The organism is Streptomyces sp. E2N166 (assembly GCF_003671715.1).
GTDB classification, from domain to species: domain Bacteria; phylum Actinomycetota; class Actinomycetes; order Streptomycetales; family Streptomycetaceae; genus Streptomyces; species Streptomyces thinghirensis.
In genome coordinates this window covers 15083-61226 of the sequence record NZ_RAIF01000020.1, presented here as the reverse complement: position 1 = coordinate 61226, position 46144 = coordinate 15083, and the positions used below count along the sequence as shown (strand labels likewise).

Genomic DNA, 46144 nt, shown 5'->3' with positions numbered 1-46144 from the left:
ACGATGACGACCTGGCCGGCACCACGGCCCGCGGAGCCGCCCTCGCGGCAGGGCTCAGTGCCCAGCTGGCCCGCGAGGAGGCGGAGGCGCAGCCGGCCGGGGTCCAGGCCTCCGTCCAGGGAGCCGGGGCACCGGTCGGCCCCGACGCCGCCCTCTGGGACGACAGCGCACTGCCCCTCTTCCCTCTTCAGCCCCCGCGTACCGGCCGCGAGATCCTCACCGCCCACATCACGGCGATGGTGTGCTGCGCGGCGATGGACACCGCCGGCGCGACCCCCGGCCTCGACTGGCTCGACGGGCCGTCCCTCCTGGTCGACGGCGCCCGCGCAGTGGACCTGGGCCCCCACGTCCGCAGCCTCGTCGAGACGGGTGACCCGGGTCCCCTGCGCGTCTGGATGACCGAGCTCGGCATACGCCCGGAAAAGCCGGTGCGCCTGGTCTGACCCGCCCCACCGGCTGCCGCGCCGGAACGCCGAATCGGACTCATCGATTCCACTTTGGGCCACTTCGCAACGAACAGTGACAGCACGCGCGCGAAATGTGATGTGCTGGGACCGATCGCGCACATGGCAAAGGCGTTCGTCATACGCACGACCACGGGGGCACGAGGGAGGGAACTGTCCCATGGGGCCTGAGCAGATCCGCCGCTGGGAGTCGGGAGCACTCGCGCATGCCGTGACGGATCCCTTCGGACAGGGACCCGTCCCCTGGTTACGCGGCGGCGAGACGTACTTCGGCGACACCGGCCAGGTCGTCGCCTGGTACGCGGACCAGGACGCCGTACCGGACCCGGACGGCAGGACCGGCACGGAGACCCGAGGGTGGCGCACCGACGGCGGCGGCCCGCGCGCCGCCGACGACGTCCGCCGCCAGATCAAGGGCTTCACCGCCACCGGAGCCGCCGCCCCCGGCGAGGCCATCGACTTCCACATCACCGTCGACCCGCCCCAGGAGTTCTGCGTCGACGTCTACCGGATCGGCCACTACGGCGGTGACGGCGCCGCCAAGATCACCACCAGCCCTCGCCTGTCCGGCATCGTCCAGCCTCCGCCGCTCACCGCCGACCGCACGGTCTCCTGCCACCACTGGTGGCTGTCCTGGCGGCTCCAGATCCCGTCGTACTGGAACATCGGCGCGTACGTGGCTGTCCTGACCACCGCCGACGGCTACCGCTCCCACGTGCCCTTCACGGTCCGGGACAGCCACCCGGCCGACCTGCTCCTCCTCCTGCCGGACATCACCTGGCAGGCGTACAACCTCTACCCGGAGGACGGCCGCACCGGCGCCAGCCTCTACCACGCCTGGGACGAGGACGGCCGGCTCCTGGGCGAGGCGGACGCCGCGACGACCGTCTCCTTCGACCGCCCGTACGCGGGTGCCGGTCTGCCCCTCCACGTCGGCCACGCCTACGACTTCATCCGCTTCGCCGAGCGCTACGGCTACGACCTCGCCTACGCCGACGCCCGCGACCTGCACTCCGGCCGCGTCGACCCGACCCGCTACCGGGGCCTGGTCTTTCCCGGGCACGACGAGTACTGGTCCGCCGCCATGCGCCGCACCACGGAACTCGCCCGCGAGCACGGCACGTCCCTGGTCTTCCTCTCCGCCAACACCATGTACTGGCAGGTGGAGCTGGCACCCTCCCCCTCCGGCACCCCCGACCGCCTGCTGACCTGCCGCAAGCGCCGGGGCCCGGGCCGGCCGGTGCTGTGGCGGGAGGTCGACCGCGCCGAGCAGCAACTGCTCGGCATCCAGTACGCCGGCCGCGTCCCCGAACCGCACCCGATGATCGTCCGCAACGCCGGGCACTGGCTCTGGGAGGCCACCGGAGCGCACGAGGGCGACGAGATCGAGGACCTGGTGGCGGGCGAGGCCGACCGCTACTTCCCGCGCACCGCGCTCCCCGAGCACGACGAACGGATCCTGCTCGCGCACAGCCCGTACACCGACGTCGAGGGCGCCCGGCGCCACCAGGAGACGTCGCTGTACCGGGCGCCGTCGGGCGCCTGGGTGTTCGCGTCCGGGACGTTCGCCTGGTCGCCGGCGCTGGACCGCCCCGGCCACGTCGACCCCCGGGTCCAGCGGGCCACCGCCAACCTCCTGGACCGCATCTGCAAACGGGACTGACCCGCACCCGGACCGACCCGCCGTCCCCGATCACCCGGCCGTACGGGAGAATCGGAACCACTTGGACAGAACCACGGGGAGGAACCGTGTCCGGATTCGTCGAAAAGCCCGAGCCGATCCAGGTTCCGGGTCTGGTGCATCTGCACACCGGCAAGGTGCGCGAGCTGTACCGGAACGAGGCGGGCGACCTCGTGATGGTCGCCAGCGACCGCATCTCCGCCTACGACTGGGTGCTGCCGACCGAGATCCCCGACAAGGGCCGGGTCCTCACCCAGCTCTCCCTGTGGTGGTTCGACCAGCTCGCCGACCTGGTCCCGAACCACGTCCTGAGCACCGAGCTGCCCCCCGGCGTCCCCGCCGACTGGGAGGGCCGCGCGCTGGTCTGCAAGTCCCTGCGGATGGTTCCCGTGGAGTGCGTGGCCCGCGGCTACCTCACCGGCTCGGGGCTGGCCGAGTACAACGAGACCCGCACCGTCTGCGGCCTCGCCCTCCCCGAGGGCCTCGTCGACGGCTCGGAGCTGCCCGCCCCGATCTTCACCCCGGCCACCAAGGCCGAGGTGGGCGAGCACGACGAGAACGTCTCCTACGAGGAGGTCGCCCGCCAGGTCGGCGCGGACACCGCGGCCGCCCTGCGCCAGGCCACCCTCGCCGTCTACTCCCGTGCCCGGGACATCGCCCGCGACCGCGGCGTCGTCCTGGCGGACACCAAGTTCGAGTTCGGCTTCGCGGGCGAGAGCGGCGACGACCTCGTCCTCGGCGACGAGGTGCTCACCCCGGACTCCTCCCGCTTCTGGCCGGCCGACCAGTGGCAGCCGGGCCGCGCGCAGCCGTCGTACGACAAGCAGTTCGTCCGGGACTGGCTGACCTCGGCGGAGTCCGGCTGGGACCGGAAGAGCGAGCAGCCCCCGCCGCCGCTGCCGCAGCGGGTCGTGGACGCGACCCGGGCCAAGTACGTGGAGGCCTACGAGCGCCTGACCGGCCTGACCTGGTCGTAGCCGTCGTAGCCGCCGTAGCCGCGGACACGAGAAAGCCCCCGGCCGGAACCGGGGGCTTCCTCACACTGAGCGAACGACGAGGTTCGAACTCGCGACCTCAACCTTGGCAAGGTTGCGCTCTACCAACTGAGCTACGTTCGCACTGCGCCGTGGCGCGACAGCCACTATACCCAACCCCGCTCCCGCGCGAGCCGCACCGCCGCGTGCCGGTTCTCGGCGCCGAGCTTGCTCGCGGCCGACGACAGATAGTTCCGTACGGTCCCCTCCGCGAGCGCGGCGCGCTCGGCGATCTCCGCGACGGGCGCCCCGTCGGCGGCGTGCTCCAGCACCTCGGCCTCGCGCGCGGTCAGCGGCGAGTCCCCGGCGGAGATCGCGTCGGCGGCCAACTCCGGGTCGACGTAACGGTTTCCGGCGTGCACCGCGCGGATCAGCTCGGCGAGCCGCTGGGCGCTGACCGTCTTGGGGACGAACCCGCGCACCCCCGCCGCGAGCGCCCGCTTCAGATGGCCGGGCCGCCCGTGACTGGTCACGATCAGCACCCGGCAGGCGGGCAGCTCGGCCCGCAGGGATGTGGCGACCTTCACACCGTCCGCGCCGGGCATCTGCAGATCCAGTACGGCGACGTCGGGCGCGTGCGCCCGTGCCATCGCCAGTGCCTCCGGACCGGTGGCCGCCTCGGCGACCACGACGAGGTCGTCCTCCAGGGACAGCAGGGCCGCCAGCGCCCCGCGGATGAGGTGCTCGTCGTCGGCGAGCAGCACCCGTACGGGGGTCGTCACGACGTGGCCTCCAACGCCGCGGAACCGGCCGTCGGCAGCGGCACCCGGGCCGTGAGCCGGAACACGCCCTTGCCGGCCCGGCCGGCCTCCAGCGTGCCGTCCACGGCGGACAGCCGCTCCCGCAGCCCCGCGAGCCCGGAACCGCCCGAGGGCTCTTCCTCGGCCGCCTCCGCCACCCCGTCGTTCTCCACCGTCAGCACTGCCCGCCCTTCCGAAATCCGCACCGTCACGGCGCACTTCTCCGCGTTGCCGTGCCGCAGCACGTTCGTCGTCGCCTCCCGCACCACCCAGCCGAGCGCCGACTGGACCTCGGCGGGCAGTCCGGCCGTCTCGCCGGTGACCTCCGAGACGATGCCGGCCGCCGAGAGCACGCCCTTGGCGCCGGCCAGTTCGACCTCCAGGGCGGCTTCCCGGTAGCCGCGCACGACGTCCCGGACCTCCCGCTGCGACTCCTGGGCGATGCGCTGCACCTCGATCATCTGCTCCACCGCCTCGGGCCGGCCGCGCCGGGACAGCTGGACGGCCAGTTCGCTCTTGAGCGCGATCACCGCCAGGTTCCGGCCCATCACGTCGTGCAGGTCCCTGCCGAACCGCAGCCGCTCCTCCGCGACGGCGAGCCGGGCGCGGGTCTCCCGCGCCTGGTCCAGTTCGTAGACGGCGTTGAGCAGCCATACGGAGAAGACACAGGCGAAGGCGACGAAACCGCCGCCCACCAGCACGACGCCCGCGGTGAAGAGGGCGGCGGGGGCCGGCACGTCCAGCAGGAGTGAGAGCGTCGCGGCGCCGACCGAGAAACCGAGGACGAGCGCGATCGCGTGCCGTCTGCTGCGCAGGCCGAGCGCGATGATGCCGGACCCGATGGTCACGACACCCCCGAAGGCGGCGCCCGCCGCCGCGGCGACGTCCCCACCGTGCGACCCGCCCTTGGCGACGCCGAGTGAGGCGAACGCGATCACCGAGGTGAGGACGGCGAGCGTCCACAGCAGCCGTACGGGCTTGGCCCGCAGGCCGAGTTCCCAGTCCAGCGTCCGGGACGCGACCAGCATGAGGACGGTGGCGTGCACGCCGACCATCAGGAAGAGCGCGGTCGCGAGCCGAGCGTCGACCCGTCCGAAGGCCGACAGCCCCATGGCGACGATCTCCATGACCCCGAAGAAGTGGAACGACCACCGCGTGTACGTCTCCACCTTCTCCGGCGTGCTCTTCCGCCGCCACCATCCGCCCGGCCTGCGCATCCGACCCACTGCTCCCACTCGCCCCGTACCTCAGTGCCGCGGCTCCCAGCGGAACCACCGCCGTACAGCAAACACCGCGACCACGGTCCAGGCCACCGCCGTCGCCACGGCGCCCAGCGCCTCGTAGGCCGACAGGTCGCCGGTCCAGCCACCGCGCACCAGGGTGATGACGGGTGTCAGCGGCAGCAGCTCGCAGAAGGAGGCCAGCCGGTCGGGGAGCACCTCCAGCGGGACGAACATGCCGGAGCCGAGCATCGAGACGAACATGAACGGCAGTGGTGTGACCTGCGCGCTCTCACCGGTCCGGGTGAAGCTCGCGGTGACGGCCGCGAGCGCGGCGCACATCACCAGGCCGAGCAGCAGGCCGAGGACGGCCAGATGGGGCGCGGACGGCGCGGACAGGTCGAGCAGCACGAAGCAGCCCGCCGCCAGCAGGAGGCTCTGCACGAGGCCGCTGAGGACGGCCGGCATCGCGGACCCGCTCAGGATCTCGACGTCCCGCAGCTCGCCGGTGCGCAGCCGCTTGAGGACGAGTTCCTCGCGCCGGACGACGAAGACGCCGACGAGGGCCGAGTAGACGGCGAACAGCAGGGAGAAGCCGATCGCGGCGGGCAGGACGAGCGTGCCGGTGGTCAGTCCGGCCTCGGCGAGGTCCATCTCCTTGGACGCCGACCAGACGCTGAGCGGCAGCACCAGCGGCACGAACAGCGCGGCGAAGAGGGTGCCCTTGTTCCGTCCGAGCAGGGTCATCTCGGCGCGGGCGAGGGCGGTCATGCGCCCCATCGGTGTGGTGACCGTGGCGTTCGTGGCGCGCGCCGCGGAGTGCTCGGTGGTCGTGGCGCTCATGCCGCGTACTCCTTCGTCGTCGTGCCCTCGGCCGTCCCCGCGGACGCCTCCTTCGCGATCCCCAGGAACGCCTCCTCCAGGGACGCCGACCGCACGTCCAGGCGGCGCAGTTCCACTCCGGCCTGTCCGGCCCACATCAGCAGTCCGGTGGCGGCGCGCTGGAGTTCATGGGTGCGCAGCCTGACCATCCGGCCGTCGATCTCGTGTCCGCCGACGCCCAGTTCGTCGAGTGGCGGCAGGTCGCCCACGAAGTAGCCCGTGGGCAGTTCGAAGGAGATCCGGGAGGGCTGTGCGGCGGTCACCTCGGCCGGGGTTCCGGTGGCGGCGATCCGGCCCTCGTGCATGATCGCGAGCCGGTCGGCGAGGTTCTCGGCCTCCTCCAGGTAGTGCGTGGTCAGCAGCACCGTCGTACCGCCGTCGCGCAGCGCGCTCACCAACTCCCAGGTGTCCCGGCGGCCTTCGGCGTCCAGGCCGGTGCTGGGCTCGTCGAGGAAGAGCACCTCGGGGTCGCCGAGCAGCGCGAGCGCCAGGTCCAGGCGGCGTCGCTGGCCCCCGGACAGCTGCTTCACGCGGGTGTCGGCCTTGTTCTCCAGGCCGACCATCGCCAGCACCTCCGCAGGCGGTCGGGCCCCGCTCACACAGCCCGCCCACATCCGCGCGGTCTCCGCGACGGTCAGCTCGGACGGGAAGCCGCCCTCCTGGAGCATCACCCCGGTGCGGGGGCGTATGGCGGCCCGCTCGGTGTACGGGTCGTGGCCGAGGACCCGCACCCGCCCGCCGGCCGGAGCGGCGAGGCCCTCCAGGAGTTCGACCGTCGATGTCTTGCCGGCGCCGTTGGTGCCGAGGAGGGCGAAGACCTCGCCGCGGCGCACGGAGAAGTCGATTCCGCGTACGGCCTCGAACCCGCCCCCGTACACACGTCGCAGGTCGGTGACCTCAATCACGTGTTCGTGTCCGTTTGATTGCATGCGTCAAGCATTACGGCCTGCCGGGCCGGGGGACAGTGCGAGCCGTCATCACCGGGCATGACAAATGTCAGAGGGGGTGGCCGGCCATCGCGCCGGAGGCACGAAAAGACCCCGGTCCACGAAGGACCGGGGTCTGATTACCGAGCGGACGACGAGGCTCGAACTCGCGACCTCAACCTTGGCAAGGTTGCGCTCTACCAACTGAGCTACGTCCGCATTGCCCCCGACCGGCCTTCACCGATCGGTGCGAGCACCAGCCTACCTGATCGAATCGAGTGATCGGTACGGCGGTGCAGAGCGGGTGACAGGAATTGCACACTGCGCCTTCCCCCTGGAAGGGGGATGTTCTACTACTGAACTACACCCGCGTGTTCCGTGAGCTGGGCCTTTCGGCCTCGCCCCTCGGCGTGCTCCAGACTTTAGCTGATCACCCGGGGTGCTGCGCAAGTCGGTTGCCGCGAGGGGCGGCTGAGCGGCCGTCGGCCGCTCCCGCCGGCAGCAGCTCTCGCCACGTACGGCTCACCGTGCCGCGGCGAACGCCTCGTACACCTTCTTCGGGATCCGGCCCCGCGCGGGCACGTCCATCTTGTTCGCCTGCGCCCAGGCCCGGACCGCCGCCGGGTCGGGGGCGACCTCCGTCTGCCGGTACGCCTTGCCGGACCGTGACCGCTTGCGGCCGGCCGACACGAACGGCTCGAGAGCCTTGCGCAGCTTTCGGGCATTGGCTTCGTTCAGGTCGATCTCGTACATCCGGCCGTCGACACCGAAGGCGATCGTCTCCGCCGCTTCCGAGCCGTCGATGTCGTCAAAGAGAGTGACCACGACACGCTGCGCCACGAATATCGGTCCCTTCGTGCGGCATCTCCGCGATGACGTGCCAGGACACCGCGTTGATGCCGACTGTTCGCCTGTAATTGGGCAAAGTATCGGCTAATGACATTTCATTTGTACAGTGCCCGGCATTGCAATGGGAAGCCCGACTAAATCTCTCCGCGTGTCCGTCGCGCAATAGGCGGCCATGCCAGATCGGGGATCTTTCCCGAAGCTTTTCGTGAGCGCCTCCTCCCGATGCCGAATCGTGACGGGGCTCACGTACTTTCCTCCAAGGCTACGCGCGTAGAAATTTTGTACGGGTAGTCTGAAGGAACCTGCTCAGCACCACACACCGGGAGTGCCAGTGGCACGCGTCGTAGTCGACGTCATGCTCAAGCCGGAGATCCTCGACCCCCAGGGCCAGGCGGTGCAGCGCGCACTGCCGCGGCTGGGTTTCGAGGGGATCTCTGACGTACGTCAGGGAAAGCGATTCGAACTGGAAGTGGACGGGCCGGTCGACGACGCCGCCCTCGCCCGCATCCATGATCTTGCGGAATCCTTCCTCGCCAACACCGTGATCGAGGACTTCACCGTCAAGGTCGAGTCCGACGACGTGGTCGCGGGGGCAGTGAAGTGACCGCTCGTATTGGCGTCGTCACTTTCCCCGGCAGTCTCGACGACCGGGACACGCAGCGTGCCATCCGCGTCGCCGGCGCGGAACCCGTGTCTCTCTGGCACAAGGACAAGGACCTCAAGCAGGTCGACGCCGTGGTGCTCTGCGGTGGTTTCTCTTACGGCGACTATCTGCGCGCGGGCGCCATCGCGCGATTCTCGCCGGTGATGGACACCGTCATCGAGCAGGCGAAGGCCGGACTCCCGGTGCTCGGCATCTGCAACGGCTTCCAGATCCTCACCGAGGCGCACCTGCTGCCCGGCGGCATGCTGGGCAACGACCACCTGCACTTCATCTGCCGCGACCAGAAGCTGCGGGTGGAGAACGCGGACACGTCCTGGACCAGCGACTACGCCGCCGGCCAGGAGATCCACATCCCGCTGAAGAACATGGACGGCCGCTACGTCGCCGACCGGCGCACGCTGGACGAGCTGGAGGCCGAGGGCCGGGTCGCCTTCCGGTACCTGGACATGAACCCGAACGGCTCGCTCAACGACATCGCCGGCATCACCAACGCCGCCGGGAACGTCGTCGGCCTCATGCCGCACCCCGAGCACGCCGTCGAGCCGCTGATCGGCACCGGCCGCACCGACGGCCTCCCGTTCTTCACCTCGATCCTCAAGAAGCTGGTCAACGCATGAGCCGGACGCCTCTGGACACGGTCGAGCACGCGACCGCGACCCCCGACGTCGAGCTGCCCTGGGCCGAGCTGGGCCTGAAGAAGGACGAGTACGAGCGGGTGGTGGAGATCCTCGGCCGCCGCCCCACCGGCGCGGAGCTCGCCATGTACTCCGTCATGTGGTCCGAGCACTGCTCGTACAAGAGCAGCAAGGTCCACCTGCGCCAGTTCGGGGAGAAGGCCCCCGAGTCCGACGCGATGCTCGTCGGCATCGGCGAGAACGCCGGTGTCGTCGACGTCGGCCAGGGCTACGCGGTCACCTTCAAGGTCGAGTCGCACAACCACCCCTCCTACGTGGAGCCCTACCAGGGTGCTGCCACGGGCGTCGGCGGCATCGTCCGCGACATCATCGCGATGGGCGCCCGGCCGGTGGCCGTCGTGGACCCGCTGCGCTTCGGCGCCGCGGACCACCCGGACACCAAGCGCGTCCTGCCCGGCGTCGTCGCCGGCATCGGCGGCTACGGCAACTGTCTGGGCCTGCCCAACATCGGCGGCGAGGTCGTCTTCGACGCCTGCTACCAGGGCAACCCGCTGGTCAACGCCGGTGCCATCGGCGTCATGCGGCACGAGGACATCCACCTCGCCAAGGCGTCCGGCGCGGGCAACAAGGTCATCCTGTACGGCGCCCGCACGGGCGGCGACGGCATCGGCGGCGCCTCGATCCTGGCCTCCGAGACCTTCGACGACGCCAAGCCCTCCAAGCGCCCGGCCGTCCAGGTCGGCGACCCCTTCCAGGAGAAGCTCCTCATCGAGTGCACCCTGGAGGCGTTCAAGGAGAAGCTCGTCGTCGGCATCCAGGACCTCGGCGCGGCGGGCCTGTCCTGCGCCACGTCCGAGCTGGCGTCCAACGGCTCCGGCGGCATGCGCGTCACCCTGGACGACGTCCCCCTGCGCGACTCGACGCTCTCTCCCGAGGAAATCCTCATGAGCGAGTCGCAGGAGCGGATGTGCGCGGTCGTGGAGCCGGAGAAGGTCGACCGCTTCCTGGAGATCTGCGACAAGTGGGACGTCATCGCCACCGTCATCGGTGAGGTCACCGACGGCGACCGCCTGGAGATCTACTGGCACGGCGGCAAGATCGTCGACGTCGACCCGCGCACGGTCGCCCACGACGGCCCGGTCTACGAGCGCCCCTACGCCCGCCCCGAGTGGCAGGACGCCCTCCAGGCCGACGACGCGAACAAGCTGCCCCGGCCGGAGACGAGCGAGCAGCTCAAGGACCAGGTCCTGAAGCTGGTCGGATCGCCCAACCAGGCGTCCAAGCAGTGGATCACCCAGCAGTACGACCACTTCGTGCAGGGCAACACCGTTCTCGCCCAGCCCGAGGACTCCGGCATGATCCGCGTGGACGAGGAGTCCGGCCTCGGCGTCGCCATCGCGACCGACGGCAACGGCCGGTACGCCAAGCTCGACCCGTACACAGGCGCGCAGCTGGCCCTCGCGGAGGCCTACCGCAACGTGGCGACGACCGGCGCCAAGCCGCTCGCCGTCTCCGACTGCCTGAACTTCGGCTCGCCCGAGGACCCGGCTGTCATGTGGCAGTTCGCGGAGGCCGTGCGCGGTCTGGCGGACGGCTGCCTCCAGCTGGGCACCCCGGTGACCGGAGGCAACGTCTCGCTCTACAACCAGACGGGCGAGGCGGCCATCCACCCCACCCCGGTGGTGGCCGTGCTGGGCGTCATCGACGACGTGGCGCGCCGCACGCCGGTCGCCTTCCAGGAGGAGGGCCAGCTGCTCTACCTCCTCGGCGACACCCGTGAGGAGTTCGGCGGCTCGGCCTGGTCCCAGGTGATCCACGACCACCTCGGCGGCCTGCCCCCGAAGGTCGACCTGGAGCGCGAGCGCCTGCTCGGCGAGATCCTGATCTCCGCCTCGCGCGACGGCATGATCGACTCCGCGCACGACCTGTCCGACGGCGGTCTGGTCCAGGCGGTCGTCGAGTCGGCACTGCTCGGCGGGAAGGGCGCGCGTCTGGTCGTACCGGACGGGCTCGACGCCTTCACCTTCCTGTTCTCGGAGTCGGCGGGCCGCGCGGTCGTCGCCGTCCCGCGCTCGGAGGAGCTGCGCTTCAACGACATGTGCGGTGCGCGCGGCCTGCCCGCGACCCGCATCGGTGTCGTGGACGGCGACGCGGTCGAGGTCCAGGGCGAGTTCACCCTCCCCCTGACCGACCTGCGCGAGGCCCACGAGGGCACGATCCCGGCGCTGCTCGCGTAGAAGGCCTGTGCGGTCGAGGTCCCGTCCGGTCGTTCCGGGCGGGACCTCGTCGTTTCAGCGCACGTAGCTCTTGAGGATCTCCGTGTCGAGTTCGATGCCGACCGGGTCGGGGAGGACCAACGTCTCGCCGAACTTCGTGACGCGGGCGTCCCGGTAGCCGCCGATCACCCGGTCCGGAGAGCTGTGCACCGTAGCCGTGCAGGAATCCCGGTCGATCAAGAGGTACACGGGAATGCCCGCCTCGCCGTAGGCGGCCGGTTTTTCGCGTCGGTCTCGTCGGTCCGTGTCCGAGTCGTACGAGGTCACCTCGACGACCATGAGCGCTCCATCCGGGTCGGCCCACTCCCCGTGTCCGGCGAAGTGGGCCTCCGGCGTGAGGATGGCATCCGGCTTCGCCCTGCTCCGTCGGTACGCGTCGACGCGGAGGCCTTGGCCCCGCGCCAGGTCCAGTTCGGGTCGGCTCTGCATGCAGCGCCGGGTCAGCCAAGACAAGATGGCGGTGTGGTCTCCGTCGGTCACTGCTTTGGTCCCGATCCGTCCGTCGATGAACTCCAACGTGACGGTCTCGGGAGCGGCGGAAGCGATCGTTTCGAACTCGTCCACCGACATCTGAGACGTGTGCTCGGCCATAACCGTCATGCTGCACCTCCTTCCAGGCGCGGACCAGTGCTTCCGGGCGGCGGCGCTCCCGGGCCGTCTTTCGCAGCCAGACACGCGTACGAGTGACTCTTGCACGATATTACGTATCTACGTAATATCGAAGACGTGGAGCAACTGGAACAACGCGTAGCCGACCTCGAACGGCGCCTCGCCGCGCTGGAAGCCGCCGACCGGCCCGCTCCCCAGCTCGGCGAGGGCGAGTTCTGGGCCCTTGAGGGGCTGAAGGAGCAGCTCGCCGGGATGCGGGCCGCCGACGGAGGCGTCCTGTTCACCGGCGCCGTCCGCCTGCCGACCGGTGAGCGGTACGAATGGCAGCACGGCGCCTTGACCGAGGGCCTGCTGGACGTCGACTGGGCTGAGACCGCCGACGCGTTCGCGGCACTCGGGCACCCCGTCCGGCTGCGGCTGCTGCGCGAGATCCTCGGCGGCCGGCGCACCGCCGCGGAGCTGGCCGAGCTGGACGAGGTGGGCACGACCGGCCAGATCTACCACCACCTCCGCCAGCTCACCGGCGCCGGCTGGCTGCACACCACCGGCCGGGGCCGCCACGAGGTGCCGCCGGGCCGGGTCGTACCGCTGCTGGTGGCGCTGTCGGCGGCGCGCGGCTGACCGGGAACGGCGCGAGAGTCGATCTAAGGGGGACCCATGTCCGCACGCAAGCTAGCCATGATCACCTTCCGGGCGCTGCAACTGGGCTTCATAGCCCTGGTGACCGCCCACATCATCTTCGGCTTCGGGTATCCGTGGTGGTGGAACTTCCTGCCCCTCGCCCTTGCCTACGTCCTCATCACCGTGGTCAACCGGTGGGGCGGCGGCGCCCCGGACGCCCCGCGCGTCGCCCGTGAAACCGTCGAGGTCGACCCGCCCGTCACCGGCCGCTGGTCCGCGCTGAACAGCCCCGCCGACCGCACCCCGAGCCACGGCACCCACGCCTACGGCCAGACCTTCGCCGTGGACCTCGTGGCCGAGCCGGAGCCCGGCGCCCGCCCCGGCTTCCGCGCCCTGTGGCCGCTCGCCCGCCGCAGCCGTGACTTCCCGGCGTTCGGAGCGCCGCTGCTCGCGGTCGCCGACGGCACGGTCGTCCGGACCGACGACACCCAGCGCGACCACCTGAGCCGCAACTCGCTGCCCGCGCTGCTGTACCTGATGCTCGTGGAGGGCTCGGTCCGCGAGATGGGCGGCGTCCGCCGCATCGTCGGCAACCATCTGGTGCTGGATCTCGGCGACGGCACGTACGCGATGTACGCCCATGTGCGGCGCGGCTCGTTCGCCGTGCGCGAGGGCGACCGGGTACACACCGGCGAGTTGCTGGCCCAGTGCGGCAACTCCGGCAACTCCTCCGAGCCGCACGTCCACTTCCAGCTGATGGACGGCCCCGATCCGGACACCGCCCGGGGTGTCCCCTTCACCTGGCGCGGGGTCGGCGTCCCGCGCAACGGCGAGGTATTCGACGTACCCGAACCGGCGGACCACGCCGCCCATCGCGGCTGTTGGCTTCGTCGGGCGGTCGCGGAGCCGGTGGAGCCGCGGAGCGGGGAAACGGGGGAGCAATGCGGGTGCCGGACGGTGTGCGCGAGTCCGTGAACGTCCTGCTGTGTCTGGCCGCCGTCGTGGCGATCGGCTGGAGCGGCCGCGAGATATGGCAGGTGTGGGACGGCCGGCGGCAGATCGACGCGGCCTGCGCGGGACTTGTTCCGGCCGGGCGGGTGCTGGCGCTCTCCCCGGCCGGCGGCCGGATCACGCACCGCGAAGCCGACGAGGGTGTGATCGAGATCGACCGCGGTCTCGGCGCCGGGTCGGCGCAGGACTGCGAGATCTTCAGCACCGAGGCCGGCGAGAAGGCCGGCGAGGAGACGGGCGGGCGGTGGTTCTTCACGGGCGCGGTGGGCGTGCTGCCGGCGAACCGCCCCCTGATCGCCGACGGCCCGCTGGAGGACCTCGTCGACACCTTCGGCGGTCCCACCCACCCCGACCAGCCCCTCGGCGGAGACATCGCGGGCTGGGTCACGGAATCCGACGTCGTCGTCCAGTTGCCGTGCGCCGAGGGCAGGCTGAACGGACGGGAGGTGACCGCCCTGTGGGCGCGGGCCTCGCTGCAGAATCCCGGGCGGCGGTTCACCGTCGGCGGTCAGCTGAGCGCGGACGACCGCGACATCCTCACCGAGACGGCCGTGATCACCGCCAACAACCTCGCCGACCGGCTGGGCTGCGCCGACCGGCTGCCCGACGCGCCGGAGAGCGTCCCCGCGCTGCCCGAGGGCCCGGTCCCGGCGGCGCGCGCCGAGGGCACCTGCGCCTGGTACGGCAAGACCGGCCTCGCCCGCCGTGAGGGTTTCCCCGACCAGGTCGTCGAGAGCCGCACCGACGACCGGCTGTGGGACCAGCGGTGCGGCCTCGTGCTCAGCGAGAGCCGGGCGAGCGCTCTCCACCAGTCCGAGGGGAGCGAGCACCGCGTCAGCCGCCCGGAGCGCCCCGGCCGGTGGTTCGTCTCCCTGCACACCTACGCCGGCGAGGAGGCGAAGACCCTCCTGCTCACCAGCACCAACCCGCGCGAGGAGCCCGAGCCCGCGACACCCGGCCGGGCCGGACGCAGCACCGAGGACCCGGTCTGGTGGGCGTCCTCCGTCTGCGACGGGAAGCCGCAGATCCACACCATGACCGTCTCCCTGGGCTACCACAGCATCATGACCCCGCGGATGGAACAGGTCTTCCGCGTCTACGTCGACGACGTGACGAACCGCCGCCACTGCACGGACCTGGTATTTCCCGAGAGCTCCACCTTCAGCGCCGACTAGCTAGGCTCGCCGCCATGCCACCAGCCAGGAAACGCGCCCGCGCCTACGACCCCGCCAGGACCCGCACCGCCGTGCTGGCCCAGTTCGCAAACGTACGGGCGGCCGTCCGTACCCTCACCCCAGGGCAGCTCGACCTGCCGACCCGGCTCGGCGACTGGACCGTACGGGAGCTGGTCGCACACATCGGGACAGCGTTGGCGGTGGTGGACCGGCTGCTCGGCGAGCCGGAGCCGACGCGGCAGGACGGGCACCTGCTCGACTGGCCGTTCGCGATCGCCGCCGACGCGGACGCCATCGCCGGCACCGCCCGGCGCCTCGCGGCCGAGCACCCCGACCTCGACGCCCACCTCGCCGAGGCCGAGCGGCGCCTCACCGACCGCCTCGACGCGCACCCCGGCAGCCGGCTGCTGCCCACCAACGCGGGCGTGCTGCCGCTGGCCGACTACGTCGTCACCCGCACCGTCGAGCTGGTCGTCCACACCGACGACCTGAACGCCGCCGTGCCGGGCCTCGACGTGCCGTACGACCGGCAGGCCCTGGCCGCCGCGACCCGGCTGCTGGCCGACGCGCTCGCCGCCAGGGCACCCGGCGGCTCCACGGAGGTGCGGATCCCGCCGTACGCCGTCGTGCAGTGCGTCGAGGGTCCCCGGCACACCCGCGGAACCCCGCCCAACGTCGTCGAGACCGACCCGCTGACCTGGGTGCGGCTGGCCACCGGGCGGCTGGCCTGGGAGGACGCCGTGGCCGGGGCGAAGGTGAGCGCGAGCGGGGAGCGGGCCGACCTCGGGGGACTGCTGCCGCTGCTCAGGTGACGCAGGGGACGACGAAGGCGAACGGAAAGAGGGGAACCAGTTCCTCCGCACCTCCGTCGAATGGGCATGTACAGGCAGAAGCAGCGCAGTATGACCCTGACCGTGGCGGCAGCCGTCGCGCTCGTGCCGCTCGCGGCGGCCTGCGGCAGTGAGAAGGCCGACGGCGGCAGCGGCTCCGTCGGCGCGGGCATGCCCCTCACCGGCGTCCAGTGGAGCATCGACAGCGTCACCGTGGACGGCACCACCCACCGGGCACCGGACGCGGCGCGGGTCCGGATCGACGACAGCGGCGAAGCGGCGGGCAGCACCGGCTGCAACACCTTCAGCGCCCGCGCCGACGTCGACGGTGAGCGCGTCCGGCTCAGCGACGCCATGTTCACCGAGAAGGCCTGCGAGAAGACGCCCATCGACTTCGAGAAGTCCCTCGGCCGCGCGCTCACCACCGGCCCGCTCACCACGAGGACAGAGGGCGAGCGGCTGACCCTCACCACCTCCGGCGGTGACACCGTCCGGCTCAGCAAGCAGCCGGACGCACCCCTCCACGGCACGACGTGGACCGTCACGGCCCCGGGCCAGAAGGACGCGGACCAGGAGGAAACGGGCCAGAAGGACACCGACGGGAAGGGCGGTGCGCGCCTCACCTTCGACCGCGACGCGAAGACCGTCTCCGGCCGCCTCCCCTGCAACCGCGTCAACGCCGAGGCCACCGTCAGCGACGGACATATCACCCTCGGCGCTCCGGCCACCACCCGAATGGTGTGCGAAGGCTCACTCATGGACGCCGAGAAGCGGATACTGCGCCTCTTCGACGGCCGGGTCGACTATCGGATCGATCAAGAAACCCTGACGCTGACCAGCGAAGACGGCACTACGGTCCGAGCCGTCGCCGAGCGGTGACCCGCACGTGAGCCCATGTCACCAATTCGGACCAGTGGTCGATCTCGCCTACACTCGAAGACGTGCCACGTGGTGACGGTCGACTCAATCACGATCTGCTTCCCGGTGAGAAGGGCCCCCAGGACGCTTGCGGCGTCTTCGGTGTCTGGGCCCCGGGCGAAGAGGTCGCAAAGCTCACGTACTTCGGGCTCTACGCCCTCCAGCATCGGGGCCAGGAATCCGCGGGAATCGCGGTCAGCAACGGCTCCCAGATCCTCGTCTTCAAGGACATGGGCCTCGTTTCCCAGGTCTTCGACGAGACCTCTCTCGGTTCGCTCCAGGGTCACATCGCGGTCGGTCACGCCCGCTACTCGACCACCGGCGCCTCCGTGTGGGAGAACGCCCAGCCGACGTTCCGTGCCACCGCGCAGGGCTCCATCGCGCTCGGGCACAACGGCAACCTCGTCAACACCGCCCAGCTCGCCGAGATGGTCGCCGACCTGCCCAAGCAGGACGGGCGCTCGACGCGGGTCGCGGCGACCAACGACACCGACCTGGTCACCGCCCTGCTCGCGGGCCAGGTGGACGACGACGGCAAGCCGCTGACCATCGAAGAGGCGGCCGGCAAGGTGCTGCCCGAGGTGCGCGGCGCCTTCAGCCTCGTCTTCATGGACGAGCACACCCTCTACGCCGCCCGTGACCCGCAGGGCATCCGCCCGCTGGTCCTCGGTCGCCTGGAGCGCGGCTGGGTGGTCGCCTCCGAGTCCGCCGCGCTCGACATCTGCGGCGCCTCCTACGTCCGCGAGATCGAGCCGGGCGAGTTCGTCGCCATCGACGAGAACGGTCTGCGAACTTCCCGATTCGCGGAAGCGAAGCCCAAGGGCTGTGTCTTCGAGTACGTCTACCTGGCCCGCCCGGACACCGACATCGCCGGCCGCAACGTCTACCTCTCGCGTGTCGAGATGGGCCGCAGACTGGCGAAGGAGGCGCCCGCCGAGGCGGACCTCGTCATAGCGACCCCGGAATCGGGCACTCCCGCCGCGATCGGCTACGCCGAGGCCTCCGGCATCCCCTTCGGCGCCGGTCTGGTGAAGAACGCCTACGTCGGCCGTACCTTCATCCAGCCCTCGCAGACCATCCGCCAGCTCGGCATCCGGCTGAAGCTGAACCCCTTGAAGGAAGTCATCAAGGGCAAGCGGCTGGTCGTCGTCGACGACTCCATCGTCCGCGGCAACACCCAGCGGGCCCTGGTCCGCATGCTCCGCGAGGCCGGCGCCGCCGAGATCCACATCCGGATCTCCTCCCCGCCGGTGAAGTGGCCCTGCTTCTTCGGCATCGACTTCGCCACCCGCGCCGAGCTCATCGCCAACGGCATGAGCGTCGAGGAGATCGGCACCTCCATGGGCGCCGACTCCCTGGCGTACATCTCCATCGACGGCATGATCGAGGCGACCACCATCGCCAAGCCGAACCTGTGCCGCGCCTGCTTCGACGGCGAGTACCCGATGGAGCTCCCCGACCCCGAGCTGCTCGGCAAGCAGCTCCTGGAGACCGAGCTGGCCGCCGGGCCCGCCGGTACGGCCGCCACCGACGCCATCCGTCGCCCGTAGCCGTCCGCCTCCCTGGCCTGCCTTCCTGCCGTACGACACAAAGGTTCTCATCGTCATGCCTGACACAACTGGTGCCAGCTACGCAGCCGCCGGCGTCGACATCGAGGCGGGCGACCGCGCCGTCGAGCTGATGAAGGAGTGGGTGAAGAAGACCCAGCGCCCCGAGGTCCTCGGTGGCCTCGGCGGCTTCGCCGGTCTCTTCGACGCCTCCGCCCTCAAGCGCTACGAGCGCCCCCTGCTCGCCTCCGCCACGGACGGCGTCGGCACCAAGGTCGACATCGCCCGGCAGCTGGGCGTCTACGACACCATCGGCCACGACCTGGTCGCCATGGTCATGGACGACATCGTGGTGTGCGGCGCCGAGCCGCTCTTCATGACCGACTACATCTGCGTCGGCAAGGTCCACCCCGAGCGCGTCGCCGCGATCGTCAAGGGCATCGCCGAGGGCTGTGTGCTCGCCGGGTGCGCTCTGGTGGGCGGCGAGACGGCCGAGCACCCGGGCCTGCTGGGCGAGGACGACTTCGACGTCGCGGGCGCCGGTACGGGCGTCGTGGAGGCCGACCGGCTGCTCGGCGCGGGTCGCATCCGTAAGGGTGACGCGGTGATCGCCATGGCGTCCTCCGGGCTTCACTCGAACGGGTACTCGCTCGTCCGCCACGTCCTGCTGAACGAGGGGGGCCTGTCCCTGGACGCGCACCTCGACGGCCTGGGCCGCACCCTCGGCGAGGAGCTGCTGGAGCCCACCAAGATCTACTCCCTGGACTGCCTGGCCCTCATGCGCACCACCGACGTCCACGCCTTCAGCCACGTCACCGGTGGCGGTCTCGCCGCCAACCTGGCCCGCGTGCTCCCCGACGGCCTGCACGCCGTCGTCGACCGCTCCACCTGGGCCCCGGGCGCGATCTTCGACCTCGTCGGCACGACGGGCCGGGTGGAGCGCCTCGAGCTGGAGAAGACCCTCAACATGGGCGTGGGCATGATCGCCATCGTCCCCGAGGAGTCGACGGGCGTGGCACTGGCGACCCTGGCCGACCGCGGTGTGGACGCCTGGGTGGCCGGTGAGATCACCGACCGCGACGACCACGAGACGGGCGCGGCGCTGGTGGGCGACTACGCCGTCTGAGACGCGGGTAGCACAGAACCCGGTCGGTGACAGAAGCCACCGACCGGGAAGGTGTTCAGTGCAAGGTCAAGCGCCGCGTCGCTGTTGAGACGGGGACTGGCCGTCCTCGTCCTCGTCGTCGTCCTCATAGAGGTCGGCGTACTTTGCGTACACGTCATCGTCTTGCTCATCGTCCTCGAATTGCCCGCCGTTAGGCGGTTGCGGATTCGATGGCGATGCGCCCAGCTCCTCGGCCAGGCGGGAGAGATCAGTCCCACCGCTGTTGTACTTCAGCTGGCGGGCGACCTTCGTCTGCTTGGCCTTGGCCCGGCCGCGCCCCATGGCTCGACCCCCTCAACGACGGGGCTCGACGGCCCCAGAGTCTTGACACGCGTTCATGGTCCGGAACGGGCTCCCCGTGGAGAGACCGGTCCGTAGGGCTTCCACGGTACCTGAGCCCACGCCCATACGGTACGTCGCCCGCAGCACGTGGTCATGCCCAGGACCTTCGAGGCGCCCCGTCCTCGCTGGTCAACGGCGATTTTAACCACCTTTCGACGGTCGACCCGCCGGGATAAGTGAGAGTTCTCTCCAACTGCCCCCCGACGGGTACCGGTCAAACCTGCGAAGACCCCGCCCGACCAGCGCGCGGTCACCGCCGGGTACGCGCCTCCGCCATCCGCTGCTCGGCGATCCGGTCGGCCGCCGCGGCCGGCGGAATACCGTCATCCTTCGCACGTGCGAATATGGCCAGCGTGGTGTCGTAGATCCGCGCCGCCTTCGCCTTGCACCGGTCGAAGTCGAAGCCGTGCAGCTCGTCGGCGACCTGGATGACGCCGCCGGCGTTCACCACGTAGTCCGGCGCGTAGAGGATCCCGCGGTCGGCGAGGTCCTTCTCCACACCTGGGTGCGCGAGTTGGTTGTTGGCCGCGCCGCACACCACCTTGGCGGTCAGCACCGGCACGGTGTCGTCGTTCAGCGCGCCGCCCAGCGCGCAGGGGGCGTAGATGTCCAGGCCGTCGACGCGGATCAGTTCCTCGGTGTCCCGGACGGCCAGCACGTCAGGGTGCCGCTCGGTGACGCGCCGTACGGCGTCCTCACGCACGTCCGTCACGAAGACCTCGGCGCCCTCCGCCACGAGGTGGTCGACCAGGTGGTGACCGACCTTGCCGATGCCGGCGATGCCGACGCGCCTGGCGCGCAGCGTCGGGTCACCCCACAGGTGCTGGGCGGAGGCGCGCATGCCCTGGTAGACGCCGAAGGCGGTGAGCACGGACGAGTCGCCGGCGCCGCCGTTCTCGGGGGAGCGGCCGGTGGTCCAGCGGCACTCGCGTGCCACGACGTCCATGTCGGCGACGTACGTGCCGACGTCGCACGCGGTGACGTACCGGCCGCCGAGCGAGGCGACGCACCGGCCGTAGGCGAGGAGCAGCTCCTCGGACTTGACCTGCGCCGGGTCGCCGATGATCACGGCCTTGCCGCCGCCGTGCTCGAGACCGGCCATGGCGTTCTTGTACGACATCCCGCGCGCGAGGTTCAGCGCGTCGGCGACGGCGTCCGCCTCGCTCGCGTACGGGTAGAAGCGCGTACCGCCGAGCGCGGGGCCCAGGGCGGTGGAATGGATGGCGATGACGGCCTTGAGGCCGCTGGCACGGTCCTGGCAGAGCACGACTTGCTCATGACCCCCCTGCTCCGAGTGGAACAGGGTGTGCAGTACATCAGCAGGTGCGCCGGTTACGTCGGTCACGGTGGTGACTCCTGTGTAGGTGCGGCGGGTGAAGACGGTCCCCGTGCGGGTGGCGGGGACTTTGGCATGAGATTAGAGCCTGCCGGTGCCCGCCCGCCGCACAGTGCTCAGGATCACCTCCGCACGGAGTACGGGCGTGCGACGATTTGCAGAGATTCCCGCGCGTTTGTGATCGCTTCCCGCAGGTTTTCGCGGCGGTGCGCGGGGGAGGGAGCAGGCGTGCCCAAGGTGTCCTCGGTGATCATTCCTTACGCCGCGTACTTGCGCGTGTACGAACCGCTGGCCGCCTTCCCGGAGGAGGAACGCGGCCACTGGTCCCGTTACGCCCGCCGCACCGACCTGCCCTCCTACCAGGACGAGCTGCGCCGCTCCCTGGCCGACCTGCTGCCCACCCCGCCCGTGGCGGTGCCGGTGCACGAGAGCGCGGACGCCTTCGTGACCGAGGTCGACGGCGTGGTCTGCGTCTGCCCCTGGCGGACCCGGCTGCGCGGCTGGCAGGCCCTGGGGGAGCTGGCCGAGGACTTCCCGGAACCGGTGCTGGACGCCCTGCTCCCACCGGTCGTACGCCGCGAGAGTGCCCAGGACTACGGGCGCTGGCTGGAGCGCAACCCGGACGCCCGCCCCTGGATCCGCACCGCGACCTGGCAGGTGCCGATCAACTGGTTCGTGCTGGTCTCCGACGCGGAGCGGGAGTACGACAAGGGCGGCGACGGCGAAGGGGCGGCGGCACCGGTGCTGCGCTACCGGACGCCGATGGTGCAGGCCCGCCGGCGGGTGGCCCGGGGCCTGCGGGCCCTGAAGGAGGCCATGGACGAGGGGCCGCTCATCGACGGCCTGGTGGACGTGGGGCGCTGGCTGGAGGAGTTCCACCCGCGGTCACTGGTCGAGCTGGACTACGGCGGGCTCGTGCACGCCCTGCCGGCCGGTGAGTTGGAGGACGACCACTCCGCGGCGGACGTGGCCGAGGGCATCGAGGCGCTGCGCCACGGCGACGGGGCCACGGCGGGGGCCGCGTACGGGCGGCTGGTGGAGCGCTGGCGGGCGGTCCGGGACCGGCGGTCTGCGAACTGACGTTTGACGTACCGCCCGATGTGGGGTTTCGTCTTCCGATCCGACACTTGCCCGGTGTGGGCTGATGTTCTGTCAACAAGGGACGTAGGTCCCGTTCCGGGCGTAAGCGTCAAGCGTGACGGACCGCACGTACATCACTCTTGCGCCGCTTCCCCCTCCTCATGCCAAAATAGGACAAGGAGTCCGGGGAGGGCTCCTTCCGTCCTGCCGTGATGCACTGTGGGCGGAATCTCCGCATTGCACGCTTTGGGGGGTCTGATGGTAGGTCCGGTGACCCCTGATCGCCCTGTGACTGATCGTCACAGTGGCGTGACTGTCCGCTATGGCATGGTCCATCGGCTTCCGTCGCTGATGAACACCTGGGAGGGCAATTCCATCGGTTTGGCCGACGCGGCTGGACGGATGGTGTAGTTGTAGTGCCGAGGACAAGCCGTTCGTCCTATAACCGACTCGACTCGCGTCCGCCATTTCGGGCAACGCGGGTCAAGGTGCAGAATTTAGAGGAAAGAACCGAGAAGGTTCGGTTCTCCCGAGGAGGCCGCTCATGACCGCTCGCACCCCTGATGCCGAGCCGCTGCTGACCCCGGCTGAGGTCGCCACCATGTTCCGCGTCGACCCGAAGACGGTCACGCGCTGGGCGAAGGCCGGCAAGCTCACGTCGATCCGCACGCTCGGCGGGCATCGCCGCTACCGCGAAGCCGAGGTCCGCGCTCTGCTCGCGGGCATTCCGCAGCAGCGCAGCGAGGCCTGAACAACTGAATAACCGGGCAAAACGGCAGGTCCCCCAACCCGCCGAGGCGCTCGGAACCACAGCTCCAAACGACGTCGTTCCTGCCCCAACAGGGGTGCGTCGTGGATCGCGCTGGACTCCGCCGGGTCCAGCGCGATCTTTTTTGTGTCCGGTCCTGTGCCTGGTGAGGGCCTGTCGGCCGGCTCTGTGAGCGGGCTTGTCGGAGTCTGGGGAGGGGTGTCGGATCAGCTGTGCGCGCGCCCTGGAAGGTAGTGCAATTGCACATATTAAATTGACTACTTGTAGGAGAGCCGTAAGTGCCACGGTTTCCAAAACTCATGCGGTGACACCCGTCACACGGCGCGATGCTTGTTGGCTCTGGCGTATGTGCGCTAGAGGAGGCGTGGGCTCCAGTAGGTCTGCATGGCAAGGGTGTTGGGGCCGACGGGGATCACGCGGTGGACGCGCTCCCGTCCTCGACGCCGTCTTGACGGCCCGTCGGGGACTGGGGGACGGGTGAGTCCAACGCCAGCCGGAGCAGCCGGTGGCAGATCGGACAGTGGCGCGTCAGATGACGGTACGACGTAGCGGCCGACAGATGTGCGCGGAGCAGGGCCCGCGTCTCGTGCCTGACCGATGCCGCCATACGCCACCTCCAGGGGTCGCACGGAGAACGTGCCCTGTCCATTGGAGTACCGAGCGAATGTGACGCCGTCAAGGCCGCGAGAGGGGCGCTCAGGGCCTTCTGGGGGCGAGGGGGTCGGATGCGACGAGTGGGAAGCACGCGAAGAGGGCCCGGACGCAAGCGAAGAGGGCCCGCACCGATCGGTGCGGGCCCTCTTCGCTGCGGTCCTGACGGGATTCGCTGTACCCGATGGCGGCTGCGCCGCGGGCGCGGCCTCCACCTTGGCAGGGTGGCGGGTGGCGCGCAGGAGGCGGGATCGAGTGGGTGAATGAGACAAGTGGACCCGCACCGATCGGTGCGGGTCCACTTCGCTGCGGTCCTGACGGGATTTGAACCCGCGGCCTCCACCTTGACAGGGTGGCGAGCACTCCAAACTGCTCCACAGGACCAGGTTTTGCTGCGCTTTCTTGCCCTTGCGCTGCGAGAAGAGACTCTACAGGAGGGCGAGCCCCTAGGGCGAACTCACCCTCCGTGCGCACCTCGTCACGAGGTCTGCTACGGCGCGAGCGCGTCGATCGCCTTCACGATCCGCTTGTCGGAGACGGGGTACGCCGTGCCCAGCGCGTGCGCGAAGTAGCTGACCCGCAGCTCCTCGATCATCCAGCGGACGTCCAGGACCTGCTGCGGAACCGGCCGCCCCTGCGGCATCTGCTCCAGCAGCCACGCGTACTCGTCGCGCATCTCGTGGACCTTCTCCATCCGGGACGTGTCCCGCTGGACGCCGGTCGGCATCTGCTGCAGCCGCCGGTCGGCGGCGACCAGGTAGCGCATCAGGTCCGGCAGCCGCTTGATTCCCGCCTCCGTGACGAAGCCGGGCTTCACCAGCGCGTCCAGCTGCCCGCGCACGTCCTGGAGGTTCGCCAGCAGCGCGGGACTCCGTACGGCCTTCAGGCGGCGCTCACAGGCCTGCCAGGCGGCCAGCACCTGCTGCACCTGCCCCACCGTACGGACGGTCGTGTCGACGATCTCCGCGCGGACCTTGTCGTAGAGCTTGCGGTACGACTCCTCGTCCCACGCCGGCCCTCCGAAGTCCGCGATCAGCTTGTCCGCCGCCGCCGTCGCGCAGTCGTCGAACAGGGCCTGGATCGAACCGTGCGGATTCGCGGACAGGTTCAGCTTCTGCTGGTTGGTCAGCTTCTCGGACGCGAACTTCGCGGGGCTGACCGGGATGTTGCGCAGGATCAGCCGGCGCGTGCCCTTCCACATCGCCTGCGCCTGCTCGGCCTCGGTGTCGAAGAGACGTACGGAGACGGTGTTCGCCGCCGGTCCGTCGTCGACCAGCGCCGGATACGCCCGCACCGGCTGACCCGCCCGACGCGTCTCGAAGACACGGGAGAGCGTGCCGATCGTCCATTCCGTCAGGCCGGCGCGCTCCAGGGACTCGCCGCCACTGCGCTCGGCGGTGGCCGCCGCGGCCTGGGAGAGGGCCTTGCGCGCCTTCGGCCTCAGACGGAGCTTCAGTGCCTCCAGATCCTTGTCCTCGGCCAGCTTGCGGCGCCGCTCGTCGACGATCCGGAAAGTGATCTTCAGGTGGTCGGGGACCCTCGACCAGTCGAAGTCCTCCGCGTCGAACGGCACCCCCACCATGCGCTTCAGTTCCCGCGCCATGGTCACCGTCAGCGGCTCCTGGAGCGGCACGGCCCGGTCGAGGAACGCCTGCGCGTAGTTCGGCGCCGGCACGTAGTTGCGGCGGATCGGTTTGGGCAGGGACCGGATCAGCTCCGTGACGACCTGCTCCCGCAGGCCCGGGATCTGCCAGTCGAAGCCCTCGTCCGTGACCTGGTTGAGCACCTGGAGCGGCACGTGGACGGTCACGCCGTCGGCGTCCGCGCCCGGCTCGAACTGGTACGTCACCCGGAACTTCAGCGGCCCCTGGCGCCAGGAGTCCGGATAGTCGTCCTTGGTGACCGCCCCCGCCTTCTCGTTGATGAGCATCTCGCGCTCGAAGTCGAGGAAGTCGGGCTGCTCGTGCCGCTTGTGCTTCCACCACGAGTCGAAGTGCGCACCCGACACGGCGTGTTCGGGCACCCGCTGGTCGTAGAAGTCGAACAGCGTCTCGTCGTCGACCAGGATGTCCCGGCGCCGGGCGCGGTGCTCCAGCTCCTCGACCTCGGTCAGCAGCTTGCGGTTGTCCGCGAAGAACTTGTGGTGCGTACGCCAGTCACCCTCCACCAGGGCGTTGCGGATGAACAGCTCGCGGCTGACCTCCGGATCGATCCGCCCGTAGTTCACCTTGCGCTGCGCCACGATCGGCACGCCGTACAGCGTGACCTTCTCGTACGCCATGACGGCCGCCTGGTCCTTCTCCCAGTGCGGCTCGCTGTAGGTGTGCTTGAGGAGGTGCCCGGCGAGCGGCTCCACCCACTCGGGCTCGATCTTCGCGTTGACGCGGGCCCAGAGCCGGGAGGTCTCCACCAGCTCGGCGGACATCACGAAACGCGGGGGCTTCTTGAAGAGCGCCGAGCCCGGGAAGATCGCGAACTTGGCGCCGCGCGCGCCCAGGTACTCGTTCTTCGCGCCCTCCTTCACGTCCTTCATGCCGACGTGGGAGAGGAGCCCGGCCAGCAGCGAGACGTGGACGCGGTCGTCGGGAGCGGCGTCGTCCTCGTCGTTGAGGTGAAGGCCCATCTGCCTGGCGACCGTACGCAGTTGCGTGTAGATGTCCTGCCACTCGCGGATGCGCAGGAAGTTGAGGTACTCCTGCTTGCACATCCGGCGGAAGGACGACGAGCCCCGCTCCTTCTGCTGCTCGCGGACGTACCGCCAGAGGTTGAGGAAGGCCAGGAAGTCGCTGGTCTCGTCCTTGAAGCGGGCGTGCTGCTGGTCGGCCTGGGCCTGTTTCTCCGCCGGGCGCTCCCGCGGGTCCTGGATGGAGAGCGCCGCCGCTATGACCATGACCTCGCGGACACAGCCGTTCTTGTCGGCCTCCAGGACCATTCGCGCCAGCCGCGGGTCCACGGGCAGCTGGGCCAGCTTGCGGCCGGTGTCGGTCAGCCGCTTGCGTACGTCCTTCTGCCCGGGGTCGAGTGCGCCCAGTTCCTGGAGGAGCTGTACACCGTCGCGGATGTTGCGGTGGTCCGGCGGATCGATGAAGGGGAACTTCTCGATGTCGCCGAGGCCGGCCGCGGTCATCTGCAGGATGACGGAGGCGAGGTTGGTACGGAGGATCTCCGCGTCCGTGAATTCCGGCCGCGCGTCGAAGTCCTCCTCGGAGTAGAGCCGGACGCAGATGCCGTCGCTGGTCCGCCCGCAGCGGCCCTTGCGCTGGTTGGCGCTGGCCTGCGAGATCGGCTCGATCGGCAGCCGCTGCACCTTGGTGCGGTGGCTGTACCGGGAGATCCGGGCGAATCCGGGGTCGATGACGTACTTGATGCCCGGGACGGTCAGCGAGGTCTCGGCGACGTTGGTCGCCAGAACGATCCTGCGCCCGGTGTGCTGCTGGAACACCCGATGCTGCTCGGCGTGCGACAGCCGGGCGTACAACGGCAGCACCTCGGTGAATCTGTATCTCTTCTTCTCCAGCGCGTCGGCCGTGTCCCGGATCTCCCGCTCGCCGGAGAGGAAGACGAGGATGTCGCCCTTGCCCTCGCCCATCAGCTCCTCGACGGCGTCGGTGATCGCCGTGATCTGGTCGCGGTCGGCGTCGTCGCCCTCTTCTTCGAGAAGCGGCCGGTACCGGACCTCCACCGGATACGTCCGGCCGCTGACCTCGATGATCGGGGCGTCGCCGAAGTGCCGGGAGAAGCGCTCGGGGTCGATGGTCGCCGAGGTGATGACGACCTTGAGGTCAGGCCGCTTCGGCAGCAGCTGGGCGAGGTAGCCCAGCAGGAAGTCGATGTTGAGGGACCGCTCGTGTGCCTCGTCGATGATGATCGTGTCGTAGGCGCGCAGCTCGCGGTCGGTCTGGATCTCGGCGAGCAGGATGCCGTCCGTCATCAGCTTGATGAAGGTGGCGTCCGGGTTCACCTGGTCGGTGAACCGCACTTTCCAGCCGACGGCCTCACCGAGCGGCGTGTCCAGCTCGTCCGCCACCCGCTCGGCGACGGTGCGGGCGGCGATCCGCCGCGGCTGGGTGTGCCCGATCATGCCGCGGACACCGCGGCCGAGCTCGACACAGATCTTCGGAATCTGGGTGGTCTTCCCGGACCCCGTCTCACCGGCGACGATGACGACCTGGTGATCGCGGATGGCCTCCGCGATCACGTCCTTCTTCTGGCTGACGGGCAGCTGCTCGGGGTAGCTGACGGCGGGCACGCGGGCCCGGCGCTCACCGATGCGCAGCTCGGCCTTGGCCACCTCCGCCTCGATCTCGGCGAGAACGGCGGCGCGGGCCTCCGGCTTACGGATCTTCCGCGCACCCTCGAGCCTGCGGCCGAGCCGGTGCGCGTCGCGCAGGGACAGCTCGGTCAGCCGGGGGGCGAGGGTGCCGAGGGCGGGGGCGGGGTGCGTAGACATACGGGTCCCAGGATCTCATCCCCGCGAATTTCGTGGCGAACGATTTCTGTCCGGCCGCGCCGACCGTCCCCCGCGCAACACAAAACCCCCGTCGACGATCTCGACGGGGGTCGCATGTGGCTGGGGCCGGGGTCGAACCGGCGACCTATCGCTTTTCAGGCGATCGCTCGTACCAACTGAGCTACCCAGCCGCGAGGTTTCACGTGAAACCTCAGCGGTCCTGACGGGATTTGAACCCGCGGCCTCCACCTTGACAGGGTGGCGAGCACTCCAAACTGCTCCACAGGACCAAGCTTGTGTACGACAGTGTCGCACACCGTACTGCGTGCCCCCAACGGGATTCGAACCCGTGCTACCGCCTTGAAAGGGCGGCGTCCTAGGCCGCTAGACGATGAGGGCTATCGGCCCGCCTGGGCGCTTCTCAGCGCGTCGGGGACGTGAGAAGCATATGGGATGGCGGGAGGTATCGCCAAAACGGTTTACGGACGGCTGGGGGACGGGCCGGGCGGGGGCGAGCCCGCGCCGGACGGAGACGGCCCCGTGCCGGTGGGGGACGGGCTCGTGCCGGTGGGGGACGGGGTCGCGCCCGGCTGGTTCTCCTTGGGGAGGTGGCGGCTGACCTCGGCCGTCGTCAGGCCCAGGCCGCCCAGCTTGATCTCGTCCCAGGCCTGGAGGCGCCGGCTGTCCCGGTCGAAGTAGAGGATCGACGCCTGGATCGGGTCGGGGTGCTTGCCCTCGACCGCGCGCAGGCCGCTGCCGCCGGTGGAGCCCTCGATGCGCAGGCGGGTGCCGTACTTCATGAGCTCCATGTCCTCCCGGTGGACGTGACCGGCGAGGACCAGTGGCACCGCGCCGTCGACCTCCCGGGCCGCCGACGGCTCGTGGGCGACGGCGACGTCCACGGGGGTGCCGGCCGCGCTCTGGTCGCGCAGGGCGGAGGCCAGGCGCGCGCCGGCCAGTTCCTGGGAGGCCTCGGCACCGTCCGGCTTGGAGCGGTCGGGGGTGAACTGCGGGTCGCCGATGCCGGCGAAGCGCAGGCCCGCGACGGTCCGGGCCCGGCCGTCGTCCAGGACGTGCACGTTCTTGAGGCCCTTCAGATACTCCTGGGTGACGCGGGAGTCGTGGTTGCCGCGGACCCAGACGTAGGGGGCGCCGAGGTCCTCGATGGGGTCCAGGAAGCCGTTCTCCGTGGCCGTGCCGTGGTCCATCGTGTCGCCGGAGTCGACGATCACGTTCACCCTGTACTGCTCCACCAGCGAGGCGATGATTTTCCAGCTCGCCGGGTTCAGGTGGATGTCCGACACGTGCAGGACCCGGATCGTGGTCGGGTCGGGCTGGTAGGTGGGGAGCGTGGAGGTGGCGTCGTAGAGCTTGGTCACGTTCGTCACCAGGCGTGCGAGTTCCTGCTGGTAGACGTCGAACTCGGTGACGATGCTGCGCGCGTTGCCGACGAGGGAGGGCGCGGAGGAGAGCAGCCCGGAGAACCTCGGCTCCAGGACCGAGTCGGGGTTCCAGGTGGCGTACGCGGTGCCGCCGGAGGCGACCAGGAGCGTGAGGGCGAGGCCGCCGGCCGCGAGGGCGCGCCGGGGGCGCCGGTAGACGGCGAGGCCGAGGGCGGTGGCGCCGGTGACGACGGCGACGCAGGAACGGACGGCGAGGTCGAGGGTGCCGTGTTCGACGTCCCGGGCGACCTCGTCCTGGAGGCCGGAGAGGCGTTCGGGGCGGTCGACGAGTGCCTGGGCGCGGTCGGGGTCGAGCTGGTCGACGTTGACGTCGAGGCGGACCGGGGCGATGTGGCTGTCGAGCTGGAGGGCGCCCAGCGGTGAGACGTTGATCTTCGTGCCGCCGGTGACGGACGGGCGCAGGGTCATCGTCGTGTTCATGGGGCCGACGGGGACGCGGACGTCGCCCACGACGAGCAGGCCCAGCCAGGCGCCGAGCAGGACGACGGCGACGAGGCCGACGGCACGGGCCCAGGGGCGCGACCGGGGGGCGAGTTCGACCGCCGGGGACGTCCGGCGGGCGTGGTGGCGGCGGATGAGCGCGCGCGGTGCGTTGCGGATGGGGTTCATCACCTCGGCCAGGACGTGCGGGACTGCGGCTCGGACGCGGGCCATTGGTCCCGTATGCCCATGGCCCGGGGCGGGTATGCGGGGCGGCTGTGCCGAAGGCCGGCGCCGGCGGCTGTGTCGTATGCCACGGTCGTACCCGACAATGGGCATGTGCTGGAGATGACGCGCGAGGAGTTCGAGGAACTGGTCGCCGAGGCCCTGGACCGGATTCCGCCGGAGCTGACGCGGCTGATGGACAACGTGGCGGTGTTCGTCGAGGACGAACCGCCGACGGACGAGCCCGAGCTGCTCGGGCTGTACGAGGGGACGCCGCTGACCGAACGCGGGGAGTGGTACGCGGGCGTGCTGCCGGACCGGATCACCATCTACCGGGGGCCCACGCTGCGGTTCTGCGAGACGCGGGAGGACGTCGTCGCGGAGACGGAGGTGACGGTGGTCCACGAGATCGCGCACCACTTCGGGATCGACGACGCGCGGCTGCACGCCCTCGGATACGGGTGACGCGCTCGGGTCAAGGTCCGCCGCTCGTGGCGCGTGTCCTCTTGTGGGTGACGGGAGTTGGGCACGACGACTCCTTGACCCCCGGAGGTGGCCGCCCGTGCGCCCCTTGTACGTTCCCGTCCGTCTGGCCGCCACGGTCGTCGCCGTCGCCGCCGCCACCGGCTGTATGAGTGTCGGCGACGACGCGCCCGGCGGGGGTGCCAGGCCGTCGCAGTCCGCCGGGGAGCGGGGCGGCGGGGCATCCGACGGCGGCCCCGCGGCGACGGGCGGGAACGCCGGGTACGACGCGGCGGCCGCCGACAAGGACCGGGGGCGCGGCAAGGGGAAGAAGGACAAGGACGACGGCAAGGGCGAGGGCAAGGGCAAGGGCGAGAAGGAGGGCGGCGAGGGGGAGGACGCCTCCCCTTCGGTCCCGCCGCCCGACCGCCCGACCGGGGCACCACCGGCCAAGGGCGGGGGCGACGGGCCGGCGCCCACCCGTACGCCGCCCGCGGAGCCCAGCCGGACGGTCGAGCCCCAGCCGACGCAGCCCCCGGAGCCGCCCGCCTCGCCGACGCCGGAGCCGACGGTGGCGGAGCCGTCCTCGTCGGCGCACGAGCCGCCGGGGACGCAGCTGGCGCAGCGGGAGCCGGCACCCGAGGCCGGGGCCCCGGTGTAGGGCGAGCGGGCTCGCGCGAGGGCTCCGGCGCGGGGTGACAGCCCGGCTGAGCTGGGCATGTGCTACTCGGTTTGCCTTCAGGGGTGAGGGGTGCGTATGGTGGTAGATCGTTTGATCCCATTTGCCCGGCGCCACCGCAGAGCGCGCCGTGTGGCGCGTACTCTCTCCCTTGCCGTGGTGGACCGCATTGAGGCGGTCGTATTGCGAATCGCGATTCACGGAGTTGACGGGCGCGTGCCGACTGAGAGACTCCGGAAGGTTTCGCATTCGCATGTCCATCATCAGTACTGATCACGTCGTCGTGTCCGAGAACGCCGACACCCCCGACATCACCGAGACGGTCGAGGAGACCGGGACCGAGGCCGTCGAGGCCGCTCCCGAGGCCACCTTCGCCGAACTGGGTCTGCCCGAGGGCGTCGTGCGCAAGCTCGCGCAGAACGGCGTGACCACCCCCTTCCCGATCCAGGCCGCGACCATTCCGGACGCCCTGGCCGGCAAGGACATCCTCGGCCGCGGCCGCACCGGCTCCGGCAAGACCCTCTCCTTCGGCCTGCCGGCCCTGGCCACGCTGTCCGGCGGCCGCACCGAGAAGCACAAGCCGCGCGCCGTCATCCTGACGCCGACCCGCGAGCTGGCCATGCAGGTGGCCGACGCGCTCCAGCCGTACGGCGACGTCCTCGGCCTGAAGATGAAGGTCGTCTGCGGCGGTACCTCCATGGGCAACCAGATCTACGCCCTGGAACGCGGCGTGGACGTCCTGGTCGCCACGCCGGGCCGACTGCGCGACATCATCAAGCGCGGCGCCTGCTCCCTGGAGAACGTGCAGATCGCCGTCCTCGACGAGGCCGACCAGATGTCCGACCTGGGCTTCATGCCCGAGGTCACCGAGCTGCTCGACCAGGTGCCCGCGGGCGGTCAGCGGATGCTGTTCTCCGCGACCATGGAGAACGAGATCAAGACCCTCGTCGACCGGTACCTGAACAACCCGGTCAGCCACGAGGTCGACGCCGCCCAGGGCGCCGTGACGACCATGTCGCACCACATCCTGGTCGTGAAGCCCAAGGACAAGGCGCCGGTCACCGCGGCCATCGCCTCCCGCAAGGGCCGCACCATCATCTTCGTCCGCACCCAGCTGGGCGCGGACCGCGTCGCCGAGCAGCTGCGCGATTCGGGTGTGAAGGCCGACGCGCTGCACGGCGGCATGACCCAGGGCGCGCGTACCCGCACCCTGGCCGACTTCAAGGACGGCTACGTCAACGTCCTGGTCGCCACCGACGTCGCCGCGCGCGGCATCCACGTCGACGGCATCGACCTGGTCCTGAACGTCGACCCGGCCGGTGACCACAAGGACTACCTGCACCGTGCCGGCCGTACGGCGCGCGCGGGCCGTACCGGCACCGTCGTCTCCCTCTCCCTGCCGCACCAGCGGCGCCAGATCTTCCGGCTGATGGAGGACGCGGGCGTCGACGCCACGCGCCACATCATCCAGGGCGGCGCGGCCTTCGAGCCGGAGGTCGCCGAGATCACCGGGGCCCGGTCGATGACCGAGGTCCAGGCCGAGTCCGCGGGCAACGCGGCGCAGCAGGCCGAGCGCGAGGTCGCCCAGCTCAACAAGGAGCTGGAGCGCGCCCAGCGGCGTGCGACCGAGCTGCGCGAGGAGGCCGACCGGCTGGTCGCGCGGGTCGCGCGGGAGCGTGGCGAGGACCCGGAGGCGGTGCTGGCCGAGGTGGCCGCCGCCGCGTCCGACGCGCAGGCCGAGGTCTCGCTGCCCGAGCAGCCGGGCGCGCGGGACGTGGAGAAGGCGGAGAAGACCGAGCGGAGCGGCGGCAACGGCCGGGACCGCTTCGCCGACCGCGGCGACCGTTCGTACGACCGCAATGACCGCGGCGGCGACCGTGGTGGCCGTTCCTTCGACCGTCGTGACGACCGCGGCGGTGACCGTGGCGGCTTCCGTCGTGACGACCGCAATGACCGTGGTGGCGACCGTGGTGGCCGTTCCTTCGACCGTCGTGACGACCGTGGTGGCCGTTCCTTCGACCGTCGTGACGACCGCGGTGGCGACCGTGGCGGCTTCCGTCGTGACGACCGCAATGACCGTGGTGGCGACCGTGGTGGCCGTTCCTTCGACCGTCGTGACGACCGCGGCGGTGACCGTGGCGGCTTCCGTCGTGACGACCGCGGCGAGCGCGGTGGGCACCGTGGCAGCGACCGTCCGTTCAACCGTGACCGTCAGGGTGACCGTCCCGGCAGCGACCGTCCGTTCAACCGTGACCGTCAGGGTGACCGTCCCGGCAGCGACCGTCCGTTCAACCGTGACCGTCAGGGGGACCGCCCCGGCTTCCGCTCCGGCGGCCACGACCGTCCGTTCGGCCGCCGTGACGACCACCGGGGTTCGTCCTTCGGCCGCCGTGACGACAAGCCGCGCTGGAAGCGCAACGGCTGACCGCCTGACTGTCTGACCGTCTCAACGCGCCGTGGCCTCCGCCCCACCGGGTGGAGGCCACGGCGCGTTGTTGACGGACTGCTTTCCGGCCGGTGAGTGACGCATGTCACGCCCACCGTAAGGGCATTGCTGGGGTCATGACAGATGACGCCAAGGCGAGTGGGCTGTCGGACGAGGAACGGCTGGCCCAGCTCGGCTACACCCAGGTTCTGGCCCGCCGCATGTCGGCGTTCTCCAACTACGCGGTCTCCTTCACCATCATCTCGGTCCTCTCGGGCTGCCTGACCCTCTATCTCTTCGGCATGAACACGGGCGGCCCCGCCGTCATCACGTGGGGCTGGGTCGCCGTCGGCCTGATGACCCTATTCGTCGGCCTGGCGATGGCCGAGATCTGCTCGGCGTACCCGACCTCGGCGGGCCTGTACTTCTGGGCGCACCGCCTCGCACCGCCCCGTACGGCCGCCGCCTGGGCGTGGTTCACGGGCTGGTTCAACGTGCTGGGCCAGGTCGCGGTGACCGCCGGCATCGACTTCGGTGCCGCGTCCTTCCTGGGCGCCTACCTGAACCTCCAGTTCGGCTTCGAGGTCACGCCGGGCCGCACGATCCTCCTCTTCGCCGCGATCCTCATCCTCCACGGCCTCCTGAACACCTTCGGCGTCCGCATCGTCGGCCTCCTCAACAGCATCAGCGTCTGGTGGCACGTCGCCGGCGTCGCGGTCATCGTCGGCGCGCTGACCCTCGCCCCCGACCAACACCAGTCGGCGTCCTTCGTCTTCGGCGAGTTCGTCAACAACACCGGCTGGGGCAGCGGCGTCTACGTGGTCCTCATCGGCCTGCTGATGGCCCAGTACACCTTCACCGGCTACGACGCCTCCGCCCACATGACCGAGGAGACGCACGACGCGTCCACGGCCGGCCCGAAGGGCATCGTCCGCGCCATCTGGACGTCCTGGATCGCCGGCTTCGTCCTCCTCCTCGGCTTCACCTTCGCGATCCAGTCCTACGAGGGCGCCCTGACGTCCCCCACGGGGGCGCCGCCCGCCCAGATCCTGCTCGACGCCCTCGGCGCGACCGCCGGGAAGCTGCTCCTTCTCGTCGTCATCGGAGCGCAGCTCTTCTGCGGGATGGCGTCGGTGACGGCCAACAGCCGCATGATCTATGCCTTCTCGCGCGACGGCGCGCTGCCCTACTCCCACGTCTGGCACACGGTCAACCCGCGCACCCGCACGCCGGTCGCGGCGGTCTGGCTGGCGGCACTGGCCGCGCTGGTCCTCGGCCTGCCCTACCTGATCAACGTCACGGCGTACGCGGCGGTGACGTCGATCGCCGTCATCGGCCTCTACATCGCGTACGTCGTCCCGACCCTGCTGCGCGTCCGCAAGGGCGCCGCCTTCGAACGCGGGCCCTGGCACCTGGGCCGCTGGTCGCAGGCGGTGGGCGTGGTGGCGGTGGCGTGGGTCGGCGTCATCACGGTCCTGTTCATGCTGCCGCAGGTCTCGCCGGTCACGTGGGAGACCTTCAACTACGCGCCGATCGCCGTCCTGGTCGTTCTCGGCTTCGCCGCGACCTGGTGGCTGGCCTCGGCCCGCCACTGGTTCCTCAACCCCGACCACGAACGCACCCGGGCCCGCGCGGCCGCCCGCGCGAACGCCCCCGAGCCGGTGGATCCGTAGCCACCGCGTCCCACGACACCGGCGCGACGCGGCCGGGACCCCGATACCCGATCGGCGTCCCGGCCGCGTCGGGCTATGCTCGGTGTGGCAACATCACGCAACACGCCCCGGGCCCTTAGCTCAATTGGCAGAGCAGTGGACTTTTAATCCATTGGTTGTGGGTTCGAGTCCCACAGGGCCTACGGTTCGCAGGCGGGCGCACGCCCTCTGACCTGCTGCACGGCGCCCGGGTCGGCTTCGGCCGACCCGGGCGCCGACTCGTTCCCGGGCTCGTGCGTGAGCGAAAGCTCCCCTTACCGGCGGCGCAGGGCCTTGACCATCCAGGGTTGGAAGGGGAGGTGCGCGGGAACCACCTGCCAGTCGTTGACGATCCAGACCAGGCGCCAGTAGCGCTCGACGAGCGGGTCGTGTCCCGCCTCGAACTGCCGGGCCATCCACTCCCGCAGTTCGGTGCCGTCAGGGCGGCCGAGGGTGGCGGCGAAGCGCTCCACGACGGCGTCGACGAACGGGACGGCATCGTCACCGTCCGGGTCGATGTCCGCGGCCCTGGCGGCGGCGACAGTCTGTCTGACGAAGGGGATGAGCTCCGCCACCGCCTCGGGAGCCGCACCCGGCAGGGCGTCCGCGTCGGCGGGCGGGACCGCCGCATGCGCCATCCGCGCGCGGAAGCCGTCGTCGGCGATGAGTTCGGCGATCTCCACCCACGCGGCGAGCTGGGCGTCGGACGGTACGTCGGGGAGATCGGGCAGGGCGGTGCGCAGGGCAGCGGCACCGCTGCGGGCGCGGGGAGTGTCGGCGCCGAGGCCGGCGATGAAGTCGGTCACCATGCGCCGTCGTTCGTCGGAGGTGAGGCGGGTGAGGCGGTGCATGAGAACTGTCTCCTCGGGGTTCGAGCCGCGCTGGGCGACGAGACGCAGCATGCTTTGCCGCATGTGCAGCACGCGGATCTGGAGGGCGGTGGCGTCGGCGTGCGCGGCGGCGACCTCGGCGACGGGGAGGTCACCGTCCAGGACGCGGCGGACGGTGGCGAGGTCGACGTCCAGCTCCCGCAGGACGCAGATGAGGTGGAGTCGGCTCAGGGCCGCGTCGCTGTAACGGCGGTAGCCGGCCGGGGTGCGGTGCGTGGGTGGCAGCAGGCCGGTGTCCGAGTAGAACCGGATCGTCCGTACCGGCACGCCGGTGCGGGCGGACAGTTCACCGATCGAGTGCGGGGGCGTCGCGCCGTTCATGACGCACACTCTCCGGTCTCCAGTCACTGGAGAGTCAAGCCGCGGTACGGGATGCGTCAGGCCGGCAGCGTTGGTTGCCCGCGGTTCCTCCCGCGCCACTTCGCGGGCCGCGCCGGCGAACGCCGCCACCGCACCGGTGCCGTTCCCGGCCCTACACACCGGGGAGCCGCTGAAGGGACTGTTCCTCGCGGAGCCGAAAGCCCGGGAAGCAGCGGCCATCGGCTGGCGGGACGGGACTGACGCGTGGCCGAGAGACCGCAGCGGGGAGCTCAGGACAGACGGCGTCCCAGCTCCGCCGACTGCCGGTTGTACCCCTTGGTGTCCCACCACTCCTCCAGCAGCGCACGCACCAGGTGCACGAGTTGCCGGAGGCGGGCGGGGTCCGGGGCCGCCGAGTCGAGGACGTCCGTGAAGGAACTGTCCTCCCAGGGCAGGGCGACGGTCCAGCGTTCATCCGGCCGCCCCGGCTGCTCGACCTTGACGTCGTACGTCAACAGGGCGTGGCCCCCGGGGCGGCGGTCGACGGACAGGCCGGCGATGCCGAACCGCACACTGCCGTCGCCTGTGGTGCAGGGCCCGGCCAGTGCCCGCTCGGCCGGTGTCTGCGCCGTCATGGGTACCCCTTCACGTCTGTGGTCGAGAGCACGGGCTGTACCGGCCCGGTGCTCAGCCGGTGTTCAGCACGTGGCGGCTGCCGACTGGATCACGACGCCTTCGCCGGGCGGATCAGCGTGCCGGTGTAGTACGCGACACCGTGGACACGGCGTGCCCACCCGTCCTGCCAGTTCGGGCCCGGGGGACGGCAGGACGGAGGCGAGCGGCAGTCCACTGGACGGCCGGACTGCGCTGACCGGCCGGCGCCTTCCCGAGTCCGACCTCCGCGACTGGCCTCCCGAGAAGGGGCGCGGCGGACGTAGGAAGGCCGCCGAGTGGCGAGACCGCGCGGGCAGTAGGGCGGGACCGTCAGTTGTCGGTCACGTCGTCCTTTTCGGACGCGCCGGGTTGCCCGATGACGTACGTGCCCTTCGCGGGCAGCGTCGCGACGAGGCCCCGGTTCCGCAGCTCGACGATCGCGCGTCGCACGGTGCCGATGCTCACGCTGTAGAGCCCTGTCATGGCCCGTTCGCCAGGCAGTGCCGCTCCCTGTGGAAGCTTGCCGGACGCGATCTCGGCGGCAATGGCGTCCGCGAGCTTCACGTACTCGTAGCGCGGTAGCTCAGTCATTCCTTCACGGTGCTGCACCCTTTCGCAGCTCGCAGGGGCAGAACGCGTCGTGCCGCGTCGGGACGCGGTAGGACTCGGAGGGGTGCGGGGGGACGCGGTTAGCGGTATTGTCGCCAACACAAAGACCCCGGCGGCCTGGCAGGGCCCCGGGGCACGGCCAACGCTTACCAGGAGCGTCGACATGCACGACCTTATCCACCGCATCGCCCATTGGCTGGGCCCTCTCTTCGGCCCGGGTACCGGAACCCACCGCGCGGGCAGCGCCCAGCGCCCGCGCACCCTCCCCAGTACCGCCCCCGCGCGCCTCCCCCTCCACCACTCCCCCTACTGCCGTCACCACCCCCTCGACGGCGCCGACTCCCGCCTCGTCCGCCCCTACCTCGCCGCCCGCGAACAGGAAGCGGACAGGGACCGTCAGCGGCACCGCCGCCTCGCCCTCGTGCTCGCCGCCGATTTCGGCATCGACCTCGATCAGCACGTCGTCGGCGCCCGGAAGGCGGCCGCCTGATGACGGCGTACACCGCGCTGCGACTCCTGCCCTGGCTGTCGCCGGAAGGCAAGCCCTGCTTCCTCGCCCCCGGCGACGGGAGCGGGACCGTGTCGCGCCTCGCCGACGAGACGGAGGCCCGGCAGCTCACCGAAGGACTGGACGTGCTCCGCTCCGCCCGCCGGCTGCTCGACGACCCCGTGTCACCGAACGCCGAGGTCCGCTACACCGCGATCCGGCTGACGGAGTGCCTCGCCGACGTGCTGAGGGTCGCGGAGTCCCGTGGCCGACGCCTGCCTCAGCCCGGCGTCGATGAGGGAGCGTGCTCATGAAGCCTCGTACCGCGAAGCGGTCCCCGGCTCGAGGCCTGGCCATCGAGTGGCCCGCCTCGGATGCCGAGGCGGGCTATCGTCGGAGGCACGGTGCGCCGAAGGAGCACGAAGGAGTACATCCGGTCATGTCCGCACACGCCGCAGAACCCACGCCGGTCGTTCCTCGCATGCCCGAGCGGAATCCAAAGGCGTTGCGCGCTGCCATCGCCCAGTACGCTCCCCAGCTGCTGCCCGACTTCGACGAGCACTGGAAGCGGGCGATCGCCGACACCTTCGACATCGGTCCTCTTCCCGCGTTCATGGCCCGCTGGTGGGCCGAGTACGCGATCGCTCGCGATCCGGAGCTCGACGCACACATGGCTGATCTCCACCACCGTGCGGCGGATTCCACCGACGTCGTCGAGGCCAAGGCCCTGCTCGAAGAGGCCTCGAAGATCCGCCACCGGGTGCGGCAGACGGAGCCCGGCCAGTGACCGATGAGTTCCTGGGGCCGCCCTGGCAGATGGACTGGCGGCTTGACGCTCTGGCGGACCGCGAAACGCTGCCGGAGTCGGTCAGGGAGATGGTCGACGAGGCCCGTGCTGAACTGGTGACGGCCAAGGACCCGTTCTTCCGGGGAATCGACGCCGATGCGGACCTGCCGAAAACCATGTACGTCGAACCGGTACGGTCCACCGATCCCAAGGGCCCGCACATCCCGTTCTTCGACAACCATCGGGGATGGCTGGTCTATACCTTCGTTCCGCGCGTCGAGGATCCTCAGATCACCGTGGAAGAGGTCTTCTGGCAGTGACTCGGGCTCAGGTGAGGCGTTCGCCGTGCCTGAGCCGATCGCCCCGGACAACGTCCACGCCTCCCACGGAGCGCCCCTGATGCCCCTCCCCTACGTCCTCCTCTCCGCCGCCGTCTCCCTCGACGGCTACCTGGACGACACCGGCCCCGACCGGCTCCTGCTCTCCTCCCCGGCCGACTTCGACCGCGTCGACGAGGTGCGGGCCTCCGTCGACGCGATCCTCGTCGGCGCCGGCACGATCCGGGCCGACAACCCGCGGCTGCTGGTGAACTCGGGCGAGCGGCGGGCGGCCCGGGTCGCGGCCGGGGAGGCGGAGTACCCGCTGAAGGTGACGGTCAGCGCCACCGGCGAGCTGGACCCGGCGGCGGCGTTCTGGCACACGGGCGGCGAGAAGGTGCTCCTGACCACGGACGACGGCGCCCGGCATGCCCACGCGCTGGGGCTCGCCGCCGACGTCGTGCCGCTCGGCCCCGCACTCGACTGGCCCGCGGGCCTGGAGTACCTGCACGACCGGCGGGGCGTGCGGCGGCTCATGGTCGAGGGCGGCGGGACCGTGCACACCCAGCTGCTCCAGCGGGAACTCGCCGACGAACTCCAGCTCGTCCTCGCGCCGCTGTTCGTGGGCGACCCGGGCGCGCCCCGCCTCTTCGGGCCCGGCGCCTACCAGGGCGGGCGCCTGCGGCTCGTGGAGTCGCGGCGCATCGAGGACGTGGTGCTGACGCGGTACCTGCCCACCGCCCCCGGCACCGGTGACCGCGTCACCGCCGCCGACCGGCACTGGCTGGCGCTCGCCTGCGAGCTTGCCGAGCTGTGCCCGCCGTCCGGGACGGCGTTCAGCGTGGGGGCGGTCGTGGTCGCCGCCGACGGGAGCGAGCTGGCGCGGGGACACTCGCGGGAGGGGGACGACCCCGTCGTGCACGCCGAGGAGGCGGCGCTCGCGAAGGCCGACCCCGCCGACCCGCGGCTCGCGACCGCCACCGTCTACAGCAGCCTGGAGCCGTGCGCCCGCCGCGCCTCCCGGCCCGCGCCCTGCGCCCGGCTGATCCTCGACGCCGGGGTACGGCGCGTGGTCACGGCCTGGCGGGAGCCGGACACCTTCGTGCCGGGGGCGGACGGCAGCGGAGTGCTCGCCGCCGGGGGCGCCGCCGTCGTCGTACTGCCGGAGTACGAGGAGCGGGCGAAGGCGCCGAACCGCCACCTGGAGGGGCAGGGAGATACGGATGTGCATTCCACCCCCGGGATGACGTACAGTAGAGACACAACGGCGCGGGGTGGAGCAGCTCGGTAGCTCGCTGGGCTCATAACCCAGAGGTCGCAGGTTCAAATCCTGTCCCCGCTACTCAAGGCCGAAGGCCGGAATCCATGAGGATTCCGGCCTTCGGTGTGTTTGCGGCGGATTACGCCGTCACTGACCCTCACTCCGGTCATTCCGTCACCTGGTCGCTCCCGTCCCCCGATCGGCCCTCACAGGCTCGCCCACCGCCCCCGCTCCGGGAAACCTGGAGGACCGGGACGGCAAGCGGCGCGGACGTGCGGGGTGGCGGGAGACGAGTGGTGCGGCCAGATGAGCTGGAGGACGAGGGAGCGTACGCCCGGGCCGGCGGCCGGTCCCCCGGCGATCCCGTGCCCGACCCCGGCCTCGGCGACGGCCCGGAACGCGTGCCGCCGGACGCGGGGCCGCCGCGGCGGACCTCGTACGGGCGGGCCTTCGTACGCCTGCTCCCCATGCTGCTGATCGTCGCCGCCGTCCTGTACGACATCTTCACCCCGAGGTACTTCACCGCGGGCCCCCTCTACACGGCCGCGCCCCTGGTCGCCGCCCCGATCTATTCACGGCGCGGCACGGCGCTCACCGGTGTCGCCGTGGTCGCCGCCGTCATCGCACTGCAACTGAGCAAGGGCGTCATCCACTACGTCGACTCCCTCACCGAGCTGATCACCATCGCGACGGTCGCCGTGCTCGCCGTACTCGTGAACGGCTTCGTCCGCCGCACCGGCGAGCGCCTCGTCTCCGTCCGCGAGATCGCCGAGGCCGCCCAGCGCGCCGTGCTGCCCGAGCCCGCCGAGCGGATCGGCGGTTTCGAGATCGCCGCCTGCTACGAGGCCGCGCAGGCCGACGCCTTCATCGGCGGCGATCTGTACGCGGTGCAGGACAGCGCGCGCGGCATCCGGCTCATCGTCGGGGACGTGCGCGGCAAGGGAATGGGCGCGGTGGCCGCCGTCGCCGTGGTGATCGGCGCGTTCCGGGAGGCCGCAGAGCAGGAGGCGACGCTGGAGGCGGTGGCGCAGCGGCTGGAGCGGGCGCTGGCGCGCGAGGGCACCCGGCGCGACGGACTGGACGCCTTCGAAGGGTTCACCACCGCCGTACTCGCCGAACTCCCGCACGGCGACGGGATCGTCCGCATCGTCAACCGCGGCCATCCGCCGCCCCTGCTGCTGTACGCCGACGGCACCCTGTGCCCGCTGCCCGCCCGGGAGCCGGCGCTGCCGCTCGGCATGGGCGAGCTGGGGGTGTGGCCCGACCGCGCGGAGGAGGCCGACTTCCCCGGTGGGGCCACGCTGCTGCTGTACACCGACGGACTGTCGGAAGCGCGGGACGCCCGGGGCGAGTTCTACGAGCCGCACGTGCGGATGGCCGGCCGTGTGTTCCGGCATCCGGCGGAGCTGCTCGACACCCTCGCCGAGGACGTACGCCGGCACTCCGGGGGCGGCATGGCCGACGACATGGCGCTGCTCGCCGTACGCCGGCCCTGATCGACCCTTCATCAACATCACCGGAAGTGACGGACCGACCGCCCTCCGCATAACAACTGACGTACTGTCAGAAAGTCGAGGAGGGAAGGGGAATACTCAAGCCCGGTCAACTCGCCCGGTTTTAACCGATCGTGAGGCGTACGTCCGGGCCGGATGCGTTAATGATCAAGAGGAACGGCTTGGAATCCGAGCCCCGCGTCTATTAACGTTCGATAACGCAGCGCGGTCGTCCCAGCCGTCACAGAAGGCGGCTCCGTGCGCACGCGCCGAATCCCGCGAGGGAACCGGGGAACCACCACATTGGGGTGAATCGGGCGTATGACGCCGTGCCGGACACGGCGGATATACGCGCGTAGGAGACCTTCCTGCTCCGAACCCGTCAGCTAACCCGGTAGGCGAAAGGAAGGAAAGGAGTACGCCCACGTGGCGTCCAACCGGCCTGCCCCCGAGGCCCCGTTCGTGCCCAGCGGGCACGAAACCGAAACCTTCGGATACGACGGCTACCGCACCGAAGAGGGCCCCTGGGAGGAGTGGAATCCCACCGCGGACTCCATCCGCCCCGTACGCGGCCGGCACCGCGTCGCCAAGCAGCGCGGCGGGCTCGCCCGCAGCTCCACCGTCCTCGGCGTCGGTGTCATAGCCGCGGTCGGCGCGGGCGGCATGGCCAGCGCGCAGACCGGCAAGCCGCCGGTGTCGATCTCCATGCCGGACCTGCCGAACGTCGGCTCGCTCATCTCCGACGAGGAGAAGCCGGAGCCGCAGGGTTCCGCCACCCCGCTCAGCGGCATCGGCACGGTCGCCGCCGAGACCTCCTCGGAGAGCGACCCCGGCGCCGGTGAGACGCTGCGGGCCCGGATCATGGCGCAGGCCGAGCAGCAGCAGGCCCAGGTCGAGACCAAGGCCGTCGCCGAAGCCGCGGCCGCCGCCGAGAAGAAGGCCGCGGAAGCCGCCGCCAAGGCGGAGAAGGAGGCCGAGGCCAAGGCCGCCGCCGCCAAGAAGAAGGCGGAGGAGGAGGCCGCGAAGAAGGCCGAGGCCGAGCGGCTCGCGAAGCTGGCCAAGCAGTACACGCTGCCGACCTCCTCGTACACCATCTCCTCCAGCTTCGGCCAGGCCGGCGCCTACTGGTCCTCCGGCTACCACACCGGCCTCGACTTCGCCGCCCCCACGGGCACGCTGCTCAAGGCCGTGCACAGCGGCACGATCACGTCGGCCGGCTGGGACGGGTCGTACGGCTACAAGACCGTGCTCACCCTCGACGACGGCACCGAGATCTGGTACGCCCACCAGTCCTCCATCAGCGTCAGCGTCGGCCAGGAGGTCACCACCGGTGACGTCATCGGCCGCGTCGGCGCCACCGGCAACGTCACCGGCGCGCACCTCCACATGGAGGTCCACACCAGCGGAGGCGGCGGCATCGACCCGATGGCGTGGCTGCAGAGCAAGGGTCTGACTCCCTGATCCACGCCATTTGATCCACGCCGTTTCCGGTCCTTCCGCCGCCCCTGGTCTCCGGCGGTCCTGACGACGACCCCCCGACGTCAGGGCTGCCGGTTTGCGGGATCTTCGCCCCGCTCCCGGTCGTCGGCGAGTGCCTCGCCTCCCGCGGCAACCGTGGTGACGTCGTCCTCGCCACCAGGGCCAGCCGGCACCCCGAGTACCCGGATCCGAGCGCCGCGAACATCGAGGCCGTTGCCGGCGCCTCGCAGGTCGATGTGGTCGGTGCCCAGGCGGCGCAACCGTACGCTCGCCTCCTCCGCCACCCCCAGCAGCTGCTCCAGAGCCACCGCCCAGACCGCCGGAGCGGAGCGGTCGGCACGACCGGTACTGCCGTTACGGCCGGTAGTGGCCGGGCGGGGAGTACGGGCGGTACGGGGTGCACGGGCTGTACGCGGCCGGTGCGGGGTACGGCGTCGGGGTCGCCGCCGAGGCCGCCGCCGGGGCCGTCGCGGGGTGGCCGGGCCCGTACGCCCCGTACGGGTGCGCCCAGTGCCGCACGGCCACCGGCACGGGCGGCGCCGTGGCCCGGGCCGCGTAGTCCAGTGCCGGACGCGCCACGTCGCGTCGGTGCCACAGGGCGCCCAGCAGTTCCCGCTCCCGTACGGCGAAGTCGGCGCCCGCCCTGCCCAGCCGCCCGCGCCGGCGCAGGAACGCCAGCGAGGTCGCGTACGCCTCGTACCGCGCCACCGCCCGCGCCGCCTCCTTCCCGGCGTGCCGGTGGGCGTGCCGGCGCGCGATGCGGCGGGCCCGCATCGAGCCGAGCGCGTACGGCTCCGTCGGCGTCAGCCACCCGGCCATGACGTACACGGGGAGCTCGGCGCGTACGGTGCCCAGTTCGCGCTGCCGGGTCCAGATCACCAGCCAGGTCAGCAGGCCGAAGGACGGCACCATGAATGCCCCGTACACGGCGAAGAAGCCGTACTCGCCGAACGCTGCCGAGCCGTTCCACAGCGCGTGCACGCCCATCGCCAGCAGCAGGCCGGCCAGAGGGAGCAGGGCACGGCGCAGGCGGTGCCGGCCCGCGGAGAGCGCGGCGACGCCGAAGCCGATGCCGGTGAGCACGGTGAAGAGCGGGTGGGCGAACGGTGACATCACGACGCGGACGAAGAAGGTCGCCGCGGTGACGGAGGCGATGCCGCTGTCGCCGGTGAGCTGGTCGGTGCCGAAGGCGTTGCCCAGGTAGAGGATGTTCTCGGTGAAGGCGAAGCCGGTGGCGGTGACGCCCGCTATGACGACGCCGTCGACGATGCCGGTGAAGTCCCGCCTGCGGAAGAGGAAGACCAGGAGGACGGCCGCGGCCTTGGCGGACTCCTCGACCACCGGGGCTATGACCGTGGCGCCCAGGGTGTCCGCGCCGGCCGGGTCGGCGGTGGCCGTCGCTATCCATCTCGTCGCGAAGCTGTTGGCGACGATCGCTATCAGCGCTGCCGCGCAGGCTCCCCAGGCGAAGCAGAACAGCAGGTTCCGCCACGGTCCGGGCTCGACCCGGTCCAGCCAGCGGAACGCGGCAATGAGCAACGGCACGGGCAGGACCGCGAGGCCGAGCCCCACCAGGAACCCCTGCGTGCCGGTCTGTTCGCGCACCAGGGCCAGGATCACCAGGCCGGAGAGCGCGAGCAGGGCGGTCAGTGCGCCGTAACGCACCCAGGGGTGCTGCCACCAGTGCGGATGCGTATGCGTCGGCGGGCGCGTCGGACACGGGGGACAGGTGGCCACGGCATGGACCCTAACCGGTGGGGGGCTGCTCCTTGTGCTGATCGCGGTGCTGATCGCGGTGCGACGCGGAGTGCGATACGGGGTGCTGTACGCGGCGGAAGAGCAAGTCGTTCACCACATGACCCTTGTCCAGTCCCTGGCCCTCGAAACGGGTCTGCGGCCGGTGGGCGGGGCGCGGCGCGAAACCGCCGTCCTGCACGGTGTTCTCGAAGTCGGGGTGCGCGGTGAGGACCTCCAGCATCTGCTCGGCGTACGGCTCCCAGTCCGTGGCGCAGTGCACGACGGCGCCCGGCGCGAGGCGGGCCGCGGCCAGGGCCAGGAACTCCGGCTGGATCAGGCGGCGCTTGTGGTGCCGCTTCTTGGGCCAGGGGTCGGGGAAGTAGACGCGCAGTCCGGCGAGGGAGCCGGGGGCGAGCATCTCCCGCAGGAGGATGATCGCGTCGCCGTTGGCCACCCGGATGTTGGACAGGTCGTACTGCTCCGCGAGACCCAGCAGGTTGCCCTGGCCGGGTGTGTGGACGTCCACGGCGAGGATGTTGGTGTCCGGGTCGGCGGCGGCCATCCGCGCGGTGGCCTCACCCATGCCGAAGCCGATCTCCAGGACGACGGGACGGGTGTTCCCGAACAGCTCGGCGAGGTCGATGACCCGCTGTCCGTCGATGTCCAGCCCCCACAGGGGCCACAGCCGCTGGAGCGCGTCCGCCTGCCCGGCGGTCACCCGGCTGCGCCGGGGCTGGAAACTCCGGATCCGCCGCTCGAAGTGCGACCCGGCGGGATCGGCCTTCGGTCCGTCCGGGAAACGGGGCTCGCCCTTGGCACGGATGTGCCGGAGGGAGGCACCGGCATGGGGGGCGGCGGGCTCGTCGGCGGCCGGCTCGGGGGCGGCCGGC

Annotated in this window: 41 protein-coding genes, 9 tRNA genes, 2 pseudogenes and 1 riboswitch; of the genes and pseudogenes, 28 read left to right on the top strand and 24 right to left on the bottom strand. The window is 70.9% G+C overall.

Annotation, left to right across the window (positions count from 1 at the left end):
- From EBH09_RS17180 to EBH09_RS17170, 3 genes and pseudogenes are all read left to right on the top strand, one after another.
- Positions 1–443: pseudogene (locus tag EBH09_RS17180) on the top strand (hypothetical protein); the annotation flags it as partial.
- A gap of 181 nt (positions 444–624) precedes the next feature.
- Positions 625–2127, top strand: coding sequence for a N,N-dimethylformamidase beta subunit family domain-containing protein (locus EBH09_RS17175; protein ID WP_121747886.1), 1503 nt, complete (start codon positions 625–627; stop codon positions 2125–2127).
- 86 nt (positions 2128–2213) lie between these two features.
- Positions 2214–3122 (top strand): phosphoribosylaminoimidazolesuccinocarboxamide synthase, encoded by a 909-nt coding sequence (locus EBH09_RS17170; RefSeq protein WP_121747885.1) that lies wholly within the window; start codon positions 2214–2216, stop codon positions 3120–3122.
- A 68-nt stretch (positions 3123–3190) separates the two neighbouring features.
- On the opposite strand, the gene EBH09_RS17165 is transcribed toward EBH09_RS17170, so the two are convergent.
- The 8 genes from EBH09_RS17165 to EBH09_RS17130 all read right to left on the bottom strand — a co-directional run bounded on the left by EBH09_RS17165 (position 3191) and on the right by EBH09_RS17130 (position 7787).
- Positions 3191–3263, bottom strand: a tRNA-Gly gene (locus EBH09_RS17165).
- Between the two features lie 23 nt (positions 3264–3286).
- A complete protein-coding gene (locus tag EBH09_RS17160) occupies positions 3287–3901 on the bottom strand; it encodes a response regulator transcription factor (RefSeq protein ID WP_121747884.1) in 615 nt (204 codons plus the stop codon).
- Complete coding sequence (locus EBH09_RS17155) at positions 3898–5136, bottom strand: histidine kinase (protein ID WP_121747883.1); 1239 nt, start codon at positions 5134–5136, stop codon at positions 3898–3900. The genes EBH09_RS17160 and EBH09_RS17155 overlap by 4 nt, the downstream gene beginning before the upstream one ends.
- Positions 5137–5166: 30 nt before the next feature.
- Entirely contained in the window at positions 5167–5982 is an 816-nt protein-coding gene (locus EBH09_RS17150) for an ABC transporter permease (protein ID WP_121747882.1), read from the bottom strand.
- Complete coding sequence (locus EBH09_RS17145; RefSeq protein WP_121747881.1) at positions 5979–6950, bottom strand: ABC transporter ATP-binding protein; 972 nt, start codon at positions 6948–6950, stop codon at positions 5979–5981. The genes EBH09_RS17150 and EBH09_RS17145 overlap by 4 nt, the downstream gene beginning before the upstream one ends.
- Positions 6951–7093: 143 nt before the next feature.
- Positions 7094–7166, bottom strand: a tRNA-Gly gene (locus EBH09_RS17140).
- A gap of 80 nt (positions 7167–7246) precedes the next feature.
- Positions 7247–7318, bottom strand: a tRNA-Gly gene (locus tag EBH09_RS17135).
- Positions 7319–7469: 151 nt separating this feature from the next.
- Entirely contained in the window at positions 7470–7787 is a 318-nt protein-coding gene (locus EBH09_RS17130) for an Lsr2 family protein (protein WP_121747880.1), read from the bottom strand.
- A 340-nt stretch (positions 7788–8127) separates the two neighbouring features.
- Here EBH09_RS17130 and purS point away from each other — a divergent pair, with 340 nt between their 5' ends.
- Genes purS through purL form a run of 3 tightly spaced genes read left to right on the top strand, consistent with a single transcriptional unit; the run spans position 8128 to position 11332 of the window.
- Entirely contained in the window at positions 8128–8400 is a 273-nt protein-coding gene (gene purS, locus EBH09_RS17125; RefSeq protein ID WP_053133538.1) for a phosphoribosylformylglycinamidine synthase subunit PurS, read from the top strand.
- Positions 8397–9077, top strand: coding sequence for a phosphoribosylformylglycinamidine synthase subunit PurQ (gene purQ / locus EBH09_RS17120; RefSeq protein WP_121747879.1), 681 nt, complete (start codon positions 8397–8399; stop codon positions 9075–9077). The genes purS and purQ overlap by 4 nt, the downstream gene beginning before the upstream one ends.
- Positions 9074–11332: a phosphoribosylformylglycinamidine synthase subunit PurL gene (purL, locus tag EBH09_RS17115; protein ID WP_121747878.1), complete on the top strand. Its 2259-nt coding sequence runs from the start codon at positions 9074–9076 to the stop codon at positions 11330–11332. Before purQ ends, purL begins: the two co-directional genes overlap by 4 nt.
- 54 nt (positions 11333–11386) lie before the next feature.
- Here purL and EBH09_RS17110 read toward each other — a convergent pair whose 3' ends face one another.
- Positions 11387–11971, bottom strand: a complete 585-nt coding sequence (locus EBH09_RS17110; protein ID WP_121747877.1) for a Uma2 family endonuclease — start codon at positions 11969–11971, stop codon at positions 11387–11389.
- A 126-nt stretch (positions 11972–12097) separates the two neighbouring features.
- Here EBH09_RS17110 and EBH09_RS17105 point away from each other — a divergent pair, with 126 nt between their 5' ends.
- The 7 genes from EBH09_RS17105 (at position 12098) to purM (ending at position 19208) form a co-directional block, all read left to right on the top strand.
- The gene (locus EBH09_RS17105) at positions 12098–12601 is read left to right on the top strand and encodes a helix-turn-helix domain-containing protein (protein ID WP_193776368.1); all 504 of its coding nucleotides are present in this window, start codon (positions 12098–12100) and stop codon (positions 12599–12601) included.
- A gap of 36 nt (positions 12602–12637) precedes the next feature.
- The gene (locus tag EBH09_RS17100) at positions 12638–13576 is read left to right on the top strand and encodes a M23 family metallopeptidase (RefSeq protein WP_121747876.1); all 939 of its coding nucleotides are present in this window, start codon (positions 12638–12640) and stop codon (positions 13574–13576) included.
- Positions 13543–14787 carry a hypothetical protein gene (locus EBH09_RS17095; RefSeq protein ID WP_121747875.1) on the top strand — a complete coding sequence of 415 codons (1245 nt, stop codon included), beginning with the start codon at positions 13543–13545 and terminating at the stop codon, positions 14785–14787. Before EBH09_RS17100 ends, EBH09_RS17095 begins: the two co-directional genes overlap by 34 nt.
- A gap of 14 nt (positions 14788–14801) precedes the next feature.
- Positions 14802–15599: a maleylpyruvate isomerase family mycothiol-dependent enzyme gene (locus EBH09_RS17090; RefSeq protein ID WP_121747874.1), complete on the top strand. Its 798-nt coding sequence runs from the start codon at positions 14802–14804 to the stop codon at positions 15597–15599.
- A 66-nt stretch (positions 15600–15665) separates the two neighbouring features.
- Positions 15666–16496: an META domain-containing protein gene (locus EBH09_RS17085; protein WP_121747983.1), complete on the top strand. Its 831-nt coding sequence runs from the start codon at positions 15666–15668 to the stop codon at positions 16494–16496.
- A gap of 62 nt (positions 16497–16558) precedes the next feature.
- Positions 16559–18085, top strand: a complete 1527-nt coding sequence (gene purF / locus EBH09_RS17080) for an amidophosphoribosyltransferase (RefSeq protein WP_121747873.1) — start codon at positions 16559–16561, stop codon at positions 18083–18085.
- 55 nt (positions 18086–18140) lie between these two features.
- Positions 18141–19208, top strand: coding sequence for a phosphoribosylformylglycinamidine cyclo-ligase (gene purM, locus EBH09_RS17075; RefSeq protein ID WP_121747872.1), 1068 nt, complete (start codon positions 18141–18143; stop codon positions 19206–19208).
- 66 nt (positions 19209–19274) lie between these two features.
- On the opposite strand, the gene EBH09_RS17070 is transcribed toward purM, so the two are convergent.
- Together EBH09_RS17070 and EBH09_RS17065 are read right to left on the bottom strand one after the other, a co-directional pair.
- Entirely contained in the window at positions 19275–19529 is a 255-nt protein-coding gene (locus EBH09_RS17070; RefSeq protein WP_121747871.1) for a DUF3073 domain-containing protein, read from the bottom strand.
- Positions 19530–19839: 310 nt separating this feature from the next.
- Positions 19840–20934, bottom strand: coding sequence for a Glu/Leu/Phe/Val dehydrogenase dimerization domain-containing protein (locus EBH09_RS17065; RefSeq protein WP_121747870.1), 1095 nt, complete (start codon positions 20932–20934; stop codon positions 19840–19842).
- A 219-nt stretch (positions 20935–21153) separates the two neighbouring features.
- Between EBH09_RS17065 and EBH09_RS17060 the strand changes: the two genes are divergently transcribed.
- Together EBH09_RS17060 and bldC are read left to right on the top strand one after the other, a co-directional pair.
- Complete coding sequence (locus EBH09_RS17060) at positions 21154–22005, top strand: hypothetical protein (RefSeq protein WP_121747869.1); 852 nt, start codon at positions 21154–21156, stop codon at positions 22003–22005.
- A gap of 544 nt (positions 22006–22549) precedes the next feature.
- Positions 22550–22756, top strand: a complete 207-nt coding sequence (gene bldC / locus EBH09_RS17055; RefSeq protein ID WP_003949541.1) for a developmental transcriptional regulator BldC — start codon at positions 22550–22552, stop codon at positions 22754–22756.
- 430 nt (positions 22757–23186) lie between these two features.
- On the opposite strand, the gene EBH09_RS38965 is transcribed toward bldC, so the two are convergent.
- The 7 genes from EBH09_RS38965 to EBH09_RS17020 all read right to left on the bottom strand — a co-directional run bounded on the left by EBH09_RS38965 (position 23187) and on the right by EBH09_RS17020 (position 29992).
- On the bottom strand, positions 23187–23381 hold the full coding sequence (locus EBH09_RS38965; protein ID WP_121747868.1) for a DUF6274 family protein: 195 nt from the start codon (positions 23379–23381) through the stop codon (positions 23187–23189).
- 353 nt (positions 23382–23734) lie between these two features.
- Positions 23735–23809: transfer RNA gene (locus EBH09_RS17045), tRNA-Asp, on the bottom strand.
- A gap of 106 nt (positions 23810–23915) precedes the next feature.
- Entirely contained in the window at positions 23916–27875 is a 3960-nt protein-coding gene (gene hrpA / locus EBH09_RS17040; protein WP_121747867.1) for an ATP-dependent RNA helicase HrpA, read from the bottom strand.
- 117 nt (positions 27876–27992) lie between these two features.
- Positions 27993–28066, bottom strand: a tRNA-Phe gene (locus tag EBH09_RS17035).
- 24 nt (positions 28067–28090) lie between these two features.
- Positions 28091–28165: transfer RNA gene (locus tag EBH09_RS17030), tRNA-Asp, on the bottom strand.
- Positions 28166–28201: 36 nt separating this feature from the next.
- Positions 28202–28274 (bottom strand) — tRNA-Glu (locus EBH09_RS17025).
- Positions 28275–28354: 80 nt separating this feature from the next.
- A complete protein-coding gene (locus EBH09_RS17020; RefSeq protein WP_193776367.1) occupies positions 28355–29992 on the bottom strand; it encodes a metallophosphoesterase in 1638 nt (545 codons plus the stop codon).
- 105 nt (positions 29993–30097) lie between these two features.
- On the opposite strand from EBH09_RS17020, the gene EBH09_RS17015 reads away from it, so the two are divergent.
- From EBH09_RS17015 to EBH09_RS16995, 5 genes are all read left to right on the top strand, one after another.
- Positions 30098–30448 (top strand): metallopeptidase family protein, encoded by a 351-nt coding sequence (locus tag EBH09_RS17015; RefSeq protein WP_121747866.1) that lies wholly within the window; start codon positions 30098–30100, stop codon positions 30446–30448.
- Positions 30449–30545: 97 nt separating this feature from the next.
- Complete coding sequence (locus EBH09_RS17010; RefSeq protein WP_121747865.1) at positions 30546–31106, top strand: hypothetical protein; 561 nt, start codon at positions 30546–30548, stop codon at positions 31104–31106.
- 271 nt (positions 31107–31377) lie between these two features.
- Positions 31378–33549 (top strand): DEAD/DEAH box helicase, encoded by a 2172-nt coding sequence (locus EBH09_RS17005; protein WP_121747864.1) that lies wholly within the window; start codon positions 31378–31380, stop codon positions 33547–33549.
- A 137-nt stretch (positions 33550–33686) separates the two neighbouring features.
- Positions 33687–35222: an amino acid permease gene (locus EBH09_RS17000; protein ID WP_121747863.1), complete on the top strand. Its 1536-nt coding sequence runs from the start codon at positions 33687–33689 to the stop codon at positions 35220–35222.
- 109 nt (positions 35223–35331) lie between these two features.
- Positions 35332–35404, top strand: a tRNA-Lys gene (locus EBH09_RS16995).
- A 111-nt stretch (positions 35405–35515) separates the two neighbouring features.
- Here the strand turns inward: EBH09_RS16995 and EBH09_RS16990 are convergent.
- From EBH09_RS16990 to EBH09_RS16980, 3 genes are all read right to left on the bottom strand, one after another.
- Complete coding sequence (locus tag EBH09_RS16990) at positions 35516–36451, bottom strand: MerR family transcriptional regulator (RefSeq protein WP_121747862.1); 936 nt, start codon at positions 36449–36451, stop codon at positions 35516–35518.
- A 269-nt stretch (positions 36452–36720) separates the two neighbouring features.
- Entirely contained in the window at positions 36721–37065 is a 345-nt protein-coding gene (locus EBH09_RS16985) for a hypothetical protein (RefSeq protein WP_121747861.1), read from the bottom strand.
- A gap of 349 nt (positions 37066–37414) precedes the next feature.
- On the bottom strand, positions 37415–37675 hold the full coding sequence (locus tag EBH09_RS16980; protein WP_121747860.1) for a winged helix-turn-helix domain-containing protein: 261 nt from the start codon (positions 37673–37675) through the stop codon (positions 37415–37417).
- 181 nt (positions 37676–37856) lie between these two features.
- Between EBH09_RS16980 and EBH09_RS16975 the strand changes: the two genes are divergently transcribed.
- The 8 genes and pseudogenes from EBH09_RS16975 to EBH09_RS16940 all read left to right on the top strand — a co-directional run bounded on the left by EBH09_RS16975 (position 37857) and on the right by EBH09_RS16940 (position 43499).
- A complete protein-coding gene (locus EBH09_RS16975; protein ID WP_121747859.1) occupies positions 37857–38183 on the top strand; it encodes a hypothetical protein in 327 nt (108 codons plus the stop codon).
- Positions 38183–38494 (top strand): hypothetical protein, encoded by a 312-nt coding sequence (locus tag EBH09_RS16970; RefSeq protein ID WP_121747858.1) that lies wholly within the window; start codon positions 38183–38185, stop codon positions 38492–38494. Before EBH09_RS16975 ends, EBH09_RS16970 begins: the two co-directional genes overlap by 1 nt.
- A gap of 125 nt (positions 38495–38619) precedes the next feature.
- Positions 38620–38967 (top strand): DUF6247 family protein, encoded by a 348-nt coding sequence (locus tag EBH09_RS16965; protein WP_121747857.1) that lies wholly within the window; start codon positions 38620–38622, stop codon positions 38965–38967.
- A complete protein-coding gene (locus EBH09_RS16960) occupies positions 38964–39287 on the top strand; it encodes a hypothetical protein (RefSeq protein ID WP_121747856.1) in 324 nt (107 codons plus the stop codon). Before EBH09_RS16965 ends, EBH09_RS16960 begins: the two co-directional genes overlap by 4 nt.
- A 79-nt stretch (positions 39288–39366) precedes the next feature.
- Positions 39367–40494, top strand: a pseudogene (locus tag EBH09_RS16955) (dihydrofolate reductase family protein); the annotation flags it as partial.
- Between the two features lie 58 nt (positions 40495–40552).
- Positions 40553–40626: transfer RNA gene (locus EBH09_RS16950), tRNA-Met, on the top strand.
- A 215-nt stretch (positions 40627–40841) separates the two neighbouring features.
- Entirely contained in the window at positions 40842–42041 is a 1200-nt protein-coding gene (locus EBH09_RS16945) for a PP2C family protein-serine/threonine phosphatase (RefSeq protein ID WP_193776366.1), read from the top strand.
- A gap of 254 nt (positions 42042–42295) precedes the next feature.
- Positions 42296–42453, top strand: a riboswitch (cyclic di-AMP (ydaO/yuaA leader).
- Positions 42454–42464: 11 nt separating this feature from the next.
- Positions 42465–43499 (top strand): M23 family metallopeptidase, encoded by a 1035-nt coding sequence (locus tag EBH09_RS16940; protein WP_121747855.1) that lies wholly within the window; start codon positions 42465–42467, stop codon positions 43497–43499.
- An 80-nt stretch (positions 43500–43579) separates the two neighbouring features.
- On the opposite strand, the gene EBH09_RS16935 is transcribed toward EBH09_RS16940, so the two are convergent.
- The 3 genes from EBH09_RS16935 to trmB are packed head-to-tail and all read right to left on the bottom strand — an operon-like array spanning position 43580 to position 46077.
- Positions 43580–43825 carry a hypothetical protein gene (locus EBH09_RS16935; protein ID WP_121747854.1) on the bottom strand — a complete coding sequence of 82 codons (246 nt, stop codon included), beginning with the start codon at positions 43823–43825 and terminating at the stop codon, positions 43580–43582.
- A 46-nt stretch (positions 43826–43871) separates the two neighbouring features.
- Positions 43872–45254: a PrsW family intramembrane metalloprotease gene (locus EBH09_RS16930; RefSeq protein ID WP_121747853.1), complete on the bottom strand. Its 1383-nt coding sequence runs from the start codon at positions 45252–45254 to the stop codon at positions 43872–43874.
- 10 nt (positions 45255–45264) lie between these two features.
- The gene (gene trmB, locus EBH09_RS16925) at positions 45265–46077 is read right to left on the bottom strand and encodes a tRNA (guanosine(46)-N7)-methyltransferase TrmB (RefSeq protein WP_238697350.1); all 813 of its coding nucleotides are present in this window, start codon (positions 46075–46077) and stop codon (positions 45265–45267) included.
- Between the last annotated feature and the right edge of the window lie 67 nt (positions 46078–46144).

Excerpts from the sequence above, each read along its gene's own strand:
- EBH09_RS17175 (WP_121747886.1), top strand. The coding sequence starts at position 625 with ATGGGGCCTGAGCAGATCCGCCGCTGGGAGTCGGGAGCACTCGCGCAT.
- EBH09_RS17155 (WP_121747883.1), bottom strand. The coding sequence starts at position 5,136 with ATGCGCAGGCCGGGCGGATGGTGGCGGCGGAAGAGCACGCCGGAGAAG.
- EBH09_RS17150 (WP_121747882.1), bottom strand. The coding sequence starts at position 5,982 with ATGAGCGCCACGACCACCGAGCACTCCGCGGCGCGCGCCACGAACGCC.
- EBH09_RS17145 (WP_121747881.1), bottom strand. The coding sequence starts at position 6,950 with ATGCAATCAAACGGACACGAACACGTGATTGAGGTCACCGACCTGCGA.
- purL (WP_121747878.1), top strand. The coding sequence starts at position 9,074 with ATGAGCCGGACGCCTCTGGACACGGTCGAGCACGCGACCGCGACCCCC.
- EBH09_RS17110 (WP_121747877.1), bottom strand. The coding sequence starts at position 11,971 with ATGACGGTTATGGCCGAGCACACGTCTCAGATGTCGGTGGACGAGTTC.
- EBH09_RS17100 (WP_121747876.1), top strand. The coding sequence starts at position 12,638 with ATGTCCGCACGCAAGCTAGCCATGATCACCTTCCGGGCGCTGCAACTG.
- EBH09_RS17095 (WP_121747875.1), top strand. The coding sequence starts at position 13,543 with ATGCGGGTGCCGGACGGTGTGCGCGAGTCCGTGAACGTCCTGCTGTGT.
- EBH09_RS17090 (WP_121747874.1), top strand. The coding sequence starts at position 14,802 with ATGCCACCAGCCAGGAAACGCGCCCGCGCCTACGACCCCGCCAGGACC.
- EBH09_RS17085 (WP_121747983.1), top strand. The coding sequence starts at position 15,666 with ATGTACAGGCAGAAGCAGCGCAGTATGACCCTGACCGTGGCGGCAGCC.
- purM (WP_121747872.1), top strand. The coding sequence starts at position 18,141 with ATGCCTGACACAACTGGTGCCAGCTACGCAGCCGCCGGCGTCGACATC.
- EBH09_RS17070 (WP_121747871.1), bottom strand. The coding sequence starts at position 19,529 with ATGGGGCGCGGCCGGGCCAAGGCCAAGCAGACGAAGGTCGCCCGCCAG.
- bldC (WP_003949541.1), top strand. The coding sequence starts at position 22,550 with ATGACCGCTCGCACCCCTGATGCCGAGCCGCTGCTGACCCCGGCTGAG.
- EBH09_RS38965 (WP_121747868.1), bottom strand. The coding sequence starts at position 23,381 with ATGGCGGCATCGGTCAGGCACGAGACGCGGGCCCTGCTCCGCGCACAT.
- hrpA (WP_121747867.1), bottom strand. The coding sequence starts at position 27,875 with ATGTCTACGCACCCCGCCCCCGCCCTCGGCACCCTCGCCCCCCGGCTG.
- EBH09_RS17020 (WP_193776367.1), bottom strand. The coding sequence starts at position 29,992 with ATGGCCCGCGTCCGAGCCGCAGTCCCGCACGTCCTGGCCGAGGTGATG.
- EBH09_RS17005 (WP_121747864.1), top strand. The coding sequence starts at position 31,378 with ATGTCCATCATCAGTACTGATCACGTCGTCGTGTCCGAGAACGCCGAC.
- EBH09_RS17000 (WP_121747863.1), top strand. The coding sequence starts at position 33,687 with ATGACAGATGACGCCAAGGCGAGTGGGCTGTCGGACGAGGAACGGCTG.
- EBH09_RS16990 (WP_121747862.1), bottom strand. The coding sequence starts at position 36,451 with ATGAACGGCGCGACGCCCCCGCACTCGATCGGTGAACTGTCCGCCCGC.
- EBH09_RS16985 (WP_121747861.1), bottom strand. The coding sequence starts at position 37,065 with ATGACGGCGCAGACACCGGCCGAGCGGGCACTGGCCGGGCCCTGCACC.
- EBH09_RS16980 (WP_121747860.1), bottom strand. The coding sequence starts at position 37,675 with ATGACTGAGCTACCGCGCTACGAGTACGTGAAGCTCGCGGACGCCATT.
- EBH09_RS16975 (WP_121747859.1), top strand. The coding sequence starts at position 37,857 with ATGCACGACCTTATCCACCGCATCGCCCATTGGCTGGGCCCTCTCTTC.
- EBH09_RS16970 (WP_121747858.1), top strand. The coding sequence starts at position 38,183 with ATGACGGCGTACACCGCGCTGCGACTCCTGCCCTGGCTGTCGCCGGAA.
- EBH09_RS16965 (WP_121747857.1), top strand. The coding sequence starts at position 38,620 with ATGTCCGCACACGCCGCAGAACCCACGCCGGTCGTTCCTCGCATGCCC.